The organism is Terriglobia bacterium (assembly GCA_020072815.1).
In the GTDB taxonomy this organism is placed as follows: Bacteria; Acidobacteriota; Terriglobia; order Terriglobales; family Acidobacteriaceae; genus Angelobacter.
Genome location: JAIQGE010000007.1, coordinates 230,686 through 288,356, shown reverse-complemented (window position 1 = coordinate 288,356; position 57,671 = coordinate 230,686). Strand labels below are relative to the sequence as shown.

The window sequence follows — 57,671 nt, the reverse complement described above, 5'->3', positions numbered from 1 at the left end:
CCATGGGGAGCAGCTAAGAAATCATGGACAGTTTTCTGAGCCTGATCGCGCGCCACGGATACTCCATTATCTTTCTCTCCGTGTTTGCCGAATCCGTGGGCCTGCCGTTGCCGGCGGCGCTGGCCATGGTGGCTGGCGGAGCGGCGGCGGCTTCAGGAATCTTGAGCGCGCCCGCGGTGTTCGCCATCTGCTTTGGGGGCATGGTCGTCGGCGACCTTCTGGTCTATTTCTTCGGACGCCGCATGGGCTGGTTCCTGCTGGCATTTCTTTGCAAAGTCTCGGTCAATCCGGAAACCTGCATCCTGCGCTCCGCCGAGTCGTTTTACAAACGTGGCAAGACCACGCTGGTCATCGCCAAGTTTATTCCCGGCATCGCCACCATGGCCGCGCCCCTGGCCGGCAGCATGAAGATGCGTCTGGGACAGTTCCTGCTGTATGACGCCGCCGGGGCCACGCTATACACCTTGGTCTACGCCGGGCTGGGGTATCTCTTCCATAACTTCCTGGGCGTGATGGTGCACGGCTTTCAAACCGCCGGCCGCGCCGTGGAGATCGTGGTGGTGCTGGCGGTGGCCGCCTACATCGCCTACCGCGCATGGCTGTACTGGACGCACCGCGTGTATCGCGTGGTGCCCCGCATTCCGGTGGAATTGCTGGTGGAGAAGGTCCGCTCTGACGACTCCGGCAAAATCGTTCTCGCCGACGTGCGCAGCCACGGCTATTACGATTCCGGATCAGAGCGCATCCTGGGGTCCATTCGCCTGGAGCCCAACAACCTGGCGGAGGCCATCGCTTCCTTGCCCAAGGACCGCGAGATCTATCTCTACTGTACTTGACAGCGCGAGGCCACCAGCGCCCGTGTGGCGCATATGCTGCGGGAACAAGGCTTCAACGCGTTTGTCATCACTGGAGGCCTGGCTGCCTGGCGTAAGGCCGGCGGCGAGGTGGAATCCGTTCCCCAGGACGACCTGGTATTCCTGCCAACATTCAGCTGATCAACTTTCTGCGAAAGCTTCTAGTTGTCTCATAGTTCGGATAAGAGTAGGCTTCTAGAGATATAAGGAGTCGCCATGAAAGCTCTTATCCTATCTCTTGTAGCTATATCGGTCTTATTGCTCGTAGGATGCGGCGGCGGAGGCCCGGTCATCCACATAGGTAGTCCGGTAGGCCCGTTCGTGCTTACCGTCAGCCCCGCGTCTTCCAACGTCTCCAGCTTCAAAGGAAGCAACAGCGGAGCGATTTCTCCCATCTCGTCGCCCGCCGCCGGGACGTCGCCTTCGGCCATCCTTCTTCAGTCGCCGGAGATTGATTTGATCAATGTTTTTGTCACCGACTCCGCCACCAACCGGCTGACGCTGCTCAATCTGGACTTCCAGAGCGGCGTGCTGACCAACACCGGATTTTCCGTGCCGGTAGGCTCGAATCCCATGGGGCTTGCGCTGTGGGGCGGGGCCACCGTGGCAAACGCGCCGCAGCCGCAGTTCGGCTTTGTGTATGTGCTGAACCAGGGATCCAGCAGCATTTCAGTATTCAACATCACAGACAGATTTGGGCATCTGAGTGAAGTTCCGGGATCTCCCTTTGCCACGCCGCCCAACCCGCAGGCCGTCACCGTCGCCAATCTCGGCGACGCGATCAATGTTTCAGTCGTGGTCTATGTGGCGGCCGGCAACCAGCAGTTGGCCGGATATCATGCCAATGCTGATGGCTCGCTCACCGCGCTGCCTGCTTTGGGAGTAAGCGCCGGCACCAACATCAGTTGGGTCGCGGCGCGTGGACTATTTCTCTACGCTTCTGACACCGCCAACAACCAGATCCTGGGATTCAAGATACAGAGCAACGGCAGCCTGGTGGCTGTAGGCCCGGGAGTTCCGGCCGGCGCGCAGCCCGGCGCCATCAATGCCAACGCATTTAGTACGTTCCTCTACGCCGCCAATCAAGGCAGCAACAATATTTCCGGCTACCGTCTGGATCCGGTCACCGGTGTGCTGACGCCGCTGGCTGGCTTCCCGGTGGCCACGGGAACCACGCCGGTAAATCTGTCTGCGGTGGATGGACGCCAGCACATGTACGTGGCCAACCAGGGCTCCAATAACCTGAGCGCGTTTTCGGTTGACTTCAACACTGGCGCTCTTACCCCGATTCCCGGCTCGCCGTTTCCTGTGGCTGCTTCGCCGCGCGCCGTCGAAGCCTATTTTGTGATGAACGTGGATTGAGCGCGCAAAAAAAAAGAAGTCGGCGAAGGGCGCTTAACCGGCGTCCTTTGGTTTTTTATGACAACTTAGCAGCTTCCTTCCGGTTTCAAAATTAACCAATCACCAAATTACGCAATGATGAAATCCTGGTCACCTGGCTTTGACTTTCGGCTTCTCTTCAGGCTGGCTTTCTTCTTCTCCGGTGATCAGCCGGGCATTGCTCTTGTAGGTGATGTAAGCCCAGGCCCACTCCAGCATGACCATGAAGCGGTTGCGGAAGCCGATGAGGAAGAACACGTGGATGAACAACCATGCCAGCCAGGCAAAATAGCCGGAGACATGGAACCTACCGAAGTCGCCCACGGCGCGCGAGCGTCCGATGGTGGCCAGCGTGCCTTTGTCCAGGTAATGAAATTCTTCGCGCGGTTTGCCGGCGACGGCGCGCTTAATTTGCCGGGCCGCGAATTTGCCCATCTGAATGGCCGCAGGCGCAACGCCGGGGACCATTTTCTTGGCCAGCGCTGCCGTGCCGGCGTTCGCCTGCGCAGCAGCGCCGGTTTTTTCGGCTTTCATGTACGCTGCCGCCAGGTCGCCGACGACAAGAACTTCAGGATGACCGGGCACGCTCAGGTCCGGTTCCACGATCACGCGACCCGCCCTGTCCGCCGGAGCGCCCAGCAACTTTCCCAGCGGCGACGCTGACACGCCTGCTCCCCACAGCACGACCGTCGCAGGAATCTTCTCTTTGCCCACGGTCACCATGCCGGGTTCAAGGTTGGTGACCAGCGCGTTGGTGCGGACCTCCACGCCCATCTCCTTAAGCTGGCGCTCGGCGCTGAGAGAAAGGTCTTCGGGATAGACCGGCAGCACGCGCGGGCCGCCTTCCAGCAAAATGATGCGCGCTTTGCTGGGATCAATGGCGCGGAAGTCGTGTTCCATATAGCGCTTGGAAATGTCGGCGATGGCCCCGGCAAGCTCCACGCCGGTGGGTCCGGCGCCAATCACCACAAAGTTCAGGGGCGGCCCGGACTGGCCAGCAATGGCGTCGCGTTCAGCGTTCTCAAAAACCATCAGAACGCGGCGGCGAATGTTGATGGCGTCCTCTAAGGTCTTTAGCCCAGGCGCAAACTCGGCCCACTCCGGATGGCCAAAATAGGCGTGCGTCGCCCCGGAAGCCACCACCAGATAGTCGTAAGGCAGGCTCAAAGGCTGGGCATCGCCCGCGCCGTCCAGTCGGACCAGGCGCTTTTCCAGGTCAAAGCCCGTAACCTCCCCCAGCAGGACTTCAACATTGCGGGCGTTTCGCAGCACGGCACGCACGGGAGAGGCTATTTCCGCGGGGGAAAGCACCGCCAGTGCCACCTGATACAGCAAGGGTTGGAACGTATGATGGTTCTTGCGGTCAACCACCGTGACGTTCACCGGGGCGCGTCCCAGGGCCTTGGCAGCGTTGATCCCGGCAAAACCCGCTCCCACAATGACCACTCGAGGCCAATTGACGTTCTGTGTCATCGGTAACATTGTAAGTCGCCGGCAATCCACCGTACACTCTTGAAGGTAAAAGCCTTATAGGCCCCCTTTTGGCGGATTTCCCGGGTCACGCTGGCGGTTACCGGAGTGGTTCATCTCCGGTCGCTTGCCCGATTGTCATCCCGGAAGTCCCGTGTTAAGTTGCAGCCACTTCTGAAAGTACCGGCCGCGGACGGAAGGCATTTTCGGTCGCTAGCCCAGTTTCTGGTGAAGAGTGCACTATGCATATTGATGATCTGCTTCGCATTGCCATGGAGCGCAAAGCCTCCGACTTGCACTTGAAAGTCGGCAACTATCCGCACGTCCGCGTGGACGGCGAACTTGTGCCCCTGACCGACCAGCCGCGCATCTCCGCCGAAGACATGTTGAACATGGCGTTCAGCATGATGTCCAACCGGCAAAAGCAAAAGTTCAAAGAGCAGGCCGAGCTGGACATGGCCTACGGCGTGGCCGGCCTGGGACGCTTCCGTGTGAACGTATTCCAGCAGCGCGGCAACGTAGGACTGGTGCTGCGCGTAATTCCCACCAAGATCCGCGCGCTGGAAGAGCTCTATCTTCCCAAAGTGATTGAACACGTTTGCGAAGAGGCCCGCGGCCTGTGCCTGGTGACCGGCGTCACCGGCTCCGGTAAGTCCACCACGCTGGCCGCCATGCTGGACCGCATCAACTCCAGCCGTCCGGAACACATCATCACCATTGAAGACCCCATCGAATTTCTGCATCGCGACAAAAAAGGCTTCGTCAACCAGCGCGAAGTGGAAGTGGATACGCCGTCGTTCGCGTCGGCGCTGCGCGCCAGCCTTCGTCAGGACCCGGACGTGATTCTGGTGGGCGAAATGCGCGACCTGGAAACCATCTCCACCGCGCTGCACGCCGCTGAAACCGGCCACTTGGTCTTCTCGACTTTGCATACTCTGGACGCCGTGGAAACCATCAACCGTATCATCGCGGTGTTTCCGCCGCCGGAACAGAAGCAGGTCCGCATGCAACTGGGCGCCACGTTGCGCGCCGTGGTCAGCCAGCGCCTGGTCAAACGCGCCGACGGCGCGGGCCGCGTCCCGGCTTGCGAAGTGCTGATCTCCACCGCGTTCGTCCGCGAGTGCATCATGGTGCCGGAAAAAACCCGCATGATCCATGAAGCCATTGCCGCCGGTACGTCACAATACGGTATGCAGACCTTCGACCAGTCGCTCTACGACTTGTATTCTCAAGGCCTGGTCAGCTATGAAACCGCGCTGGAAAACGCCAGCAACCCAGACGACTTCAAGCTCAAGGTGCAGGGCATCCACTCCACCGGCGATGCCGCCCGCGAGCAGATGGAGCAGGCCGGGTACTCGGGAAGATAAACAACCGCCTAACCACAAAGGACACGAAGGAACACAAAGGGGAGACGCTGCGGCGGCTCCCCGTTTTTTTCTGCGCGAACGTGAAAGGTACAGGAAAAGGTGGGGTCTCACGAGTAAAGCGACAGTTGCTTGATTCGTGTTCATTCGCGAAATTCGCGGCCTCCTTTTTTCTTCTGCTATTCTTCTTGGCGAGACCGCCGTGCCCTTCCAGCGCCCCAAGAAGACTTTCGACGAAGCCTCGCTCTACGACTACGCGGTCGGCGCGCTGGGCCGCCGGATGCGCTCCGTCGCCGAACTGAAGCGCCTCATGCGGAACCGCTGCCCCGATGAAACCATCCTCGATAAAATCGTTGCCCGCCTGAAAGACCAGAAGTACCTGAACGATTCCAATTACGCCGCGGCCTACACGGCGTTTCGCCGCGACAATGAGAAATTCGGCCGCCGCCGCGTGATCACTGACCTGAAGGTCAAGGGCGTCCATGCCGACGTGATCGAAAAAGCCGTGGACGATGCCTACGCCAGCGTGAATGAAGAAGACCTGGCACGCGCCTTTCTGCGGCGCAAGCGCCTGAAGAAACCGGAAAACAACCGCCAGGCCGCGCGCATTTTTCGCGCGCTCATGCGGGCGGGCTTCGGCGCCGGCGTGGCCATCAAGCTGCTCAAGAATTGGGACGTGGAAGAAGAAGTCCTGACGGCGCTGCAGGAAGAAGAAATTGCAGAGAGTTAGTTCCTACTCATAAAACGCCACAGCCACCCAGAAGTTCGCCGAGCCGAACTGGCGGTCAGGGCGGTAACAAAGTCCCACGTACATTCGCTCCAGGCGGGTGGACGAAACGTAGTCGTAAAGTTTGTCCGGCAGCTTGTCCGGCTCGGAGAGCGTAAACAAAATCACCTTGGCGTTGCCGGAAACACTGTCAGCGACGTTCTGGATGTTGCCGTCGGTGGCGCACGCCGCGCCATGAAGGCGGGTATCCGGCCGGGCGTACAGGGCGGGGTGCCCTTTGGACTTGCGGGCGCGATTGAACGCGTCAACAAACGCATCGTAGAACTGGGTCTCGGTGTACATCGGTGTAAGCCAGGCAAAATCCTGGGTCACGTACAGGCGGCCCTTGCGTCGCACCACGCCAATGCCCGCGCTGTTGTAACGCGGGCTCATGATGTTGGCCCGGTGTCCGGGAGAATTCATCAAGGCCATGTGGATTTCTTCGGGAGAATCGGCCACCGCCACGTTTTCCGCGCACCCGGTAAAGCGCGCGCCGGTGGCCGCAATGCGCTGGGAGAGCGCGGGCTCGCCGGGAAACTGGTGTCCAATCTCCAGGCTTGCCGCCATCAGAATGGAGTGCTCCCGCGCCGCTTCCGCCGCGTGCTGGTCCCAGGAGAGTCTCTGCAAGCCGGCTCTTTGCCGTTCCTGGTTGAGCAGATCGAGGATTCTTCGTTCATCGGGATACGGGCCTGCCGGCATGGCGCGCGGAGCAAGATTGGCCTGCGCGTGGGCGACGCCCAGCAGCAGTGCAAACGACATGAGCGCGCGGAAAAGGATACGGATGATCACGGAAGTTATGAACACCAATATTAAACGGCAGTTGTCTTGCCCGGAATGTTACGTTTTCGCCGCAAAAGTAACTGCTAACGATTCCCTGGGCAGAGAATGTTCAAGTTCGCGCCCAGTGAACGCCGCAGGCTAATAAAACGCCGCCACCACCCAGTACCGCGAGAAACCAGTGCTGTCTCCCGGCTCAAAGCACACGCCCAAGTCCACGCGGACCACCTTCTTGTTCAACGCGGCGTTCCGCATGGTGTCAGGAAGCTTGCGCGGGTCGGTGGTGGTAAAGACCACCAACTCGGCGGCGGAGGGATAGCTTTCCTTGATCTTTCCTGCGTCGGAATCCTGTGCGCACGCCTGGCGCTTCATTCGCGCGTCCGAACGGACGTCAATCTTCCGCAGCCCGTGGGCCTGACGCAAACGATGGACCGCGTTTACCACGTCGTCGCCGACTTGGGCTGGCGTGCGGACGCTGATGATCCGGGCAAAATCCTGGGTGATCCACAACTGCTTTCCCTCTTCCACAATGGCGATGCCCACGGCGTTGTAGTCCGGCTCCAGGATGTTCTCGCGGTGGTGCTCGGACTGCATCAGGGCCTGATGGGCCTCTGATACTGAGCCCGCCTCGGCCACATTCTCCGCCACAGAATCAAAGCGCGCGCCGCTGGCCCCGGCCCGCCGCAGCACCGACGGCTCCTTGGAAAACTGGTGGGAAAGCTCATCGTTCCTGGCCATGAGCTCAGAGTGGGCGCGCGCCGCTTCCGCCAGGCGGGCGTCCCACGCCAGCTTCTGCAGGCCGGCCCTCTCCCGCTCCTTGTTTACCAGGTCAAAGAGCTTCTGTTCCCGGGTGGAAGGCCCGGATAACGCGCACGCGCCGCTGCAACAGCACAGTAGGATGGCAAAAAGCTTGAGTAGTCGTACGGACATTTTAGTTTGGGTCTGTCGAAGCTTAGCAATGCACGCGTGGTTCGCGCAAGTTTTGGCTCTTTCGATGCCAAACCTCAGCGCCGAATCCAGTGCATCACCGCCGCTACTCCCGCGCCCGCCGCGACTGCGAACAACAGAAAATATTTGACCATGGGGATTCCCAGCAGGGCAATGAGCACAATGCCGCCGGCGACAATGAATCCCGCTGCTCCGCCGCCCACGGTGAACCTGGTGCTGATCCCGGGATGGGGATTGTTATTGTCCGCCGTGTTCTTCACCGCATTCTGCTTCATCACTGCGGCCTCCTTGGAGACGCGAGTTCGCGCGCCTCTCCCTCCGCAAAACCGAGGGCCAAACGCCCGCCTTACGCCCGTCTGGACTTCAGCTCATTCAGGATGCGGTTGACCTCGTCCTCTTTTTCCAGCTTGGCGAAGCGGCTGTCCACGCTGGCGGCCGATTCCTCCAGCATTTCCGTCTTGGCCTGGCCGATCGCGGACTGGAGCAGGACCTTGTGCTTCATACGGTCAAACGCGGCCCCGTGGTCGCGGCCGTCCACCTGGGATTGCGCGTCGGCGGCCTTGTCCAGCGTGCGCGCGCGGCGATGCTCCGCCATCAGAAAGTCGCTCTTGGAGCGGGCTTCTTCCAGCTTTTGCTGCAGCTTGTTGAGCGCGGTCTTGAGCGTTTCCACTTGCTGCCGCTGGTCGTGTACCTGCTGGGCAAAGCCTTCCATCAGCATCTTGTAGTGCAGAGCCCGTTCGATGGCCGAGCGCGCCAGGTCGTCGTGCTTTTTCTCCACGGCCAGCTCCGCCTTGCGGTTCCACTCGGAGATTTTCTCTTCGTTCTCTTTCTGCTTCTTGTTGAGCAGGTGCTCGTCGGCAATGGCGATGGCCACCTGCGTCTTCACTTGCAGCAGCTGGTTCTCCATGTCCAGGATGATCTGCTTGATCATCTTCTCCGGGTGCTCGGCCTTGTCAATGAGGTCGTTCAAGTTTGCTTTAATAAGTGTTGCCACACGCTCCAGTAATGCCATAACTCCTCCAAGAATCAACTTCTGAAACCGCCGCGGCTTCAGTAAGAACTTTTACTCAGTCTGGGTTGCCCCAGGTTGCCCAGCATCACCGCCACCGCTACCGACAGCAGCGCAACCGGCCCCAGCACCCACAGGCTCTGCACGGGGACGTGGTAGGCGTTGTAGTTGATGACCTGCCAGAACCCGCATACCAGCACCAGACTTACCGTGGCCTGCACCAGGGGCAGAAATCGCACCGCCCGCGCCAGGCGCAGGATGAGAAACGTCGCCAAAGCCGCCTGCCCGACTACCGCCAGCAACACGCTGAGCAACAAGGCCTGGCGGCTGCCCCAGCCCGTGGCTTCCGAGCCGACGCCGAAGGTGGTTACCACGCGCTCCGGGAGCAGCGTCCACGAACTTGCCAGCCGGGTCAGCACAGCCGTGGCCAGAGACCAGATGACTGCGAGGGAAATCTTTTCACTCATACCTTTTGCACCAAAGTTCCTGCTGAACTGCTCTTAAGTGCGTTGCGCGCGCCGTCGCGCGGCTGAAAACTTCGTGGCTCATCAGATCATCGGTCCGGTGGATCATCGTTCCACGGGCCATCGTTTCGCAAATCATCGATCCGCAGATCGTGGTTTTCCGGATCATCGCTCCACAAGCGGCCCATGCCTCATGCTTTGCATGGCGAGTTCGCGCCGCGTGGCAAACGCGCCGACCACCACTCCAATCCCGATCCCGAGCGCTAGCCAGAATATCCAGCTGCCGGAGACCAGCGCCACCAGCGCGCCCATGACCAGCCCTAGAACCAAACCCGGGAATGAGACTTTGTTCATTGACCGCTCCATTTGCCGAAAGCTTGCTGCTTCTTCAGAAAACCTGTTGATCAATTCCGGAGAGGATTGCGTTCAACCCTCTCCGGAAGCCAAGTTCACTTGGTTGCGCCTTTGCCTTTGGCGGCTTGCGAATCGTCATCTCCCGGCTTCGGTGCTTTGTCGCCGATCAGCCGGACTTTGGACAGCAGGTCCTTAATCTGCATGCCGCTGAGCGCTTCAAACAACGCCGGGACTTGCGCGGCGATTTCCGCCATGTCGCCGGTGATCTTGCTCATGCCGGCGGAATTGCCGTTGCCGGTGGAAACGATGGTGATCTTGTCCACGTTGGAGAGCGGTTGCGCCAGGGCGCGGACCACTTCCGGCAGCCCGGTAATCAGTTTGTCCACCACCGCGGCCTGGTTGTATTCCTGGTAGGCTTCGGCCTTCACGTTCATGGCCTTGGCTTCGGCTTCACCCTTCTTGAAGATGATGTCGGCTTCGGCTTCACCCTGCATGCGGATGGCGCTGGCGCGGCCTTCGGCTTCGGCGATGAGCCGCTGCTTTTCGCCTTCCGCGATGTTGAGCACGCGCTGCTTCTCAACTTCCGCCTGCTTCAGCACGGTGGCGATCAACTCGTTCTGGTGCCGCGCGATTTCCGCTTCCTGCACCTTGGTCTGTTGTTCTCTTTCGATCAACTGGACCTTCACCTGTTCGGCGACCACCTGCTGCTGCTGGATGTTGGATTGAATTTCATAAGCCTTGTCGGCCTGGGCTTGCTGCTTCTTTACCAACTCGGTGTACGCGGCACGTTTGACTTCCAGGTCACGCTGCGCTTCCGCCTGCTTGGCCTGGGAGAGAGTCTCAGCCAGGACGCGCTCCTGGTCAGCCTGGGCCTTGGCGATGGCGGATGCCCGCTGCGCTTCCGCGCGCTTGATGGCCGTGTCGCGTTCGGCTTCAGCGGCGGCGACGTCGGCATCGCGCTTGATGCGGGCTACGTCCGGCCGGCCCATGTTGGCGATGTACTCGTTCTTGTCGCGCACTTCCTTGATGGTGAAAGAAATTACTTCCAGGCCCATCTTGCTCATGTCGTCGGCGCAGGTGGAGCGCATGCGGTCGGCCACCATTTCCGGCTCCTTTACGATCTGCTCCACCGTCAACTGGCCGATGATGCCGCGCAGGTGGCCTTCCATCACCAGCCGGATCAGGCCTTCGCGCTCGTCGGGCGTCTTGGTAAGAAACTGTTCGGACGCCGTCTGAATCGAGACTTCGTCCGACTTCACTTTGATCTGGGCGACGGCTTCCACCGTCACCGCCACGCCCTGGTTGGTGTAAAGGTCCTGTTGCGGCGCCACGTCAAAGGACATCAGCTCCAGCGACAGCAGCCGGCAGCTTTCCACCATGGGGAAAATGATTTTCCCGCCGCCTTTGACCACTTTGCTTCCACGGAAGCCGTAAACCACCAGCGCCTCATGCGGTCCAACTTTGCGATACAGACGGGCCACCATCCCCATCAGGGCCATGACACCGATCACGCCCAAACCCAAGATGACCCAAAATGACACGTTCTCCCCACCAAACATAGATCCTCCTCAAGAGTTCACTACTTGGTTGTCTTCTGCTCCGGAGCTTCCTGCTCCGGGTTGGCCAATTCTTCCCAGCGGCGCACGTAGGCCACACCGCGGTCATACCGCGTAACCACAACTTCTTCGCCCTTCACCAGCGGGTCGCCATTGTCGGTGCGGGCCGCGCACGGTTTGCGGATTCCCTGCTGGACAAAAATGATTTCGCCGGTGCCCTCCGAACGGATGGGTACGCTCACCTTCCCCAAGACGCCCACCATTTCAAAATCCAGCGGGTCGAGTTCGCTTTCATGGGCCATCAGCACCTTCACCACGAACAGAAATACCAGAGAAGCGGCAACCAATCCGCCGAGCAAGGCGAACAGCAAGCCGAACAAAATCCAGACGTGGCGGATATGAACCAACAGATATCCGATGCCTCCAAACCATGTGAGAAAGGCCGCGATGGTCATGGGATTGAAGAACGGAAAGCTCGCGTTGGCTTGGGCTGCGCCGTGCTGGGCCGTGTGACCTGCGACGTGATGCACAGCGTGTCCCCCAGCATGGCCGACGCCCGGGGCTGCATGTCCGATTCCGTGGCCGCCACCAAAGGAAACATGCTTCGGCAGATGGAAGTGGAAGCGGCTGATGCCCCCGAGGAAAGAGAGCACACTAAAGCTGAAGCCCACCACAAAACAAACCAGAAATAAAAGTTCCCAGTTCATAAGCTAAGCCTCACTCATCTCCGGCGCGTCTTTGTCCCTGCCCGCCTGAGGACGCAGCACCTGCAGCAGACGCTCTGCCAGTTGCGGCGTTTCCAAAATGGCGTCAAGCAGCGTCAGGCAGCGCCGCGACTCAGCATGCTTGGCCAGATTCAACAGCGCCCGGCTGACCGGCGGATCGCTGCGGAAGCGCTCCGCGCCCTGGATCAGCCACAAGTCCAGCTTGTCTTCCAGGTTGCCCACGTCCGACAAGAGTTCGGTGTGGAAGCCTTCCGGGTCGTCCACCAGGTAGCCGGGATGGACTTTGAAAAATTTGGACAGCAGCAGCCTCGTCTTGTTGGTCAGGTGCGGGCGCGAGCCGTTTTCAATCTGCGACAAATAGCTCTGGCTGATCTTCAGCTTGAGTTCTTTGTGGACGGCGCGGACCACTTCTTGCTGCGTCATATCGCGACCCAGGCCGCGCAGGTTGCCTTCCACCAGCCGGAGGTAGCGTAATTTCTCGCCAAGCGTCATATTGCTAATCGCAATACTTATATTTCGATTTGCGATATAAATCAAGGGGAATCGGCGGCGGCAAAGATGAAAAGCTTGTTAATGAGTAAGTTAATGATAATACATGGCTTACTGCAGGACGAATAAGCGTCGCGAAGGCCTGCGAAACTGGCTTGGAGCCACAAACTGAGAAACCCTCCGCCGAAACGGAGGGCTTCGCCGCCCAGTTTGCGTCAACGTGCGGCGCAAATTGGGGGTGTGCAATGGCGGACGTCTCCCCTTGATTCGACCGCACTTGCTTCCGACAAAAGTGGCTTCAACAGCCTCGGGAGTAAACCTGTGCGGGAAGGAAAGGTTGCTCGAGTTAAGACGCGAAAGACCACGCTCCAGTGAAATAGTTTTTTTCGCCGCAGCGCAACTTTCGGCGGAAATGTGCGTTGTCAGATTCTCGCGCCAAAAAAAGGCGCAGCCTGTAAGCCGAGCCTCTCTCAATCCAACAAATCTTTCTAGAACGTAAACTTCACCGCCAGTTGGACGTCCCGCGGACCGCCGCCGCCCAGGAACGGATATCCAATCGCCACGTCGGGCGTGGCCGTTGTGGGCAGGAATCCCGGACCTACGGCGCGGCAGCCGACAAAGTTCGGGCCATTCGCCAGCGCGCACTTTGGATCACCGGCGGCCGGCGCCACGCTGCCGTTGTTTTCCAGGTTCACCAGGAAGTTGGGCAACGTGGGGTTGGAGAAGTTGGGATGGTTAAAGATGTTGAAGATGTCTATGCGAAGCTGGACGTTCACCTTGTCGCCGACCTTGGTATCTTTGGCCAGGGCAAAGTCAAAGTTTTTGAAGTCCGGACCGACGAACGCGTTGCGTCCCAGGTTGCCGAAATGTTGCGTGCCGGCAATGCAACCGCCGGCGACGGGGTCCCAGGTGCAGGGCGCGGCGAAAGCCGAGAGGTTCAGCAACTGCCCCGGACCGCCGGTGCCGGCGAAGGGATTGCCCACCACGTCCGGCCGCTCCAGGAATTCATTCGAGTTGTTGTAATTGGAAAAGGAGTTGAGGTTGTAGGGCTGTCCGCTGGAGAGCCGAAGAATCCCGTTCACGGACCAGCCGTTGGTCAACGTTTTCGCGGTGGTCGGGTTGGGCAACATGTAGCCGAAAATCCATGTCAGCCGATGGCGCGCGTCGAAATTGGAATTTCCCTTCTCCGCGCCGGGATTCAAGCTGTTGTCCGGCTGGGCGGCGTTGGGGACAAAATCTTCACCGTCGCTGGCGTTGTCAATGGAGTGCGACCACGTCCATGTAAGCTGTGAATTCAGCCGCCGCCAGTTGCGCAGCTTCCAGGTAACTTGCAGGCTGTTGTACGCCGAGTTGGAAGTGGATTCAAACTGGTTGATGATGTTGAACGCGGCAAAGGGGAACGCGCCGGTGGCCGGATCATGCTGGTTGATGTCGCGGAAACGGAACAGCTTGGTCCCGTGCGAACCAACGTAAGCCACGTTCAGGGCCATCTGCTTGCCCATGGCCTGCTCAATGTTCAAGTTGTAATTCTGAATGTACGGCGTGCGGATGTTCTGGTCCACGGTCCAGGCATCGGTTGTGGGGCTGAAGCCGGTGAAGATCGGCGCATTGTTGACGATGGTCCCGGCCACGTTTCCGGCAGCCGTGATGGCCGAAGGGCCAACGCCGTTGTACGCCGGTCCGGGATTGAACGTGTTGAACGGGAAGTGTCCGACGAAGAAGTCCTGCGAGAAGGCGTCATAGTACAGGCCCCAGCCTGCGCGCAGAATGGTGTTGCCGTCGCCATGCAAGTCATAGGCGGCGCTCAACCGCGGAGCAAAATTGTTCAAGTCTTTGGGATAAAGCGAACTGGGTCCGCCGCCCTGTCCCACCAGTTGCAGAGATTGCGTGGTGCTGTTGAACAGGCTGAAGCGGTTGCCATCTTCTTTGATCACGCCAAAATAGTCCCAGCGGACGCCGTAGTTCAACGTCAGCTTGCGCGTCCAGCGGAAGCTGTCCTGGGCGTAAAAGCCGTGGTTGTTCTGGTGGGTCACGCGCGCCGAATCGCCGGCAAACTGGCTGCCGCCGTTGGTGATGTCCCCAGCCAGAAAATCTTCAAACGAATTGAACTTCAAACGTCCGCGATAGCCCAGGTCGTAAAACTGGTCCACCGTGGTGCGGCGCCACTCGTAGCCGAACTTGTAATTGTGTTTGCCCGTGGTGTAGCCGACGTTGGTGAAGTACTGCCAGTTGGTATCAAAACGGTGGCGCGGCAGCGAGTTGTTGCCGCCCAGTCCGCTGGTGCCGTCACTGAAGCTGATCTGCGGCAGGCCGAAATCCTGCGGCTTGGTCACTCCGGTATTCAGGCCGATGCTGGACGGATTGAAGGCGTTGTCTTCCGGCGAAAAGCCTTCCGCAAAACGGTTCCAGCCGCCGCGAATTTCCATAAGAAGTTTCGGCGTGAAAATGTGAGTGTAAGAAAGTGACAGCACCTGCACGCGCGTGGGAGTGACCGTGTTGAACCCTGGGACGGTGGTGCCACCGCCCAGCGCCAGCGGGAAACTCTGGTCGCTATCGCCAAAGAAGCAGCGCCCGGTAAGCAGGTCAGAGCCTTCCTTCTTGCCCAAGTGATGATCAATCTTGAAGATCAGGCTATCCACGCGGTTGGTGAAGTGGTCGGTCACCTGGACCGTGGAGTTGTCCGCGCCGGTATCGCCCGTGGCGGGCAGCGGGATGCTCCAGGGATTGCGCAGCAGCAACTTGGCGATGACCGGATTGATCACGCCTCCGCCTCCGGTAAACGCGTTCACTCGCGCTTGCGATGGGACGCTGGCCGTCGCCGGCAGGCCGCCGTTTTCCCGCCATCCTTCATACGCCACAAACCAGAACGTGCGATCTCTCACCAGCGGACCACCCAGCGACCCGCCGTACTGGTTGTTGTGGAATGTATTCTGCGGGACGGGTTTGGCGTTGAAGAAATTGCGCGCGTCCAGCGCGTTGTTGCGGAAGTACTCAAAGGCGGAGCCATGAAGCGTGTTGGTGCCGGACTTGGTAACAATGTTTACCACCGCGCCCGAGTTGCGTCCGTACTCCGGCTCCATGTTGGAGAGGATGCCCATCTCCTGCAGCGAATCAATCGGCAGCAGCGTGGCGGGAGTGCCGAACACGCCGGCTTCGTTGATGGCCGGATCGTTGCGATAGCCATCGTTCATGTCCGTGCCATCCAGCAGGTAGTTGTTGGCGCGTCCGCGATTGCCGTTGATGCTGAAGGTGCCGAACGAGCCGGGCGAATCGCTGTCACCGTTGGGATCAGATCCGGCGCCGGGGACCAGCGTCAGCAGCTTGGCGAAATCGCCGCCGTTGATCGGCAGGTTCACCATCTGCTCGGCTTCAATCGTTCCGCCCTGGGTGTTTCCGGTTGTATCCACGATGGGCGCGGCCGCGGTGACCGTCACTTCCGACTTCACTTCGCCGGGGTTGAGCTGAATGTCCGCGCGGACGTTGGCGGACACCGTCACGGTCACGCCGTTCACCACCTTGGTGCCAAACCCGCTCTTGGCGGCGCTCACGCTGTATGTGCCCAGCGGCAGCTCAGAAAACAGGAAGTTGCCGGTATCGTCGGTCTTGGCGGTGCGGACCAGCCCGGTGTCCGCGCTCTTGACGGTCACGTCGGCGCCGGCGATGGCCGCTCCGCCGGTGTCGGTCACCGTCCCCTGGATTCCGCCACGAAAGGTCTGCGCCATGAGCGACGCGCATAAAGTGATTAGAACAAATACCGTTGAAGTGATTGTCCTCATCGTCATATTACATCCCGGTTTTTAGATTGAATTACGACTTGGCAGAGGATTATACGCCCGCCTCTCCCCAATCACCGTGATTCACGTGTGGAGCGCCGCCGCCCCCCGGCGCGCTGATTCCCGACCACGCCCGTGTGGCACAGGCACTCTTGCCTGTGCCGATCACCCGATGTCCCGATGACCCGATCTCCCGATCTCTTCGCCCCTCCCCCTCCCCGGTCATCCCCGGAAAATAAGGACTTAGCACCACATATCCCCGGCGATACCCGTTCAAATTCCCGGCGTTGCTCACGTTCACCCCCGGCATTGAAGGGCTGTATCCCCGGCGATGCCAGGCCCCTCAATATCTGCATAAACAGCTGTAAATAAACGAGTTATCTTAACACACATCACGGCGAAAGTCAAGCGCAGAGAAGCGTTGTGCGCAGTTCTAACAACTGAATCACAACATGTACGGATAACCAACTTAGATCAACCCCACATCTTGTGCTTCCGCCGATCTTGTGGGACCAGCAGGCGCCCTCGCCTGTGGTAGGAGAGGCCCTCAAGAGCTGACCGACGATGGCCCACCAAAATTTCCGCGTAGAGACGTGGCATGCCACGTCTCCCCTGAAGGTTAAGAAGGTGTCGGAGTCCACAGCAACACCGTCCCGCAAGGGACGACTGAAAGTAGTCCGGCCACGGTTCCGAGGCGCGCTCGCGCGCTGAGGAATGAGTGCCGGAAATGCAGTGAAAAATAGAGTCCGTTCCTCTCTGCCGAAGGCAAGCGCGCAGCGTAGCGGAGCGAAGGCAAACCTTAGAAGAGCAACCCTATGATCAATATGTCTTTTCCACATCATCAACAGATTTCCACATCATTTTACAAGCTTGAATCTGCCCATATCCTAGTAGCAAGATGTTATTGTTAGTGTAAGTTAGCTTGAGAGTGAGAATGTCATCGCCATGAACAGTCGAACGCACTTATTCATCAATTATGCGGTAGAGGATGGTGTTTTCGTCGACTGGCTTTGTCTACGGTTGCTCAGGGAAGGTTACAGCGTTTGGTGTGACCGTTTGAAACTGCTCGGAGGTGAATCATACCCGAATGACATCGACGAGGCTATCTCAAATCGTGCATTCCGATTCCTCGCTGTGCTTTCAAAATCGTCGATCAAGAAACCGAACCCGCTCAAGGAGAGAACCCTTGCGTTGCAGCTAGCCCGCGCAAGAAAGGAGAACTTCGTAATTCCCTTGAACCTCGACGGTCTCCCGTCTACGGAGCTTGGATGGATGCAATCGGATCTGACTTTTATCCAGTTTACTAATTGGAAGTCAGGCCTAACACAGCTGCTCAAGAACCTGGAACGGAGTGAAGCACCAAAGGCGAGCGCGCCTATTTCTGTAAGCGGCTTGTTACAAACCAAGATTTGTGTCGAGCGGGTACCAGAAACACTCTGGTCAAATCTCGTTTCAATTCGCGCTCTTCCGCAGGTCCTATACAGATTTGAACACGAGATGGCTATGAACAAGGATGCCGCACGAGTGGCTTTGAAAGTTTGGCCCCACTATCGGGAAAACGCGACTGTTTGTTGGGCGTTCGAGCCGCCCCCTACCGAACTGCTCACAAAGTATAGGTTTTCTAAGCGCGGAACCTGCCAAAACTGGAGGGAGGCCACTGGACCTGACATTAATTTTTACAACCTTGGCAAGAAGGTGATAAACGCGGCCTTGCGGCACGTTCTACTTGCGTCGGGTCTTGAAGAACACGAAGAAACAGGGTATGTGTTTTTTCCCAACAGAACAGACTTCTTTCGGTTTCCGTTTTTGACGCCAACCGGGTCAAGTTGGATCCGTGCGGTGGGAACCCGATCATTTTGGAATGCCGGGAAAAAGATACCGGTTCGATACCATCTCTCACCAATCCTGAGTGCTTGGCTTGATTTTGGTGGGCGGGATGTAGTGCGTATCCGCACTAGGTTGTTCGTAACAGAACTTGATGATACGCCAGTGAAGCCAGCTCAAATGCAAAGTCGACGCAAAGCAATATGCAAATCATGGTGGAACTATGAGTGGCTGATGAGGGTATTCGCAACGTTGCAGCTCATCTCAGGGCCCGACAATCAGATTCGAGTTGGGACAGCTGCGGCACCAATAATATTGGAGCGATTCCCACTTGCGTTTGAAGCGGATCTTGCTTTGAACGAACTGAGCTTGAAATCCAAGCTCGAATCTCAACAGGACACAGAGGTTATGGAACGGCATTATGAAGACTCAGAGGTTCTCATCGAAGAGAAGGGCGAAGAAAGTTCACCGGCCGCAGAGGCGTAGAGCAACACCAGCCGCAACCGTTGAGACAAAAGTGACTGTTTTTGATGAACCAGTCCTCGAGTTTGGATTTGAACAGAAGGCTGAGGATCCTCACGATGGGTTGTCGATCTTCGGGCCATATGACCTTGGCCGGACAAGTAAGCCCAAGAGCATAAACTGGGGGTTAGTCACAACTCCAGAAGGCAGAGATCTGTGCACTGAATGGGTCCGGCGCCTACAGTGCCCCATCTACCCAGGCAAGAACAGGCGCGGCGTTCCTCTTGATCCGCAGCTCTGGCCGATATTTCCGGGGTTCGAAACAGCGTTCGAGTGCAGCTTCTCTACGGAACCGACTTGGTACAAAGAACTGGATGAAGAGAAACTCATTGATCTTTGCCGAAATCTTGACTCAAGAAAACGTGCTTATGATGCAGTTGAAGAATATCTGTCAGCCATTCGGTTAACGGAAAAGAAAGACGAAGAATTCGATGTAATTCTTTGTGTGTTACCAGACTTTGTACGCCAAACATGTCGTCCGCATGCGGTAATAGCTGAAGGCACAGGGCTTAAGGTGTCAAAGCGAGAACAGCATGCGAGAGCGAGTGGTCAAACCAGCATGTTTGAGCAATATGATCCCTCAATCTACTGCTACTCAGACGATTTTCGTCGCCAACTGAAGGCTCGCTGCATGGAACACAAGGTTCCCATTCAACTGATTCAGCAGTCTACGATCACGCCTGTTGCGCCAGATGAGCAGCAACTCACGTCACCCCCTTCCGACGTAGCTTGGAACTTATCTACTTCAATCTACTATAAGGCTGGCGGCAAACCTTGGAAATTAGGCTCAGCGCGACCTGGGGTTTGTTATATCGGAATCGCATTTAGGAAACTTGACTCGACGCTAAATAGCCGTACGGCATGTTGCGCAGCGCAAATGTTCCTGGACTCAGGAGATGGTGTGGTGTTTCTCGGAGATTCGGGTGCGTGGTATTCTCCCGAAAGCAAACAATTTCATTTGTCCGACGACGCGGCATACAAGTTATTGTCCGGGGTGCTGAACGAATACAAAGCACTCGACGGTCAACCGCTGACAGAGATATTCCTTCATTGCCGCTCGGGCATTTCAAAGGACGAATTCCGAGGCTACACGGCTGCGTGCCCAATAGGTGTTAAGCTCGTAGCGGTTCGAGTCAAGAAAGAATTCCAAGGATTTAAACTCTTCCGCGATGGCTCCTATCCAGTGCTGCGAGGATCCTTCTGGAAATTGTCTGAAACTTCAGGATATTTATTTGCTTCTGGCGTTGTCCCGAGGTTAGGGACATATCCCGGAACCGAAGCCCCTGTTCCCCTAAGAATCGATGTACAGCATGGGCCAACCGACATCACCCAAGTCGCGCGTGACATTCTGGCACTGACCAAGCTGAACTATAACGCGTGCAAGATCGGTGACTCTGAGCCGGTCACCGTTGGCTTCTCATCCGCTGTCGGCGAGATTCTGGTATCCAATCCGACGATTACGTATCGCAGTCCCAAATTCAAGTTTTACATTTGATATAGCTCTGGGTCGCAGATTGCAATATGTTTGGTAGTAGCACAATTTGCGCTGCATCCGAATTCCATTGCCAGCTTAGCCCAACTCCCGCCGCCCAATCTCAAATTACCAAATTACCCACTTACCGATTCCCCTCAATGCCCCATGCCCGGCCCTCCGCCCTGTTTCGTCGGACGCTTCATGATCAGCACCAGAGGCATCACCACGGCGAACAGTATGGCCAGCAGGAAGAACGCGTCAATATACGACTGCATCGCCGCCTGTTGCTGGACCATGCCGAAGACCGCGGCGTAAGCCTGACGCGTGGCGGTGGCGGCGTCCGCGCCGGCGGCCATCAGGCCGGCCTTGATGTTTTGCAGCATGGTCACGGCGGCCGGGTTGGAGCGCGTGACGTGCTCGGTGAGGGTGTTGGTATGCATCTGCATGTGGCGCGCCACCAAGGTGGTCACGCTGGCAATGCCGATGCTCGCCCCGATGTTGCGCATCAGGTTGAACAAGCTGGTGGCGTTGCCCATCTCGTGTTTGGGAATGGGATCGTTGGTGATGGTGGTCAGCGGAACAAACAGCAGTCCCATGGACGCGCCTTGCATGAACTGCGGCCAGAAGATGTCCCAGTAGCCGGCGTTCAGGTTGAGGCGTGAGAGCAGATACAAACTGAAGCCGCAGATCGCCAAGCCGCTGGCCAGAAGTTTGCGCGGATCTACCTTGCTGACCAGTATCCCGACGACCGGCATGAACAGAAACGATCCCAGGCCGCGCGGCAGCATGGCCATGCCGGCTTCGAGGGCGGAGTAGCCCATCAGCGTCTGCAGCCACAGCGGAATCAGCACGGTGCTGCCGTAGAGCACAAAGCCCAGCACGGTCATCAGGAACACGCCGGTGGAGTACGTCCTGATTTTGAAAACGCTGAGATGGACCACGGGATGTTTGGTCAGCAGCTCGCGCAGCACAAAGAAGCCCAGGCCCAGCACGGTGATGACGGTAAGAATCACAATGAAATGCGATGCGAACCAGTCCTCTTCCTGGCCTTTGTCCAGCATGATCTGCAGCGCGCCAATGCCCACGGCCAGCAGCCCGATGCCCCAGTAGTCCACGCCGCCTTTGCCGCGCTTGATGTACGGCGGGTCGTGGATGTACATCATGGCCATGACCACGGCGGCAATGCCGATGGGAATATTGATGTAGAACAGCCATCGCCAACTGTAACTGTCGGTGATCCAGCCGCCGACCACCGGCCCCAGCATGGGCGCCACCACAATTCCCAGCGCCCAGAAGGCCATGGCTTTGCCGCGCTGGGCCGGCGGGAAAGCCTCCATCAGGATGGCTTGCGAGAGCGGCTGCAGTCCGCCGCCGGTTGCGCCCTGCAGCACGCGGAAGACGATCAGCGCGGGCAGGTTCGGCGCGACGCCGCAGAGGAAAGAGAAGATGGTGAATCCTGCGACTGAGATCAGCAGGATGTTGCGCCGTCCAAAGTGGTTGGCCAGCCATCCGGTAAGCGGCAGCACAATGGCGTTGGCGACGAGGTACGACGTCAACACCCACGTGGCCTCGTCCGTGCTGGCGGAAAGGTTCCCGGCGATGTGCGGGAGTGAGACGTTGACCACCGTGGTGTCCAGCACCTCCATGAAGGTGCCGAGCATCACCGAGATGGCAACGATCCACGGATTGATGACCGGTTGGCTATGCTCACTCATTACTTTATGAGCACGACCGGCAACGCCGACATCCCCGGACGCAGAAGATGATTGGGGTCTTGTCCTTTATCAATGCGGATGCGGACCGGAATTCGCTGGACAACTTTCACGTAGTTGCCGGTGGCATTTTCCGGCGGCAGCAGGCTGAAGCGCGCTCCTGTTGCGGCGCCGATGGATTCCACTTTGCCGTCGTAGTCGCGGCCATAGGCGTCAATGTGGATCTTCACCGGCTGGCCGGGCTTCATGTTCTTCAGCTGGTTTTCCTTGAAGTTGGCGGTGACCCAGATGTCGTCCAGGTCCACGATCGCGAACAACGGCTGGCCCGGCTGCACCACCTGGCCTGGCTCAATGTTGCGTTTGCTGAGGACGCCGCTGACCGGCGCTACGATTTTGGTGTAGTCCAGGTTCAGTCCGGCTTGGGCCAGCATGGCTTGGTTCTTCTCCACTTCCGCCGAAGCAGCCCCGGCCTGGGCGCGGATGACCTTCATTTGCTCGGGAACGGTGCGGGCAGAATCAGCCTGGGCCCGGGCCTGCGCGGCGCGGCTCTGCGCGCTGGCTTCCGACGCAATCGCGGCATCAAGTGCGGCGCGGCTGGAACCGGCGGCGGCCACGGCTGCGTCATATTGCTGGCGCGAGATTTCATCCTTCTGCACCAGTTGCTCCATGCGCTTGAGGTCGGCAGTGACTTTGGTGTAGTTGGCTTGTGCTTCCTGCACGCGGGCCTGCGCGGCGATCACTTCCTTGTCTGCGGCTTTCACCGCAGCGTCGGCCGCAGCCAACTGGCTGGAACTGGTGGTGGCGGCAATGGGCACGCCCACGTTGGCCGCCGTGGAACTGGCTTTCGCGTTGGCCAGATCGGCATTGGCCCTGGCCACCGCGACTTGATAGTCCTTGGGGTCCAGCTCCACCAGCAAAGTTCCGGCCTGGACGAAATCGTTGTCCTCGTGCAGGACCTTGATCGCCGTTCCGGAGATGCGCGCGCTGATGGGATTGATGTGGCCGTCAACCTGCGCGTCGTCCGTGGATTCGCGGACCGTGTAATACGACCAGACAAAATAAGTGCCGACCAAAATCGCCGCAACAACAATGATCGCCATCCATTTGGCGTGCGCGCGCAAGAAGCCAGCTGCGGGCTCGCTCGCTGCGGGCAGCAATTCTTCCTGCGACGGAAGGCCGGCCGACTCCACGGTTTCCTCTTCAGTTTCTTCCGCGACAACTCTCAGGTCCGCCACTCTACTTTCCTCCGAGAAACGATTTTGTTTGTTGCTCCGCCACACCCAGCGCGCGGGCCAGCGTCAGTTTGGCTACGTTGTTCTGGTACAACGCCTGAATATGGGTCTCATTGGCGTTGGCCACGGCTTCCTGCGCCTGCACAACTTCCAGGCTGCCGGAAACTCCGGCCGCGTAGCGGTCTTGCGCTTCCTTCAGCTGCTCGGCCGCCAACTCAATGGATTGCCGCGCCACCAGCACCTGCTCATTGGATGTCTTCACGTCCAGCAAAGCAGCGCGAATTTCAAATTCAACCCGGTTGCGCAAGTTTTCCAGTTGCATCTTGGCCTGGCGCAAGTCGGTCTCCGCCTGGTTGACGTCGGCCTTGACCTTGCCGCCCTGAAAAATGGGAATCTTGATCCCCGCCCCCAGGTTGTAAGTAGCGTCGGCTTTTCCCGGCGAGGGTCCAATCCATCCGTAAGCGCCGTTTACCTCGATGGTGGGCAGGGCTTCTCCACGCGCTGCCTTCACCGCGAACTCCGCCACGCGGACGCGCGACACACCTGCCAGATACTCCGGACGATGGACATAGGCGTGCGCCAGGGCCTGGTCAAAATTCAGTTCGGGCAGCGGCGCGTAAGGGATTTTGTCAGTCAACTCGAAGGCCTGCGAGACGGGCAGCCCGATGATGCGGGCCAGCACCATCTTTTGCCGCTCATACTGGTTCTGGCTGGCCAGCACGCGCTGCTGCTGCGCTTGCATCTGCACCTGGGCGCGCAACACGTCAATCCCGGCGCTGACGCCGGCCTTCTTCATGTCCACCGCTTGCTGGAAAATGGTTTGATCGGTGGTGAGCTGGGCTTTCGCCGTTTCCAGGCGGGCCGCGTTGGCCTGCGTGATCAGATATTCGTTGCCGACGGCCAGGACCACCAGTTCGCGCGCGTCCTGCACGGTGAAGCGCGCAACTTTCTCGTTTTCCGCGGCGGAGCGAATGCGATTCATGGCGCTGAAGTCCAGCACCGTATCGCTCATGCTGGCGCGGGCATCAAACACGCCAAACGGCCCGACAATGGGCGACGTCAGCCCCTGCGGCAGCGGGATACCAAACGCTGCCAGGTTGATTTGGTTGACGCTTTCGCTCACGTTGCCGCTCAGGTTCGGCAACAACGCGCTCAAACTCCGGCGCCACTGCGCCCGCGCCGACTCGGTCTGCTCCTGCGACAGCAACAACGCCAGGTTGTGCTTCAGGCCGCGATCAATGGCATCAAGAATCGAAAGCTGGATTGTCTCCGGGACCAGCTTGTCAGTAATGCCGCTTCCGCTCAGCGCGTCGGTGGAGGGCGGCTGGACCGGCGTCACCGCGGGCGATTGCTGCTCCGGGCGGTTCGAAGTGGCCACGCCGACTCCAGGAATCTGTGCCAGTCCGGGTATCGCGCCAAGCAAAACGAACGCCAGCGCTGCGATTGCGCCAGCTCTTGCCTGGACGATCCAATCTCTGGCTCGGATTTGGGGGCTTCCAATGGGGCTTAGAAAGATGGAGCGGGGCATCTCTTACGAACCTCAATCGAGTAATAAAGTCTTAGTAAAAGCGCTGTTGCCTGCGGCTGCAGTTGCCGCCGCGGGAATTAATTAACCAGTTAGTTAGATTATCACCCGGCCGCTCAGGATGCAATTTCAGAGGACGCCACGGCGATATCTGGGAAGGAAACTCTGAGGAGTGAAGCGTAAACTGGCGGTTTCGTCTGCCGGACTGGCCAGTTGCCTACGCCCACGGCGCGGAAATATGCTCGTGGACAATCTTCAGATCGCCATCTTCCTGGCGATGAAAAACGTGGGTGACGCGGGCGTTGTCCAGATGCTCTTCCGAATCTTTGTGGCCGTCGGCGGAGAGCTTGGCGATCTGCTCGGCGTGCAGCCGCAAGAGGTACGCGGCCACGGCGCAGTCCGGCCCCAGCAACTCCACTTCTACGCGGCTTACGTCAATGGTCATGCGCGCGGCGCTGGAGAGATATTCCCGCTGGCGGCGCAACACCACCAAGCGCGCCGGTTCCGGCCGTTTGGACGCCGTACCGAATACCAACGCTACGTCGGCATAGTAGCTTTGCCACTGCTCGGTCCTCTTGGAAGCAAACAACTCCCAAAATCTCCGCACAGCGGATTCAATCTCGCCCTGGCTCAGGCGAGCGGTCAAATTGTCTGGGCACATATTGAGAAGAACTTTATAGCAAGCCGCCGCTCAGGACAATGAGGAAATGGCGAGGTTGGCCGCATGCCGGGCCTCTATCGATTTAGTGGAACGCCGGGGTAACACAGCCCCTGAAAATCCAAATCCGGATGAAAAACGATCACCTCGTCGCGGACACCGCCTTCTTCAGCAGCGCGATCTGTCCCGCGTGATACAAGCTGTGCTGGACAATGCCGTGCAGGAGGAAATAGAAGTCGTACTTGCGGCCGGGGACAAACTCGCTTAGGCGTGAGTCGGAAGATTGAGCGATGCGCTCCGACAACTGGCGTCCCGTGGCGAGCAGGCTGGCGACGGCAGCTTGCCATGCTTCGGCCGTCGGCTGCGGCACGGCGGGCCAGTCCACAAAATCCGAACCATCGCCAGCGACGGGCCAGCCGGGCATGGCTTTGCCGTCAATAGCTTCGGCTGTAACCCGGGTCCACCCTTCCACGTGCAGCAGCAGTTCCCATATGGAATGCGCTCCCGCCATCGGATGCGCCGCAGCTTGTTCCGCGCTGACGTCCTGCAGGATCTTGCTCAATGGGTCGCCATGAAAAGCGTTACCGTCAAAGGCCCGGCGGAGTTGGTCGGCGATGCGGAGACATTCGGTGTTGGCCATGGCCATAGAGATGTTACGGGCGCTCCGGAGATGCACAAAAATGCAGCACGATCAACCTAATCCCTGGCGCGGCCTATCCAACAGGCCACCGTCCGTAGTAGATTAGCGGGGTAATTTTTTGGGCCCCAGGTTCGCTTCACACCTGATCCGGTAACGATGTCCAGTCCCGAAACATCTGGGCCGGCAGGCACCCTATCAAAAATCTGCATCCGAGTATTCGAGGAGCATCAAATGTTGAAAAGAACCCTTAGCATCCTTTTGTTTGTTTGCTTAATTGCCATGGCCGCTGCCATGGCGCAAAACCCGACAAAAACGTTTGTGATCATGGCCAAGGGACAAGGCGCCGGCAGCACGAATTTTGCCTCCGCTCTGGGATCCAGCGTGATCGCGCAATACGACGCAATCGGCATCGTGGTGGCCCAATCCAGCGATCCCAACTTTGCCGTGCAGGCTGCGGCCCTCTCCGGCGTGCAGTCGGTAACTGAAGACCAGGAAGTACAGTGGATCCCACCCAACGAAATGGCGACTGACGCCGGCATGGTAATCGATGATGCCGCGGTACCGCCGCCGGACGCATCGTCAGCTCTGCCCCTGGCTAATCATGAGACTTTCAGCCCCAACCAGTGGAACCTGCGCCAAATCCACGCGGACGTTACCGCCGACAATGGCGATCGCGGCAATGGCGTGGCGCGCGCGCGTGTGGCCATCCTGGATACCGGTATTGTCGCCAGCCATATTGACATCGCGGCCAACTTGAACATCGGACTGAGCACCTCGTTCGTGCCCACCGAACCCAGCTTCATCTTCCCCAACAACAGCCAGTTCAGCCATGCGACCCACGTGGGCGGCATTATTGCAGCTCCCATCAACGGCATCGGCACGCAGGGCGTGGCCCCCAACGCCGAACTGGTTATGGTAAAGGTATTGCGCAACTCCGGCAGCGGCTCCTTTGCTTCCGTGATTGCCGGCCTGGAATATGCTTCTGGCCCGCTGGTCCATGCGGACGTTGTCAACATGAGCCTGGGCGCAACCTTTGACCGCATCAACGCAGGCGGAGGCAACGGCACCGCTAAGTTGATTGAAGCCCTCAACCGCGCCGTCAACCACGCCACCGCGAACGGCACGCTGATTGTCAGCTCCGCCGGCAATGACGGTGTGGACCTGAACAGCCGCATCATGACTGTGCCGGCGCAATCCGGCAACGGCATGGCCATCTCCGCCACCGGCCCTATCGGCTCGGCCGTGTTCGGCGCCAACACAGTGTTCGACCGCCTGGCCTCCTATAGCAACTTCGGCCAATCGGTCATCAATGTGGCCGCTCCCGGCGGAGATGCCGTATTTACCCCCACCAGCCAGGTTTGCCACGTTGGTGTGATCACCACCAACTGCTTTGTGCTGGACTTTGTGCTCAGCCCGGGAGGAAAGACCTCGGGAGGAGGTAATCTTTACTTCTTCGCCATCGGTACTTCCATGGCCGCTCCCCACGTTTCCGGCGAAGCGGCCTTGATCGTGGGCAAGTTCGGACACATGGCGCCAGCCCAGCTAAAGGCGATCATCGAGCACTCTGCCGATGACATCCTGAAACCTGGCGCCGATCCCCAGACCGGCAAGGGACGCATCAACGCCCTGGCTGCTCTTCAGTAACTTTCAACCTCCAACGTAAAACAAAAAAGCGGGACCAGAAATGGTCCCGCTTTTTGTTGCTTGAAGAAGCGAGGATCGGTCTATGCCAGCACGTACTTCCCGGCTTCCGCCAGCCGGTTGGCAATTAGCTGGGTCAGGGCGATCACGTTGACCGGCTCGTGCTTGAAGAGCCGCCGCAGGATCACCAGTTGCGTGCGCATCATGTCGCCTTCGGCCACCGCCGCTACGACCCTCCGCGCCGCGCCTTCTATCTTCAGGATGGACTCCGACAAGCTGACCTGGCACATGGCGATGGCCAGTTGGGACTTAGCTTCGCCCTGGCGTTCGATCAGTTTCTGGGTGCGCAGCACGGTGGAATCCATGGCGTAGGCTTCAATCACCATGTCGGCAATCGCGCCCAGGATTTCCTGCTGGTTTTCCAGGTCCATCATGTATTTTTGCGCCGCGGCGCCGGCCAGCATCAGCCCGGCTTTCTTGGCGTTGGAAACCATGACGCGCTCGGCGGAGAGAGGACCCTCCGGCGCGTCCGGTGTCGCTCCGGACATGACTTCTTCCGTGAGCTTCTTGATGGCCGGCATGAGGGCCAGTTGGCCTTTCATGGCCCGCTTGAGCAGCCATCCGGTGATGATCATGCGGTTGATCTCGTTGGTGCCTTCAAAGATGCGGTTCACGCGCGAGTCGCGATACGCCCGCTCCGCCGGATACTCTTCCACAAAGCCGTAGCCGCCGTAGATCTGGACCGTCTCGTCCACCACGAAATCCAGCATCTCCGACCCGAAAACTTTGAGGATGGAGCATTCCACCGCGTACTCTTCAATGTTCTTGGCGGTTTCCTTGTAAGCGGTGGGCGAGTTCTTGTCAATCTCACTCATCGCGGCGTCAATCATGCCCACCGTGCGGTAAGACATGCTTTCGCCGGTGTACACGCCCACGGCCATCCGCGCCAGCTTTTCCTTGATCATGCCGAAGTCGGACAGGTTCTTGCCGAACGCCTTGCGCTGCTTGGCATAGCCAATGGAGTTATTCAGAGCATTGCGCGCGCCGCCCACCACGCCGGCGCCCAGTTTGAAGCGGCCAATGTTCAGTGTGTTGAACGCGATGATGTGTCCTTTGCCGACTTCGCCCAGTAAATTCTCCTTGGGCACGCGACAATCGTTCAGGATGATGGGCGTGGTCGAAGACCCGCGAATACCCATCTTCTTCTCTTCCGCACCGGACTGGAAGCCGGGGAAGCCGCGTTCGATGATGAACGCCGAGAACTTTTCGCCGTCAATCTTCGCGAAGATGATGAACACGTCGGCAAAGCCGCCGTTGGTGATCCACATCTTCTCGCCGTTCAGGATCCACTCTTTGCCGTCGGGTGAGAGCACGGCCTTGGTGCGGGCGTTCATGGCGTCCGACGCCGACGTTGATTCCGACAACGCGTACGCCGCCACCAGTTCACCCGACGCCAGCTTGGGCAGATACTTGGCTTTTTGCTCCGCGGTGCCAAAGTAAACAATGGGCAGCGTGCCGATGCCCACGTGGCCGCCAAAGGCCACGCTGAAGCTGCCGGAAACGGAGATATGTTCGTTGATGAGCGCCGAGGAGATCTTGTCCATGTCCGAGCCGCCGTACTGCTCCGGAATGTCCACATTGGCAATGCCGATCTCGCAGGCCTTCTTGATCAACCCGCGGGTGACGGCGAACTCCTTGTGCTCAATCTTCTCAATGTTGGGGATGATCTCATTCTTGGCGAACTCCTGCGTGGTCTGGACGATTTGCAGGTGTTCTTCCGTGAGATCTTCCGGAGTAAAGACCTGGTCGGTGGTGTGTTCTTCAATCAGAAAACTTCCACCCACCAGCTTGGTCTTGGTTGGGACTGCGATTGTTGCCATAGATTTCTCCTCAAAAACCCAAAAGACTAACCACAAAGGACACGAAGGAACACAAAGGTCATTTCCACCCTGTACCCTCGACTAGCCTTTTGATCCCGTCCTTCAGGTGTAGAACGTTGAAATTAATAATCAGACCCAATTTCTTCTTGCTTAACTTCAAATACGACAAAACTTGCGCGATGTGAACGCGGGAAATTTCTTCAACAGACTTCAGTTCAACGATCACAAGATCATTGACCAACATATCGATGCGATAGCCAACTTCGAGCTTGACTCCGTCATAGACGACCGGCAATCCAAGTTGTGTTTCCACCGCAAATCCTGCTTGCCTAAGCTCATGAGCCAAACACGCTTCATAAGCGCTTTCAAGCAATCCTGGACCAAGAGCTGAATGCACTTTCAGGGCGGCCTTGATAACCGCATGACTGACGTCGTGGGCACTCATTGTGTGTACTTTGGCTTGCTCTGGCATTACCTTTGTGTTCCTTCGTGTCCTTTGTGGTTAAAGCTCTAACGCAGCATTCTCGATGATGCCCGCCGCGCCCATGCCTCCGCCGATACACATGGTCACGATTCCGTACTTCGCGTTCCGCCGTTTCAGCTCACAGATGATCGTCGCCGTAAGCTTGGCCCCGGTGCATCCCAGCGGATGGCCCAAGGCGACCGCGCCGCCGTTGGGGTTGATCTTGCTGATGTCCAACCCGGCTTCCTTGATCACCGAAAGCGCCTGCGCGGCGAAAGCTTCGTTCAGTTCGATCACCGCGATGTCTTCCAGCTTCAACCCGGCCATCTTCAAGACCTTGGGAATGGCATAGACCGGTCCCAGTCCCATCTCTTCCGGCTTGTAGCCGGCGGTGGCAAAGGCCACAAAGCGCGCTAATGGTTTGATGCCCAGTTGCCGGGCTTTGTCAGCGGACATTACGACCGCAGCCGCCGCACCGTCCGACGTTTGCGACGAATTCCCTGCCGTGACCGAGCCGCGCGCATGGAACGCCGGCTTCAGTCCGGCGAGCGCTTCCAGCGTTGTGTCAGCGCGCGGGCCTTCGTCCACTTTGAAGGTAATGTCAACCCGCTTGGGCTTGGAGCCGTTGGGCGCGGTAAAGCTCACCGGCACGGGAACAATCTCGTCTTCGAACTTCCCACCCTGGATCGCCGCCAGCGCTTTCTGGTGGCTGTTGTAGGAAAATTCATCGGCCTGCTCGCGGGTGATGCCAAAGCGCTTGGCCAGACGCTCAGCGGTCAAACCCATGGAGAGATACGCGTCAGGGTAATTGCCGACGAGCCATGGGTTCGCGGAAACTTTGTGGCCACCCATGGGGATCATGCTCATGGACTCGGTGCCGCCGCCAATGGCGATCTCCGCGCGTCCGCTCATGACCGAGTCGGCAGCCAGCGAGATAGCCTGCAGGCCAGACGAGCAGAAGCGATTGATGGTCATGGCGGAAACCTCCACCGGCAGCCCCGCGCGCAGGGACGCAATACGGGCCACGTTCATGCCCTGCTCGGCTTCCGGCGTGGCGCAGCCGATGATGACGTCTTCAATTTCTTTGGTGTCCACCTGTGGCACGCGCTCCAGCGCGCCTTTGATGGCCACGGCGGCCAGGTCGTCAGGACGAGTGGCACGCAAAGTGCCCTTGCCCGATTTGCCCACGGCGGTACGAACTGAACTTACGATTACGGCTTCACGCATAATAGCTCCTAGCTTCTAGCGGCTGGCTTCTAGCTTCAAATCTTGTGCCGCCCCTCCGGGGGTTCGCTTCGCTCCGTCAGGGTTGAAGCCCTGACCTACCCTTCCTCCGTGCCTCCGTGTCTCCGTGGTAGGTTTGCCTTTCCGATCACCCGATGTCCCGATGTTCCGATCACCCGATCTAGTTCCTCAACGGTTTTCCGGTCTTCAACGTAAACTGAATCCTCTCCTGCGTCTTCTTCTCCCCGCAGAGCGACTTGAAGCCTTCACGCTCCAAATCTAGTAGATACTGCTCGCTTATGGGAGTGCCCGGCGTCACGTTGCCGCCGCACAGGATCTCGGCGACTTTGGTCCCCACTTTCACATCGTGGTCGCTGATGTATTCCGCCTGGCGCATGATGTGTATGCCCAGCTTCAGCGTAGCCAGCATGTTCTCGCCCGCCGCCGGAATGTCCGTCCGCGGAACGGGAGCTTTGTATCCGGCGCGGGCCAGTTCGAGCGCACGCTCTTTGGCATCGGCCAGGATGCGTTCGCGATTCATGCTGATCAGATCGCCATCGGAGAGGAAACCCAAGGCTCGGGCTTCGGCAGCCGACGTTGACACCTTGGCCATGCCCACGATTTCAAACGCGCGCTTGAGGCCTTCAAATACCTCAACTGTTTCGCCGCGGCCCTCCGGCCGGACGGCGTGAGCGTTGTCCATGGCGCGCAGCAGCATCTCTTTGCATCCGCCGCCGCCGGGTAGCAGGCCCACGCCGACTTCCACCAGGCCCATGTAGAGTTCCGAGTGCGGCTGGCGGGCCGCGGAGTGCAGGTTGATTTCGCAACCGCCGCCCAGCGTCATGCCGAACGACGCTGTGACCACCGGACGCGAGCAGAACTTGATGGCCTGGGTCATGCCCTGGAACTGCTTGATGGCCAGGTCAACCTCGTCCCACTCTTCTTCCTGCACGGCCAGCATGAGCATCATGAGGTTGGCGCCGACGGAGAAGTTGCCGGAGTCGCCGGTAATGACGAAGGCTTCAAACTGGTCGCCGATGCCGCCGGTCTTGAGCGACTGCGTGACCATCTGCACAATGTCGCCGCCCAGGGCGTTCATTTTGCTGTGAAATTCAATGCAGCCCACGCCGTCGCCCAGATCAATCAGTGACGCGCCGGCATTTTTCTTCACCACGCCGTGCGACTTCTTCGCGGCCTGCACCGACCACACGCCCTCGGCAACCTCCACCGGACGGTATTTCCCGCTGCGCAAATCAAAATACGCGCGGCCGGAAGGCGATGCTGGATCGTCCTTGTACCAGCTCTTCCCACCCGCAGCCAGCAGCTTCTCGACGTTGGCGGAAACCGGCTTGCCTTCAGCTTTCATCTTGGCGACCGTGGCTTCCACGCCGGCCATGTCCCAAACTTCAAACGGACCCACTTCCCAGTTGAAGCCCATGCGCATGGCCTGGTCAATTTCCACAACCGTGTCGGCGATTTCCGGAATGCGGTTGGCCGAGTACGTGAACATTTCCGAGAGACTCGACCAGATGAACTTGACGGCTTTATCTTTCGGGTCGCCGCCCAGGACGGCGCGCAGGCGCTCGCCCATATCTTCAATAGGCTTGGCCATTTCCAACGCGGCGAATTTCGGCTTCTGCGCCGTGTGGTACTCCAGCGTCTTCCAGTCAATGGCCTGCTTCTCTTCTCCCTGTGCGCTCTTGATCTTCTTGTAGAAGCCGGCTTTGGTTTTGTCGCCCAGCAGCTTGCGCTCAATCATCTGGTTGAAAAACTCCGGCAGCTTCAGGTCAGAGCGCTCGTCCTGCACGTTCTTGCTGAAGTTCTTGACCACGCTCGCCAGAACATCGAGCCCGACCAGGTCCAGCGTGCGGAACGTGGGGTTCTTGGTCCAGCCGCCGCTGCTGGTGAGCGCGTCAATTTCTTCCACGGTCAAATCCATCTCCTGCATCAGGCGGAAAACGTTCAAGCCCGCGTAGGTGCCAATGCGGTTGGCGATGAAGTTGGGCGTATCTTTGGCCACCACGATTCCCTTGCCCATGCGCACGTCGCCAAAATGCGAGACGGCGGCGATGGCGGCAGGATCGGCTTCCGGCGTGGGAATGATCTCCAGCAAGCGCATGTAGCGCGGCGGATTGAAGAAGTGCGTGCCAAACCAGTGGCGGCGAAGGTCATCACTGAACCCTTCCGCGATGCTGGCCACCGGCAGGCCGCTGGTGTTCGTCGTGACAATGCTGCCCGGCTTCCGTACAGCTTCCACTTTCTTAAGCAAAGCCCGCTTGATCTCCAGGTTCTCGGCCACGGCCTCGACGATCCAGTCGGCGTCGGTCAGCAGCTTCATGTCGTCATCAAAGTTGCCGATCGTGATCAGCTTTTCCAGCCCTTTTTCGAAAAAAGCCGCGGGCTTGGACTTGACGGCGGCGTCCAGTCCGGCGGCCACGATCTTGTTGCGCGCGGCCTTGTCAGTACTTTGAACGGCGTCCGGTGGAACAATGTCCAGCAGAACGCAGCGTAAGCCGGCGTTGGCAAAGTGGGCGGCAATGCGCGCGCCCATGGTCCCGGCTCCCAGCACGGCAACCTTGTTAATGCGCTGGTGCGGAGTGGTTCCCCTGCCTCCGTTGGACTGGGCTGCGGGAACGGGTGAACTCGACTGGGTGGGAGCAGAAACGGTTGAAGTGCTCATGAGAGCGTCTCCTGTATTACGCGGGTCGTTAAGACGTAGATCAGCAACAGGGAGAGAAGACATCTACCGGAACGCTTAAAATGATAACAGTTTTGCAGCTTCCGTCCGGCGGCGTGTTGGTGCGTTGGCAATGAGCTAACTCCCGGGATAAAGGGCCCATTCGGTAAGGACGAGCGGCACCTTGAGAGCTTGACACAGCGATCCGCCACGCAGCCCAAAACCGCCGGGCCGGCCCAAAACCTCAACAATCATACTGAATGAACGTTCATTCAGTCAATGCCTGCCACTTGTTTTCAAGCACTTAGGATGTTGCACTCCCTTGCGTCCGATCGCTGCGGCTTCCCCGCCCAAAGCCTTCGATCTCAACACACATGCTAACTCCCCAGCAATCGCGGCAGTCTTAACGCTCGCAAGACGATTTTTCTTGTACCCGTTGCGCGTGGACTTTCGTATTCAGCTCTTGAGCCTGGCTCTACGTCGGGCTGAATGGCAGCGAACCCGGAGGACACTGGTGAAGACTCTTCTGCAGGACATTCGATACGCCTGGCGGCAGTTGCGCAAGGCTCCCGGCTTTACCGCCACCGCTGTGCTCACGCTGGCTCTGGGCATTGGCGCCAACACCGCAATCTTTACGCTGGTGCATGAAATCCTGCTGAAGTCGCTGCCGGTGGCCGACGCCAAGGGCCTGTATCGCGTGGGCGACACGGTGGACTGCTGCGTGGAAGGCGGCTATGAGGACGACTGGACCATCTTCTCCTATCCGCTTTACCAGTACCTGCAAGCCAACACTCCGGAATTCCAGACTCTGGCGGCGTCGCAGACCAACCGCCCCGATCTCAGCGTGCGGCGGGAAGGCGCGCGAACGGCGGAATCCTTCCAGGGCGAACTGGTATCAGGAAACTTCTTCTCCACCATGGGCGTCGGTCCGTTTGCCGGACGGTTGATCGCGCCTGACGACGACCAATCCGGCGCGGCGCCGGTAGCGGTGATGAGCTTCCGCGCATGGCAAAACAAATATGGATTGGACCGGTCGGTCATCGGAAGTAATTTCACCATCAACGGCATTGGCATGACGCTGATCGGCGTTGCCCCGCCGGGCTTCTTTGGCGACCGCCTGGAAAGCGATCCGCCTGACTTCTGGATGCCCATAGCGTTGGAGCCCGCGTTCCACCGCGAGAACACCATGCTGCACGACACCACCGTAAACTGGCTCTATCTGATCGGGCGATTGCGTCCAGGCAGCGCCATGGGCCAGGTGTCCACGCACATGACGGCCGAGTTACAGCAGTATCTGCGCCAGCCGGAAAACCAGAACCACTATTCCAAACTGGACGACATCCCCAAGCAGGTTATTCGCGTGTCTCCGGGCGCCGGCGGCGTGAACTTTATGGAAGACCAAGCCAAGTCCGCGCTTCTCTTTCTGCTGGCCATTTCTTCGGCCATTCTGTTGATCGCTTGCGCCAACGTGGCCAACCTGCTGCTGGCGCGCGGCACGGCGCTCAAACAGCGCACTTCCCTGCTGCTGGCCATGGGTGCATCGCGCGGGCGCATCATCCGCGCGCGCCTCACGGAAAGCGTGATGCTGGCGGTGATGGGCGGCGCCGCGGGCCTTCTTCTCGCTTACTACGCCAGCCGTGGCATGGTGGTGATGGCTTTTCGCGGCGCTCAATACGTACCGCTGAGCACGGCGCCGTCTTGGCCCATTCTGGGATTCACCTTTGCCGTTGCGTTGCTGACGGGCATCATCTTCGGCGTGGCGCCGGCCTGGATCGCATCCAAATCTGATCCGGCGGAAGCCCTGCGCGGCGCCAGCCGCAGCACCCGCGACAGTTCCGCTCTGCCGCAGAAATCGTTGGTCGTGGTGCAAGCCGCGTTGTCGCTGGCGCTGCTGACCATCGCCGGACTGGTGACGCAGAGCCTGCGCAATCTGCAAGGGCAGGACTTCGGGTTCGGCCGCGAAGGCCGCCTCCTGGTGATGATCAGTCCCAACAGCGCCGGCTACACCGCGGAAAGGCTGGCCGGACTCTATCAGCAGATCGAAGATCGCTTCCAGCACGCGCCCGGCGTTCTCCATGCCAGCCTGTCGCTTTACACCGCGCAGCAAGGCAACAACTGGGGTGAAGGCATCTGGATTCCCGGCCACCAGCGTATTCCCGGCGAAGGCGCTTCCTGGGACCGCGTGAGCACGCAGTATTTTGAAGCCATCGGCACGCCGGTGCTGCGCGGACGCAGCTTCCGGGAAAGCGACACCGCAACCTCGCAACACGTGGCCGTGGTGAATGAGGCCTTCGCCAAAAAGTTTTTCCCCAAGGGCACGGCGCTGGGCGAGCACTTTGGCAAGAGCGGCGGCGCCCACGCCGGCGACTACGAAATCGTGGGCGTGGTCAAGGACGCCATCTATCAAAATCCTGCTCAACCGCCGCGTCCTATGTTTTTCATCCCGCTGGTGCAGACCGTGCCATATGAAGCCGAGACTGACCGGCGCGTGGAAACCGCTTCCCGGTACATGAGCACGATTGAACTGCACGTGGCCGGCGACGCCAACAGTTTCCAGTCCGAAGCACGCCGCATTCTGGCCGGCATTGATCCCAACCTAGTTCCGCTTTCCCTGCGGACCTTCAACGAGCAAATCGAACTGCGCACCACGCAGAATGTTCTGGTATCGCGGCTGAGCGGGGCCTTCGGGCTGATCGCGTTGGCGTTGGCTTCCGTGGGCCTCTATGGACTCACCGCGTATCAGGTGGGCCGGCGCACCAGCGAGATCGGCGTGCGCATGGCGCTGGGCGCCGACCGCTTCAGCATCTTGAAGCTCGTGCTGCGCGGGGCTTTTCTGCAAGTGGGCATCGGCCTGGCGATTGGCGTTCCTCTGGCCTTCGGCGGCAAGGCCCTGCTGGCCAGCCAACTCTTCGGCCTGGGCAAGGTTGAGCCGGCCATTCTCACCGTCTCTGTTCTGGCGCTGATGCTCAGCGCCCTGGTGGCCAGCATGGTGCCGGCACGGCGCGCCGCGGCCATTGATCCCATGCAGGCGCTCAGGACGGAATAGAACTGCAAGAACGACTACTTAGGAGGCCTCTTGGCGGGCGGCAGTTGACGATTTGCGGTCTGCTGGGTGATGCGTAACATCACGAATTCTGCCGGCTTGACCGGGGCCACGCCGACCAGGACGATCAGGCGTCCGTTGTCCAGGTCATTTTGCGTCATGGTGCTGCGGTCGCATTTGACCCAAAACGCCTGCTGCTGCTTGTTCCCCTGCAGCTTGCCGATCTGCCATTCGTTGACCAGAAAGTTTTCCATCGTCTGCCGGACCTTGGCCCAAAGCTTTTCATTGTTGGGCTCAAAGACGGCGAAGTCTGTCTGCTTCTGCAACGAGACCTTGAGCTGATCAAGATACTGCTGTACCGACGCGGCGGATTTGGGCGGAGGCGATGTTCTTTGCGCCGCTCTTGGCCCCTGCGCGTGGCCGAAGCTGACGGCCATCGCGGCGAATACAGCTATCAACAATGTTTTGCGCACTGCAATCCTCTCATACCTTAGGGTCACACGTTCAGCTTGCTGCGAATGGCGTCAACCATTTCCCTGGTCGCGGGGACCGGTAGGCCGTGCTGGTCAGCGCCGCGCAAAATAGGCCCGGCTATGGCATCGAGTTCCAATGGACGGTGGGCTTCCTCATCTTTCTGCATGGAGCTGCGCATGCCCGCGGGCATCCCATTGATGGCGGCCAGCAGCGTGTCCACGTTGACCACCGCGCCGCTGGCGTTGGCCACAGTGCAAGCTTCGCGCACGCAGGCTTCCAGCAGGGCTTTTTGTTGAGCGTCACTCAGGACGCTGCCAATCCCGGTGCCCGCGGCGGTGGTCGCCAGCGCGAACGGCGCCAGAAATGCCAGCTTGCTCCACAGCAGCGTGTTTTCGTCTTCGATGAACTTGCAATCGAAGCCGAAGCGGGTGAAGTGCTCCGTCACCGGCTCGAGCAGTGGACGTCCCACGGCTGAGGCGTTGATGCGCGCAAACGGCGAGCGATGGACGATCACGCCGGGCGCGGTACGCTCACTTTCTCCAGCGAAGGTGGCGGGGATGACGCGGTCGTGACCAAAGCGCGCGCGGAGAAGCGCGACGTGGTCAATGCCGTTGAGCAGCGGAACCACATAACGGACGCGCGCGGCAGCGGAAGTAGTATCGGGCGGAATACCCTTGAGCGCCGATTCCAGTTGCGTGGCTTTGACGCTGATCCAGAGGATGTCAACTGGTTGACTGATGGTCGCCGCGACCGACACCGGCACAGTGAACTTCCCGAACTTGCTGTCGAGCGACAGTTGGCGAGGATGCTGCGCCAGCGCCTCCGGCCGGACGACCAGCGTGACCTGCTCGCCGGACTTGGCGAGCACCGCGCCAACCAACCCGCCGACTCCGCCTGCTCCGAGAATGAAGTGGTGCATGGGACCCCTTCCGCGCCTTCAAGAATATCTTAGCGGCGATGCCAAGGGGGAATGCCGGGGGCGGCTGGGCTCCACAATCTTCGCGAGGTGAGCTAGAACGGGTTGACCGCGGGAAAATGAATGTTCAACTTGTAGCAAAGGTAGAGAACCAGGATCGCGCCCAGTGTGGAAAAAATCAGGCCGGCGGGATGATATCGCGCGTTGCTGCTCGGGCGCGAAAACATGTGGGTAACGGCGCCGCCGAGGATCCCTCCGATGATGCCGAGCACGATCGTCCAGAAGAGCGTCATGTGCACGTGCATCACCGATTTCGCGATAATCCCCGAGATGAGCCCAATCAGGATGTACCAGATAATGTGAAACATGCTACTTCCTCCAGCGTTGGCCTTCAGAACGCGGACGAAGTATAACCCAGGGTTCGGCAATCGAACTGTCCGTTTTAGCACACATGTTTAGCACATCGTCTTTAGCACGGTTTCGCACCAGCACCGTCATCCCGCACGATCCACGCACTGACGGATTCCAGCTCTGTGCCGCTGCTTTATGCCGCAACCCCGCACAGTGAAACACTTCCTGACTTGACCCGGTGGCCGTTGGCAGCCAGGTTTATTCGGAAACCTGAAATCCTTCCGGGTTCTCTTTCACATACTCCAGCGCTTTTTTCGCCACGTCTTTTTCGCCGCTGTAGCTCAGGCGCGCAGCAGCGTCCTCGAGCGGCAGCCAATAGGCGCGCCGGACTTCATGCCGCATGGCGGGCTTGATATCGTCAATCTGGCCTGACTGGTATTTCATCAGGTAGAAGCTGACAATCTTGAAGACCTTGGCGTGGTCTGACCATTTGCGCGAGTACACGTACTTGACGTCCGCCAGCTTGGTCACCGGACGCGCGCGCAGCCCGGTCTCCTCATGCACCTCGCGCACGGCAGCCTGGAGCGGCTCCTCGCCGGCGTCCACGTTGCCCTTGGGCAGGGCCACCAGGTCTTTGCGGTCTTCCGGTTCGCCTTCGCGTCCCGGTTCAATCACCGCCGTCCACCAGCGGTCCTGCATGTGGCGCAGGACCAACGCGCCGGCGGAGAACTCGCGGACCATCTTCTTGTCGTCATTCTTGTCGGTGGTAATGGCGCTTCCTTTCGCTGGCCGGCCCGCCGCCCGCCAACAAACTGGCGGGCTGACAACAATTTACCAAGGCCGCGACAAGGTTGTCTCGGATGGCCGCAAATGTTGGGGAAACTAAAGTGTCACGCGACTGTCTGATTTCGCTGATTGCGTCGTAAACTTGGAGCAGCGTATCCCGCCCCATAACTGATTTCGCTTCGGCAAGACGGGGAGTTAGTGACTTGAAGAATCCGCTGGACAAGATTGTTCGCAGCGTTCAGGCGTTTAAGCGCGAAATGAAGCGCAGCTCGCGACCTGACGCTCCGGCTGAGCCGGCTCCCCGGCCAAGACCAAAGATCGGCCTGGCTCTTGGCGGAGGGTTCGCGCGCGGTCTGGCCCACATCGGCATTCTCAAGGTCTTTGAAGAAGAGCAAATTCCTATTGATTTTCTTGCCGGAACCAGCGTGGGCGCGTTGATCGGCGCCGGCTTTGCCAGCGGCGTCCCGGCCGCGGAGCTGGTGGAGATCGCGGCGCAAGTCCGCTTCAAAGATTTTTCCCGCTGGACGTTTTCCCGCTTCGGCCTATTCAGCAATGACAAAATGTCCGCCTTCCTGCACCGCGCGCTGCGCTGCAAGACGTTTGAAGAGCTGCGCATTCCGCTGTCGGTGACCGCCACTGACATCATCACCGGCGAGCCGGCGGTGTTTACCAGCGGCGATTTGATTGATCCGGTGCGCGCCAGCTGCGCTTACCCCGGCATGTTCCAGCCGGTAAGAATCGGCGAGCGGCTGCTGGTGGACGGGCTACTGGCTTACTCGGTCCCGGCCCAGCCTCTGCGCACCATGGGCGCTGAGCGTGTGGTGGCCGTCCATTTGGCGGCCAACTGGGTGAAGGCCCGCGGTCCGCGCCACGTTTTTGACGTGATCGGGCAATGCTTCTCCATCGCCCAGGAGAAAATGGGCGCATCCTGGCGAGCGCTCTCTGACGTGGTGGTGGAGCCGGACATCGGCGAATTTGGTTATGACGACTTTCTCCGCGCGCACGAACTGGTCAAAGCCGGTGAAGACGCCATGCGCGCCGTGCTGCCCAAGCTGCGCGAGTTGCTGCCCGCAGCGTCGCCTGCGCAGGAAGGCACGGCGTCCGCGACGCAAACCGCGGTTGCAAAGTAAATCCCGCGAATCTTCGGGCTCGTTCTTTTCATCTTTCAAGTGTGTTTGCTGAATCCGAAGCTATCCAGCAAAATATGGCGAAATCCAATGGCTCTCAATAAACTTGCGTTAGGTGTGGTTCTCGCCTCAAGTCTTCTCTTCGGCGGGGCTTTTGCCGCGCGCAGCAGACCTGTTCTGTTCCAGGTTTTTGCCCAGACCCACTGCGCTTGTGGTGAATACTTCGAAGAAGTTACGGGATGGACCGTGTTCAACCCGTTCCGTGACCGATCACCGGAGCGGTCCGCTGCGCAGTTTCTCGATGAACTTAAGGACGGAAAATGCACGGTTGACGACCAGCTTTGCCGGCATGCGTTGGACGAACACCGCATTTCCGAGTGGCGCCTCGAGAACCGGCACGATCGCAATGGCCGAGTAGAACTGTATTACAGGCTTACAAAGCCCGGCGCGCCCCCCAAACTTCGGCTTACGGGCCAGGGGCGGGTTGACGTGTCGCGCAAGCAGAATCAATGGACGGTTTCGTTTTACTCCAGCTACTTCTAGTAACTTAGATTCCGCTACTGAAAGGCGTTTCGATACAAATGCTGCGCTTGCTCTGTTTCACCGCACACCCTGACGATGAAGCCGGCGGCTTCGGCGGCACGCTGCTTCACTACGCTGAACTCGGCGTGGAGACCCACGTTGTCTGCCTCACCGCCGGCACAGCCGCCACACACCGCGGCGAGGCGAAAACGGACGAAGAACTGGCGGCCATCCGCCGTCGCGAGTTTGCCGTCGCCTGCCGGATGCTCAAAGTCAGCCAGGACGCGGTGCTCGACTATCCGGACGGCAAGCTCGACCAGCAGAACTTTCAGACCGTGGTCGCCGACCTGACGCGCCGCGTGCGTGAGATCAAGCCGCACGTGATCATGACCTTTGGCACAGAAGGCGCCATCACCGCGCACCCGGACCACTCCATGGTCTCCATCTTCGCGACCATGGCCTGCCACTGGGCGGGACGCAGCAACCGCTTCGCCGACCAGTTGCAGCACGGCCTCACGCCGCACCAGACTCAGAAGCTTTATTACGGCACCACGCTGTTCACCATGCCCGGACGCCCGCCGATTTCGCAAGCGCCATCCACGGCGGTGATTGAGCTCAGCCAGCACGAACGCGAAACCAAAGTCCTGGCGTTCAAGTGCCACACCTCGCAGTCGCCGCTCTTCCCTTTCTTTGAGGAGACGGTGGAAAAACGCGGACGGCTGGAACTTTTCCACTTGGCCGCGTCGTCCACGCCGAGGAAAGTGGAGACGGAGCGCGACTTGTTTGCTGGGGTGGTGGAATAAATCGGGTGATCTGGCGATCGGGTGATCGGAAAGACGAAAACCCACCACGGAGACACGGAGGCACGGAGAACGACAAGCAACAGGGTTTGTGTTGGATCCACGAACTCCGAGTTCTTCAAAGCCACAGCGCCAATAGGCGCGAAATGAGTTAGCCCAGCGCGGAAGCGCTGGGTAGGCTTTGGAAGAAACAATGAGCCCCGGAGGGGCGACACAGAAGGTCAAAAACCAAGCCCACCATCGCTGACGGGCTCAAAGGTTTTGGCTAAGTGCTCGTTGCTAACTGCTAATTGCTTACTTTGCCACCGGCTTGATGATCTCGCTCAGCACATCCGGCTTCGATTCATCGCGCACCATGTGGACGTATTTCTCGCCATCGTGGTACGGAAGCGTGTAGGTCTTGTAGAAATCGCCGTTAGAGACCAGCAATTCAATGCCAGTGCCGCTGGCCTTTCCCATCTTGAGCGCGTCGCGCAGGATGTCCGGATCAAACTTGCGGCTGTTGACCGCGACCAGCTTGGTGCCCGGAGCAATGCCCGCCGCGGCTGCGGGACTTCCTGCCAGCACGTCGTGAATGCCGCCTTTGTCGTCCAGCGCCAGCCCGATGGAGAAGCGCGCGTCCACCACGTTGCGCGTCTTTTCCATGTCCTTGGTGAACTCGCTCGGCTCTTCGGTGTATACCAGCTTCCAGCCGCCGTTGCTGATGCCGCCCAGCGGCGCGCCCGGACCGTAGGAATCCAGGCGGTCGCGCAGGAATTTCTTCCAGTCGTACGGTGCGACCTGGTTGAGAGCGTTGACCACGTCATCAAAGTTATAGGTGACGACTTTGGGCGCGGTGTTTTGCCCGCCGTGAAACAGCCGGCTGAAATCGTTGAGCGACTTCTGGCCGTTGGTCTGCTGGCGAATCACCGTGTCCGCCTCCAGCCAGATGAGAAAGCCCTCTGGGTAGTAATCCACACTGCGCCGCCAGCTCTCAAACTCCGGGGCCGCTCCGTAGAGCAGCTGTGCGGCATCGGCAGTATCTTGCAGAGGACGCCACCTACGCCCCAGCGTATGGTCCAGCATGGCCGCTTGCTCGGCGGACTGGTCCAGGAATTGTTGCTTGGTCCACAGGCCGCTGCGCGCGGCCAGAATGTCGCCCCAATACTGCGTGAGTCCTTCATACACCCATAGCAGGTCGCCTTTCATCGGGTCTTGGTAGTTCGGCGTGGCCAGGCCCGCGGGACGGCGATATTTGCCGTTCCAGGAATGCGTCATCTCGTGCGGTAGCAGCGCACCGGCGAGCCAGCGCATGCCGTCGTCAATCAGAGTGCGCTCGGCAACACGGTCGTCGCTCGACTGGTGATGTTCCAGCCCGAAGTGGGCTGTGTGGTCGCTCAGCGTCAGCAGGAAGTGATACTCGTTGTAATGCCGCGCGCCGAACAGCGCTCCCGTCTCCGCCACCAGGCGTTTGTAGCCGTCAATGGTGACCTGCGGCATCTGCAACGCAGCGTCGCCGTCAGAAACCATGTCAACAAAATGCGGGATGGATTCTGGCGATCCCAGCGCGATGCGGCGGAAGTGCGCGCCGGCCAGCACCGGCGAATCCACCAGCGTGGTCAGCGATACGGTTTTGAACGCCACGTCCTGCCCGCTCTCGCTGGCCACCGGCAACGCTGTCCCGTAGTGCCATCCGGCAGGCAGCTTGAGTGAAACCGTGACCTGCACGTCGTCACTGTTGGCGCCTTGGGGATACAGCACCACCTGGTTCCAACTCAGCATGGCCAATTGCGTGGTGGCTGATGCTCCCGAAGAAAAGCCTTCCGGTGGCGCGGGCATCACCAAATCAAGACGCGCGTCCAGCGTGGTTGTGCCCGGCGGGACGGTCAGGTGGAAGGTAAACATCTCTGAGAGATCGCGCTGCCAGTTGAGGCGCTGCGATCCGGCAAAGAACTGCAAGCCCGTCACGTCAGTGATAGGGCCGGTGGGACCATGCTCACCCGGAATCCATTTGGGATAAACCACGGTCACCAGGCCCGGGGAAACCGGGATCTGCATTTGCACGTGGAGGACTTTTTCGCCGGCGTGCGTGGCGTCCAGCGACAGTCGAATGGGTTGCGCGGGCGCAGCGGGAGCGGCAGGCGCTGGCTTTTTCTTCTGGGCAAAGCTGTTTTGGGTGAAACCGGTAACAAGCACAAAAAAGCTAAGAACAAGGGCAGTGCGTTTCAACATAGTCATGAGTGTGAGCTTCTCCGGGGCGAGCGGGATTAGCCTAATGAACGCGGTTGGGGAAAGCAAGGGCAGCCAGATTGAGTAATTGGGTAATTTGGTAATCTGGTAATTTGAAAGCCTTCCGCGCCGGATTCAATTACCCGATTACCAAATTACTCAATTACCAATTTCTTCGTGTCCTTTGTGGTTAGCTTTTTTTCTTCTTCCCCGTCTTCGGCGTTTCTTGTCCGGTTACGTTGGCCAGCAGGATATCGAAAGCGTCTTTGGCGGTCATTTCTTTAGTGCGGGTTTTGTTGTGCTTGTATTTGTGTTCGTAGTTGCAGGTGCGGCAGCGCGTCACCAGCACTTCCTCGCCCATCACGGACACCACGGCGTGGTCGGTGGTGCGTTTGCATCGCGAACAATGGTCGTCAATGTCGTCGCCGAGTCGCATGACAAATCTCCTTCTTGTGGGCAGCTAACCCATGGGCTCCAGCCTGGCGGTAAAGTGCCGCAGAAACGGCGCGCCGGAGAGCAGACGCAGGCCCCGGATCTGCTGCCGCCGCTGCCAGACTTCCAGAATCACTTCCACCACATAATCTATGTGGCTCTGGGTGTAAACCCGCCGCGGGATGGCCAGGCGCACCAAGTCCATGCGCGCCGCGTGATCAAACATGAGCGTGCCGATCTCCACCGAGCGTATGCCGCCTTCCAGATATAGCTCGTTGGCCAACGCAACGCCGGGAAACTGGGCTTGCGGAATGTGCGGCAGAAACGCGCGAGCGTCAATATACACCGCATGGCCGCCCGGCGGCTGAACAATGGGGACTCCTTGCTCGGAAACGTGCCGGCCAAGATACGCCGTGGAAGCGATGCGATAGCGCAAATAATCTTCGCTCAGTGCCTCCTGAATACCGATGCCCACCGCCTCCAGGTCGCGGCCGGCCAGACCGCCGTAGGTGGGATAACCTTCGGTTAGGATGAGGAGGTTCTTTTCTTGCTGCGCTAACATGTCGTCATTGGTGCACAGAAAGCCGCCGATGTTGGCCATGCCGTCTTTCTTGGCGGACATGGTGCAGCCGTCGCCCAGCTTGAACATTTCTTGCGCGATCTGCTTGGGCGACTTGCCGGCGTAGCCAGGTTCGCGCAGCTTGATGAAGTATGCATTCTCGGCGAAGCGGCACGCGTCAAAATACAGTGGGATGCCGTGCTTGTGGCAAAGTTCGCTCACCGCGCGCGCGTTGGCCATGGAGACCGGCTGCCCGCCGCCGGAATTGTTGGTCACTGTGAGCATCACCAGCGGTATGCGGTCGCGCCCCACGCGCCCGATGGTCTGCTCCAGGGCCGCCACGTCCATGTTGCCTTTGAAAGGCTGCTGGTCCGCCGGGTTCTTCGATTCCGCGCATGGCAGGTCCAGCGCTTCAGCGCCAACGAACTCCACGTTGGCCCGCGTAGTGTCAAAGTGCGTGTTGTTGGGGACCACGTCGCCCTTCTTGCACATCACGCTGAAGAGGATGCGCTCGGCGGCGCGTCCCTGATGGGTGGGGATCACGTGCTTGTAGCCGAAGATGTCCTGCACCGAATCGCGAAAGCGGGTGAAGCTGGGGCTGCCGGCGTAGCTTTCGTCGCCGCGCATGATGCCCGCCCACTGCTCGGTGGACATGGCGCCGGTGCCGGAATCGGTCAGCAGGTCAATCAGCACGTCTTCGGCGGCCAGCAGAAAAAGGTTGTGTCCGGCGGCCCGCAGCAGCCGCTCGCGCTGCTGGCGGGTGGTCCAGCGGATGGGTTCCACGCTTTTGATCCGGAAAGGCTCAATGATGGTGGTAATGGGCATGTAAATCTCATTTTGCAGGAAAGCGCACCCGCGTGTCTCTTACTTTGTGGTTAAATTTGTAGAGTGGCAAAAGCAAGAGGCAAATTCATCACATTTGAAGGGCTGGACGGCGTAGGCAAATCCACGCAGTTGGAAAATCTTGCCCGCTGGCTGCGCGAACAGGGCGTGGACGTGCTCACCACGCGCGAACCCGGCGGAACGCCGCTGGGAGAAAAGCTGCGCCAGGTGCTGCTGAGTTCGCGGACGCAAGGTCTCTCGCCTCTGGCTGAGCTGGCCCTCATGTTCGCCGACCGCGCCCAGCATATTGACGAATTCATTGTTCCCGCGCTCACTCGCGGACAGTGGGTGCTTTGCGACCGCTTCACGGATTCCAGTGAAGCCTACCAGGGCGGTGGACGCGAATTGGGCAGCGAAGCCGTCCTGCAGTTGCATCGTACGCTTTGCCACAACCTCAAGCCGGACCTGACCATCTTGATGGTCTCTGACATGGCGCGCAGCCTGAACCGCGCCCGGCGCAGGAACCAGCAGAATTCCACGCGGGATGAAGCTCAACACGACGAAAACCGCTTTGAAAAAGAAGACCGGGCTTTTTACAAGCGCGTGCAAGAAACTTACCTGGCCATCGCCGCGCGCGAGCCCGGCCGCGTGGTGCAGGTGGACGCCACCGAGCCTGTGGCCAAAGTCCACAAGAAGATGGTGGACATCGTGCAGGAACGATTTGATCTTTGACGCTCAGTTCGAAAAGAGCAGGAGGGAACGATGAAGTTGTGCGTCGTCCTGATGGCCGCTTTGCTGCCCGCACTGGCTGCCCCGCGCGTGCTCGCGCAGGACCCGGCCCCCGCAGAACCCCAGCAGAATGCCCAGCCCAGGCGCAATCCGGCTGAGGACGCTGATTACGCCAACGCGCGCAAGCTAGCTGACCCGGCCCGCCGTGCGGACGCCCTGGAGAACTTTGTCAAGCGTTATCCCAACAGCGGGATGAAAGCGGAGGCCTGGGAAGGGGCCATGGCTGCGTACCAGCAAGCCGGCAACGCCGCCAAAGCCGTTGAATTGGCCCAACGCATCCTTGAACTCGAGCCGCAAAACGTGCGCGCCCTATACGTGTATGTGGCGCAAGCGCGCGCCATGGGTGACCAGGGGCCGGACGACGCCCGCGAACTGGCGATGCAGGGGACCCTGGCCCTCAACGCCTGGATGAAGCCGGAGGACATGCCCGACGCGGAATACACCAGGCTGCGCGGGCAAATGGCCGCCACTTTCACCAGCGCCGTGGCGTATTACGCCATGGTGGGAAGAGACCTGGGCACGGCCCGCATGTACTATCAGCAAGCTCTCCTGGTGAATCCCATGAGCCTGGAAGATACATACTTACTCGGCCTGGTTCAAGTTGAAATGCAGCCGCCCGATCCCGCGGGCTTCTGGTACATCGCCCGGGCCATCCATCTGGCGAAGGCGGCCAAGAACGGAAGCGAGACCTTCATCGCCAACTACGGGCGTTTGAAATATGCGGAATTTCACGGTGACCTGGGAGGCTGGGCGGAAATCGTGACTCGCGCCGCCAATGAGACCACCATCCCTGACGACTTCACCGTGGGCCAGTCCTCGCCTCCAGACAACTAGCCAGCATCGGCTCTCCTAAAAAAATGGAGGCCCGGCTCGCGGGCCTCCAAAGGCAGGATGAACGGGCAGCTTAGTGCTGCCTCGATAAAGACGGCTACCTTCCGACGACGAACAGGTGGCCGTCATTCTGCGAGTAGATTCTTCCGTTGTTGTCCATGGATGCGGGAGTGTACGCCGCGCCAATGGCAAGTTGCTGGAAGATACTTTGATTCAGGGTCCCTCCCTGGCCGATGGCGTAGAGATTTCCATCCTCGCTGTTGGCATAGACCACGCCGTTGGCGTCCACCACCGCGGCGTTCACGCACCACTCAAAACCGTTAGGATGGTCGGAAACGCAAGTCAGGCTTCCATCCGGGTTGCGAGTGCAGCTCTGGGTGTTGGTGTTCTGGAAACTCCACTGAATGTTCAGGTTGGGATCAAACTGGGAAACAAAGTACTGTTCGGGCCCCAGGAATGACGCGTTGGGGTTCGAGCGGTCCGGGCACCAGTTGGGATCGCTGCAATAATCTCCGAATCCCACCCCGCCGTAGTGATTGTTCTTGAAAACCACCGAGTAGGTCCCGCCGTGGGGATAGATGGCCGGCGTGTTGTCCCACCCGAAGTTGAAAGCATTCAGAAAATCACCGTTCGCGCTGAAATGGAACATGTGTCCCTGGGCGAAGTTGTAGAGCGTGTACGCCCCATAGAAGATGCTGCCGTCGGGCGCGATGGTGGGAGTCGATGAAGAGTCATCCAGCACGCGTCCGGGGGGCGGTTCGTTGGTTGCGGGATCAACGCCGAAGGTGGCTCCGGCCGCGCATCCGCCGTTGGCCCCGGCGCCGCCCGGATTGCCGATGGGGAAGCTCACGCCGCAGCCATCATTGAGCCGGTTGCGGAATGAGGCCGCCCACTTCCCGGTCATGTTGGGATTCACCGCCACCAGGTAGTTGTAGCGGGTCACCAGGTGCGCCTTGCTGATGGTGTAAATGGTGCCGTTGGGCGCGATGGCCGGAGCAATGTTCATGGCCGCGCGCTGGCTGCCGCAGGGCGTGGTCTGCGGGTTGGAATTGCCTTGAGGTGGCCACGGCAACTGCGTGGGGCTAAAGGACACGTTACAGCGGTCATTGGCGCGGGGGACCGCATCGCCTTTGATCTGTGCTTGCGCCAGCAGGGTGCTGTAGCTGACCTTTGTCACTACGTCAGTCGGGGTCACCTTCACCAGCCAGGAGTTGACCACATCGTCGGTCAGAAAGCCTGTCGGGTTATTTTGCGTGACCTGGATGACGTTGTAATAAATGTTCCCGCTGGAGTCCGCGCTCAGCGGCGATGCCGTAAAGGTGTTGGCATCAATGGTGGTGCCGAATGGATTGATGCGCTTCACCACCGCGCCCGTGGATTTGTTGATCTTGAAGATGGTGCCGCCCTTCCCCGGATCATAGAGAAATCCGTTGGCCAGCGCCGCGTGGTACACCGGCTCCCAGAAAAGGCTGGAGGAGCCCGGAGCAAACCAGTCGGTATTGAACGTCCATTGTTTCACTAGAGCGCCCGCGTGCCAGCTGTATTTGTTCTGGTGCCACTGCTGTGTGCTGTAAGTGCTGTTGCTGTAGGTTCCGTCCTTGGACTCGATGAACACGTCATTGCCGTCCACCAGCGGGACCTGATAATGCACCAGCAGGGTGCCCTGAGCATTGGGGTCAGCTTTCTCAGCGTCCGTGTTGAAATCGTAAATCAGGTTGACAATGTTGGTGTTGAGGGGCTGTCCGATTACGCCTCCATCAAACAGCGTGTGCTGGGGATTCAAGCCCCACTGCGGCCAATCCGGCGGCTGCCCACCGGGTATCAGAGTTTGCGCTCCGGCGGCGGCCTGAAAAACTATCGCCATCGCCAGCACAAGACAAAAAGTGAAAAACTTGCTTCGGGGGAAAGTTTGATCCATTACGACACCTCATTCTTTTAGAGTTGGAATCTCCCTGCTTCTGGTAAAGCAAGGCGTACTCGGCCAGGTGTAGATGGACTACTGGAAGCAGCAGGGGCGCCTAGCGCCCCGAGTCTTGCAACTTGCACTTAAGGAATTTCAGATTAGCTCTGCGGAGGGACTTGCTGGCGCGATAGGAGATTGTGTTCTGAATTCCGGAATTGCGAACACACCCCTGCCGAGGCAACCGGAAATCGTCGGGCGTCATCAGGGCGCGGCGTGCTGTGAACCCGCCGCTTGCCGCGGATGGTCGGTAAACCAGCTCAGCAAGCGTTCTTCAAACTCCTGATGGGCGGCCGCCCATGCCCCGGTGTGCCCGGCGTGGGGCACCAGCCAGAGCTGCACGTGGTCAGGCGCGGCCTGGGCGATGAGTTGCGAGTGATGCGGGCTGATGGTCTGGTCCTTCTCGCCATGGATCAGCAGCACGGGAACCAGCGAGTGCCTCACCGCGTCCAGCGGGCTGGGGCCCAGCAGGTTCACGCCGTAACGCGCTTTGGCATAGATCACGGCGGATTCAATCGCCGGGCGGCCTATCGTCTTTCCGAACCAGGGCTTCATGTGGAACGGCCCGGAGACCCGCTCATAGCTCATCTCGCGCGCGGTGGAGAACGCGCTTTCCACGGCGACAGCGCAATATCTGGGCTCCGCCGCCAGCGACTGCAGCATCAGCGCAGCGCCATAGGATTCGCCAAAGCCGTAAACGCATTGCGGCGGATCATGCTGGTAGATCCACGAGACCCAGCGATGAAGGTCATCGGCTTCCTCGATGCCGTAGGTGGCCATGGCGCCGCCGCTCTCGCCGTGGCCGCGCGCGTCGGGCAGCAGGACGGCGAACCCGTGGTCCAGAAAAAGTTTGCCGTAGCCGGCTACGCCTTCGCGATTGTCGGTGACGCCGTGCAATAGAATCACGGCGTTGCCGTTGAACCTTTTGGGATGGATGTACCAGGCCTTCAAAGTAATTGCGTCCGCGGCCTGGATGCTCACGTCCTGCAGCTCAGCCTGATACCTGTCCCGCGCCAGATCCAAGGCCTCTTGCCGGTGAGCCAAAGGCCTTCGTTGCAGATGCAGGCTGCCTTCAGCGACAAAAACTCCTCCCATAGCAGCCAACAGCAGATATGCGCCCAGCAGGACAAGCGGGATTTTGTGCGTACGTTTCATTCCGATGACTCCGTCCAAATCGGTGCGGTGTCCTTACCTACCTGACGCTCGGGGAGGGCCGCGCATTACACCCTTGGTGCATTAACACCTGGGCCCCAGGGCAATGGCATCATGCGGCGCGCAAGCGGAGCAAGCGGGCGCGGAGCCCGGCTTTTTTGACCATCTTTCGCGGTTGCCAGTCGGTAATTTTTACCGTGACGTGTTATTCTTAAAGAACAGAGAACTTCTGTTCTCAACACCAATTTTTTCAGAACCGAATACTCGCTACTGCGTCCCGACCGCAAGGCTAGAGGGTGGCGCCCAAAGCGAACGGCGCTGCAATCGTAACCAGGAGCAGGCGGCTCCATGAAGGCCGCTGGTCCCACTCACTGAGAGGAGTATTCATGGCTGGAGCCTCACGTACCACTCATGCTAAGCGGCAAAAGGAACGGTCCCGGCAGGAAAAGCGGATCGAAAAAGCCCAGAAGAAGGCACAACGCAAACTGGAGCAGGAAGCCCTTCCTCCGGCGGAACGCACCGGGGAACTCACGGTGAAGTTTGACCCGGACGGCCAGCCAGAAGGCTTTGACTTCAACGACTTTTAATAAGTGATGGGCTGCTTCAGCCCGCAAAACAAAATGCGGCCTCAGGGCCGCATTTCTCTTTGTTCAGACCTCTTGCAGCAATTTCTCTACTCAAGCGTGGGAACGCCGCCATCGCCGGCGGGCAGCGGCGCGCCATCGTGCGATTGTGCGGGTGCGTCATGCAGGGCCTGGAGGCAACGATTGATGCTCTGCGCGGTGGAGGCGCCGTCGCGATGCATCTTCCTCGCCGAAGCAGATATCGTTCGGCACAGCAAATAACGATTGGGTATTCGGGACGACACGGCGAAGATTAGACCGGAGCGCATGATACACCTCGTGTGCGGTTGGGACTTGGTCCGCGAAGGCGACAGTGCTCATCTGGCGTTGGCTTCGAAGAAGGTCTCTTGTTTCTATCTTTAGCCTGCGTGTGGGAACGCAAACAACGTTACTGATATTCTCTCGTCCACCGCGGCCAGAGCAACCGAACCGCAATGTTTTGTTTCCCCGCAGTGTCATCACTACAGTGCTGCGTCGTCGTGAGACGGCGCAGGCAGGTTCACCAGCGAGGTTCGCGAGGCTGGCGCGCGTGCCCTTGGTAGTCGTCACGGCTGCCGCCACGTCCGCCGCCACGCGGGCTGTCGGTCTTGGGCCGGGCTTCGTTCACGTTCAGCGTGCGCCCGCCCACTTCCTTGCCGTTCAGGGCCGCAATGGCCTTTTCCGCTTCTCCCTTGTCATTCATCTCCACAAAACCAAAGCCGCGCGAGCGGCCGGTCTGCCGGTCCGTGACCACGGAAGCGCTTTCAATGTTCCCGTAGGGCTCAAAAAGCGACCGCAGGTCTGACTCAGTGGTGCTGAAAGAGAAGTTGCCAACGAAAATTTTCATGTTCCATTTCCTTTGCAGTGTGGAAGTCTTTTGAAGAGGCTGTTCTCAGCAGAAATAGGCAGGCGGCAGAAGCGGCGACGAGTCTATCCGAGTCGAGGACAATCATTCCAACAACACTCCAATGGTAACACGCCAGGATACGGGTGCGGCATGAGAGATTTGCCATGGCGCGGCGGATGGCGCCAAGCTCCACGGTCCCGGGCAGTGTCGCATGCGGCGTTCTGTGGATACAATCATCGCCATGGGTTTTAGCGACTTTCACGGCAATGAGAACGTGGTCCGCCAGTTGCGCGAAATGCTGGCGCGCGAACGCTTCCCCCATTCCGTGATTCTCGCCGGGCCGCAGGGCTCTGGCAAATACACATTGGCCCTGATGCTGGCCCAGGCCATGAATTGCACCGGATCATCGGGTGATCGGCCGGAAAGTAGTTTTGAAACCGATGGCCTCCCCGATTTCTGCGGAGTCTGCGAAAACTGCCGTCGCATCGGCCAGGCCGCCGACCTTGACGCCCGCTTCGCCGAGGCCGTGGAAGCCCGCGAAGCCATGCGCGACACCGACAAACGCGAGACCCGCATCCTCATTCAAACCCATCCGGAAGTGCTGGTCATCCCGCCGGACCCGCCGCAAATGATGATCAAGGTGGACCAGGTGCGGCAGGTCATCAACACCATTCACTATAAGCCGGCGGAAGCCCGCCGCCGCGTCTTCATTTTCAGCGACGCCGCGTTCATGAAAGAAGCCGCCAACGCGTTGCTCAAAGTTCTGGAAGAACCGCCGGACTACGCCACCATTTTCCTGCTGGCTCGCAATCCGGGCGAACTGCTGCCGACCATTCGCTCGCGTTGCGTGATTTTCACGTTGAGCGCGCTGCCGGTGGAGGAAGTCGAGCAATACCTGGCGAAGCATCGTCCGGAGTGGAACCTGCGCCAGCGGCAGTTGGCCGCGCGGTTGAGCGGTGGGGCCTTGGGTCGCGCCCGTTCGCTGGATATGGAAGAGTACATGGCCGCGCGCAAAGACGCTCTGGCCGTGGTGACCGCAGCGGTGCGCGCCGCTGACCACTCGGATCTTTTCCGCACCACGGAAAGCTATCGCGCCGGCGGTGAAGGCAAAGACAAAACCGACCGCTTGCTGGCGGCGACCTTTGGTCTGCTCAAGGACATGCTGTCACTGACGTCCGGCGCGCCGGAGTTGGTCCGCAACATGGATATTCAGGCCGAGTTGAAGTCGCTGGCTGCGGCCGTAGATTTTTCCTGGATCGCGCAGGCGACCCATCAACTGGACCAGGTCCACAGCGGCATGCGGCGCAATGTGCTGCGTTCCCTCTCGTTGGATGCGTTTGCCGTTTCCATGGAGCGTTAGATTCTTTGGCGCTTCGCTGACGCTACGCGCTTGCCTTCGGCAAGAGCGGAAGACATACTTCATTTCCTCTGCTACCCAGGGCTTACGCGCCTGGGCTAGGCTCTTTCGCCCTTCGGGCTGGGATTCGCCAGACTTCTGCAATTGAAGGATTTGCTAATCGCGCAGAATTCAATACAACCCTGGCTGTCCTTCCGGCCTGGTCTTCCATCGCCGATGCACCCACAACCATTGATCGGGATAGCGCGTGGCGTAGGTTTCAATCACTTTGTTGAACAACGCGGTGTTGGTCACCGCGTCGGCTTCGTCGTCGCCGGTGCGGACCAGTTTTACCGCCGGCTCCATGCATATTTTGTAGCGGCCACTTGGCTTGTCCCAAATGCAGAAACCCGGCACCACGGCTGCCCCGGTATGCAAGGCAACGCGCGCGATGCCCGTGGCGGTGCAGGCGGGAATGCCAAAGAAGTCCACAAAAGCGCCTTGGGGCGGGGTCATGTTGGTGTCCATCAGGATGCCCACCACTTCCCCGCGTTTGAGCAGCTTCAGCAAGGCGCGGGCAAAATCCTGCTTGGAGATGACGGTGTTGCCGTGCATGGTGCGGTACCGCTCCACCCGGGCATCCAGATAAGGATTGTCCAGCGGCCGGGCGACGATGTTCATGGGATGGCCGTAGAGCGAATGCGCGAACGAGCTGACTTCCCATCCGCTGAAGTGCGCGGTAAGAAAAATTACGCCTTTGCCCAGGGCCTGGGCTTCAGCAAAATTGTGGAAGCCTTCATAGACCGCGATGCGCGGCAAATTCTCCGCGGTGTAACGCGGAAACAGGCAGAACTCCGCGAGTTGGCGGCCCAGTCCGGCAAACACTCCGCGCAGAATTTTCTTTTTTTCCTTCCGGCTTTTTCCGGGAAATGCCAGGTCCAGGTTTCGCCGCCCGACCCGCCGCAGCCGGGCATGCACGGCGTACACCAGCATGGCGATGCTGATGCCGATGCCGTGCGCCAGCGGCCGCGGCAGCCAGCGCATGACCGCCGCCAGCAACCACACCGGAGCGTACTCAAGCCGGTGCCGCATCGCACTGCGTTCTCTTGCCATAGAGTTCGGGAACTTTGGACGGTACCATCGCAGCAACAATATTTCAATTTTCAACCACGTCTGGCGCTTTCGCGCGGAAAAACAAAAACGGGAGCTTCACTGCTCCCGTCTTTTGAAATTTGATCCGGCCAGAACCTGGTCAGCGACGCGCTCCGGCTCACGGCGCAAACGCAATACTCGCCGGCGCCTGGTTCTTGCTCATGAGGCCCGGGCTCGGGGTTGGCGAAGGCGCCGGATCACTCGCGGGAGTCGTCGCCGCCGGCGGAGGATTGACCGGGACGTTGCTCTTGGGCGCCGGCGCAGAAGTGGTCTGTACGCCCGCGGCCTTGCGGACTGCCGCCACAAATGGCTCGCCGTTGGCCGGCGTGGCCACCGCTCCAGTCAGGATGGTCTTGAAGGGGACCATGCGGCCGTAGAGCTCGCGGGTGGCATCTTCATCCTGGGTAATCGAAGAACCGTTGATGGTGATCCCGGCGAACAGCCCGCGGGCGCGCGAGTACGTAAGGACTTCAGCGCGCATCTTCCAGTCGGTGGAGCCTTCAGCGTGGCGGCCCACCGGCCCTGCGGCGGCGGAAGCGTCAGCGCCGACTTTGAATTTGCTGGAAAGCAGGGCCTGCATGCCGCGGTCATTCATCACCATCATGACCAGGTCCACGCCTTGCACGCCAATCTGGAGGCCAAAGCTGCCTCCGGTCATGGCAAAGGGAGCGGGCGCGCTCCATCCGTCAGCGGTGCGGCAGGTGGCCATACCCCGGCCATGCGCTCCGCCAAACACAAAACCGCCCTTGATCAGCGAGGGCACCACCGCCACGCACTTCGCCGAACCCAGAATTTCTTCCGGAATTCCCTTGTCTGGCGTGGACATGATTTCGCTCAGCACGGTGGCAGCGGACTCCACCCTTCCGGCGGCTGTTTCAGCCAGCGCAAAACTACTGATTACCACGGCGAACAGAACCAGAGAAACAAGTCGCTTCATAGTCTCCTCAACTGACAATTGATTTTAGAGCACTGAAGTCGGATAAGTATGGAGATGCGGGAAAAAATTAAAGGGTTGGATACGGCGACCCTCGTGACCGTGTCCAACCCCCGTCTCCCAGGTTCTGTGGTAGGTGAGCAAAGTATCCTCTGCCCCCGAAGTTGGGGCAAGTAACCAGCGTTCCGCATGGACAGGCCAATACGGACATGTACTTTGAAGCACTGTCACAACAGCAGGTACCGTTTCCTGCCCCAGGCTGGACCAGGAGGCCCATAGTCCGCCCTGTACCCCTCTTTTGCGTTCTGGACGCTCCAGCGGGCTTCTGGAGCGCGGCATGGTGCCGCAGTAAGCGTCGGCTAGGCGACCGGAATTGCCAGCCGGCGCAAAGAGAAAAGCCCGGCATTTCGCCGGGCCTGTCCTTGGATAATTTTTTCGCGAATCTACGTTGTAGCGATTTACTTGGCTGAGGTCACCAGCGAATGGGTGATGGCATGTACGGAGAGCGCAATGCGGTTCTGCACTCCCACTTTGCGCATCAGCTTGGCCACGTGGGCCTTCACCGTGCGTTCCTCAATGCCCAGCACGGAGCCGATTTCCTTGTTGGAACGCCCTGCCACCAGCAGCTCCAGAACTTCTTTTTCGCGGTCCGTAAACGTCACGCGGCCGGCGGGGAAAATTCGGCCCGGTGAAGACGTGACGCGCTCAATGAAAATGGAAAGCACGCGCCGGGGGGCCCAAACAGAGCCTTGATTCACGATGCGCATGGCCTGGATGAACTCGGCGGGCGACGCGGCTTCGTCCACGTAGCCTTTGGCGCCGGCGGCCAGGGCCTTGAGAATGGTTTCATCATCGGCGCCGCTGCCGGTCACAATGATGCGCAAGTCCGGACGCGCCGCTTTCAGTCCGGCCATCACGTCAAAAAGGTTCTGTCCCGCCCTGGTCCCCAGCAGCACCAGGTCAACATCGCGCCGCGGGCCCAGCTCCGCCAGGGTGCACGCAATCAATTCCAGGTCTTGCTCGGTGTCAAAGAGCGACTTCAGCCCTATGAACCGCAATGGATCGCTCTCCACCACGGCGATGCGGATCGTTTTCTTGGACGCGGCTGCTTTCATCAACACTCCTCCGTGTAACCTGGGACCCTGAAGCGAAATTGTATTAAACATTTCCGATTTTCATCCAGAAGTCCCATGAACCTTGGCCCCTGCCCATCCCTTAGCAGGGTACATGTACGCTAGCCGGAGTGCAAGATTCTGCGCTCGATTCAGGGGTTACCTCGCTGGCTACCCAGCACAGATGACGATGATCAGTTTGGTTCGTGCGGCAGTTAAGAGTCCCTGGGTGATCTCTAGGGTTGATTTGCCGTGTCGCTTAAGCTGTTCGATGAATTCTCGCCGCAGTTGACCTGCGGGATATTTGTTTTACGGTAAAACCCAATCATTAAAGTTCCAGCGCTTCTTTACGGCGTTTCGGGGGAAACAGTTTGAGAGAAGCCAGGAACCAAATTGGATGTGCAAGATGCCCCGCTTCGGTTAAACGGCCGCGCGGGGCATCTTTCTTTTGCGGGATTGGCGTCATCGAACAGGAGATGCGATTTCTGGAGCAGCCGTAGCCGGTGAATCGCTCCTAGAATTTTCCGTGCGCAATTTGCCGGCCTGCCTGTTCAGCCTGTTCGCCCATGCGCTCCAGGAAATCGGCGGCCATGTCCACGAACTCCGAGCCTTTATCCAGGTATTCAGGCATGCGCCGCCAAAGCTCTTCCAGCTTTTCCGGATGCTGAGAAGCCAGGGTCGCCAGCCCGATGCCCGCCGCAGCCAGGCCCGCGGGTTTGCGTCCGCTGAGAAACAGGACCGCACCTGCGGCAAAGGAACCGTACATCAGCGCCTTCTTCCAATCCATGGCTTATGCCTCCAAAGGGTTCTCGTTTCTTGCGGTTGATAGTTTCTTGCGCCGCGCTCGCCAGGGCAAACACGACTTTCTTTCGTAGACGATTATAAAGCGCAGGTTCCACCACGCGCCAGAATGCGCCACCCGTCAGAATGGCTAGCGATCTGGGCCGAAGACGAAAATTGCTTTCTGTGAGTTTCGGGGCTAGAATTCGCCGCCAGAAAAAGAATGTGGGCGCCGGTATAGGGGCGACGCCCACGTGGGGGTACTGCGTATTATGTTGTTATTACGATAGACGTAAAATCTCCAGAAAAGTTGCAACCCATCCGCGAAATTAACATAAATAAACACATCTAAACATTCGCGTGCGCTTGGTGCATCGCTTTTTACAAGAATCTTAAACAACACACGATGCGACTGCGCGCGCAGTAGCCCACAAGCGAAAACCTTCATCGCTGGCCGCTCCGTTCTTTCCTCTTCTTGAACCGCGTACATCGCGAAAAAATTTGGCCCCTCGTTCGAGAGGCCAATGGAGAGAAAGGAGACCAGCAAACGCTTATAACATTCGGATCACCAGTTCGCGTAGCTGCACGCGGGCCTGGTGCAGCCCAAATCTTGATTCCTTTTCGCTGACGCCCAGCAGGCGCGCGATCTTCTGGTGCTCGTATCCTTCCGCGTCATGCAGCAGGAAAATCAGGCGTTCGGTGGCCGGCAGTTGCGTTACGGAGCGCTCCAGATGA

The 57,671-nt window shown here is 59.3% G+C and carries 50 protein-coding genes (1 of these 50 running past the window's edge); 15 read left to right on the top strand and 35 right to left on the bottom strand.

What is annotated here, in order from left to right; genetic code table 11:
* Positions 1-23 precede the first annotated feature (23 nt).
* Both LAO20_11555 and LAO20_11550 read left to right on the top strand, forming a co-directional pair.
* The gene (locus tag LAO20_11555) at positions 24-836 is read left to right on the top strand and encodes a VTT domain-containing protein (GenBank protein ID MBZ5532058.1); all 813 of its coding nucleotides are present in this window, start codon (positions 24-26) and stop codon (positions 834-836) included.
* Between the two features lie 234 nt (positions 837-1,070).
* The gene (locus LAO20_11550) at positions 1,071-2,216 is read left to right on the top strand and encodes a lactonase family protein (protein MBZ5532057.1); all 1,146 of its coding nucleotides are present in this window, start codon (positions 1,071-1,073) and stop codon (positions 2,214-2,216) included.
* Between the two features lie 129 nt (positions 2,217-2,345).
* On the opposite strand, the gene LAO20_11545 is transcribed toward LAO20_11550, so the two are convergent.
* Complete coding sequence (locus LAO20_11545; protein ID MBZ5532056.1) at positions 2,346-3,716, bottom strand: NAD(P)/FAD-dependent oxidoreductase; 1,371 nt, start codon at positions 3,714-3,716, stop codon at positions 2,346-2,348.
* Positions 3,717-3,946: 230 nt separating this feature from the next.
* On the opposite strand from LAO20_11545, the gene LAO20_11540 reads away from it, so the two are divergent.
* Positions 3,947-5,071, top strand: coding sequence for a type IV pilus twitching motility protein PilT (locus LAO20_11540; GenBank protein ID MBZ5532055.1), 1,125 nt, complete (start codon positions 3,947-3,949; stop codon positions 5,069-5,071).
* A gap of 199 nt (positions 5,072-5,270) precedes the next feature.
* A complete protein-coding gene (locus LAO20_11535; GenBank protein MBZ5532054.1) occupies positions 5,271-5,798 on the top strand; it encodes a RecX family transcriptional regulator in 528 nt (175 codons plus the stop codon).
* Positions 5,799-5,801: 3 nt separating this feature from the next.
* On the opposite strand, the gene LAO20_11530 is transcribed toward LAO20_11535, so the two are convergent.
* The 10 genes from LAO20_11530 to LAO20_11485 all read right to left on the bottom strand — a co-directional run bounded on the left by LAO20_11530 (position 5,802) and on the right by LAO20_11485 (position 15,878).
* On the bottom strand, positions 5,802-6,623 hold the full coding sequence (locus tag LAO20_11530; protein ID MBZ5532053.1) for a CAP domain-containing protein: 822 nt from the start codon (positions 6,621-6,623) through the stop codon (positions 5,802-5,804).
* 129 nt (positions 6,624-6,752) lie between these two features.
* A complete protein-coding gene (locus tag LAO20_11525) occupies positions 6,753-7,541 on the bottom strand; it encodes a CAP domain-containing protein (protein ID MBZ5532052.1) in 789 nt (262 codons plus the stop codon).
* A 74-nt stretch (positions 7,542-7,615) separates the two neighbouring features.
* Positions 7,616-7,837 (bottom strand): hypothetical protein, encoded by a 222-nt coding sequence (locus LAO20_11520; GenBank protein MBZ5532051.1) that lies wholly within the window; start codon positions 7,835-7,837, stop codon positions 7,616-7,618.
* A gap of 68 nt (positions 7,838-7,905) precedes the next feature.
* Complete coding sequence (locus LAO20_11515) at positions 7,906-8,571, bottom strand: PspA/IM30 family protein (protein ID MBZ5532050.1); 666 nt, start codon at positions 8,569-8,571, stop codon at positions 7,906-7,908.
* 38 nt (positions 8,572-8,609) lie between these two features.
* The gene (locus LAO20_11510) at positions 8,610-9,035 is read right to left on the bottom strand and encodes a hypothetical protein (GenBank protein ID MBZ5532049.1); all 426 of its coding nucleotides are present in this window, start codon (positions 9,033-9,035) and stop codon (positions 8,610-8,612) included.
* Positions 9,036-9,197: 162 nt separating this feature from the next.
* Positions 9,198-9,386: a hypothetical protein gene (locus tag LAO20_11505; protein MBZ5532048.1), complete on the bottom strand. Its 189-nt coding sequence runs from the start codon at positions 9,384-9,386 to the stop codon at positions 9,198-9,200.
* A gap of 95 nt (positions 9,387-9,481) precedes the next feature.
* Positions 9,482-10,945 carry a flotillin family protein gene (locus tag LAO20_11500; GenBank protein MBZ5532047.1) on the bottom strand — a complete coding sequence of 488 codons (1,464 nt, stop codon included), beginning with the start codon at positions 10,943-10,945 and terminating at the stop codon, positions 9,482-9,484.
* A 20-nt stretch (positions 10,946-10,965) separates the two neighbouring features.
* A complete protein-coding gene (locus LAO20_11495; protein MBZ5532046.1) occupies positions 10,966-11,649 on the bottom strand; it encodes a hypothetical protein in 684 nt (227 codons plus the stop codon).
* Positions 11,650-11,652: 3 nt separating this feature from the next.
* Positions 11,653-12,159, bottom strand: coding sequence for a helix-turn-helix domain-containing protein (locus tag LAO20_11490; GenBank protein ID MBZ5532045.1), 507 nt, complete (start codon positions 12,157-12,159; stop codon positions 11,653-11,655).
* A 485-nt stretch (positions 12,160-12,644) separates the two neighbouring features.
* The gene (locus tag LAO20_11485) at positions 12,645-15,878 is read right to left on the bottom strand and encodes a carboxypeptidase regulatory-like domain-containing protein (protein MBZ5532044.1); all 3,234 of its coding nucleotides are present in this window, start codon (positions 15,876-15,878) and stop codon (positions 12,645-12,647) included.
* A gap of 996 nt (positions 15,879-16,874) precedes the next feature.
* On the opposite strand from LAO20_11485, the gene LAO20_11480 reads away from it, so the two are divergent.
* Both LAO20_11480 and LAO20_11475 read left to right on the top strand, forming a co-directional pair.
* Positions 16,875-18,239 (top strand): toll/interleukin-1 receptor domain-containing protein, encoded by a 1,365-nt coding sequence (locus LAO20_11480; protein ID MBZ5532043.1) that lies wholly within the window; start codon positions 16,875-16,877, stop codon positions 18,237-18,239.
* 31 nt (positions 18,240-18,270) lie between these two features.
* A complete protein-coding gene (locus LAO20_11475) occupies positions 18,271-19,770 on the top strand; it encodes a hypothetical protein (GenBank protein MBZ5532042.1) in 1,500 nt (499 codons plus the stop codon).
* 134 nt (positions 19,771-19,904) lie between these two features.
* Here the strand turns inward: LAO20_11475 and LAO20_11470 are convergent, their stop codons facing one another.
* The 5 genes from LAO20_11470 to LAO20_11450 all read right to left on the bottom strand — a co-directional run bounded on the left by LAO20_11470 (position 19,905) and on the right by LAO20_11450 (position 25,522).
* Positions 19,905-21,464: a DHA2 family efflux MFS transporter permease subunit gene (locus tag LAO20_11470; protein MBZ5532041.1), complete on the bottom strand. Its 1,560-nt coding sequence runs from the start codon at positions 21,462-21,464 to the stop codon at positions 19,905-19,907.
* Positions 21,464-22,696, bottom strand: coding sequence for an HlyD family secretion protein (locus LAO20_11465; GenBank protein MBZ5532040.1), 1,233 nt, complete (start codon positions 22,694-22,696; stop codon positions 21,464-21,466). The genes LAO20_11470 and LAO20_11465 overlap by 1 nt, the downstream gene beginning before the upstream one ends.
* A 1-nt stretch (position 22,697) precedes the next feature.
* On the bottom strand, positions 22,698-24,071 hold the full coding sequence (locus LAO20_11460; GenBank protein ID MBZ5532039.1) for a TolC family protein: 1,374 nt from the start codon (positions 24,069-24,071) through the stop codon (positions 22,698-22,700).
* 364 nt (positions 24,072-24,435) lie between these two features.
* Complete coding sequence (locus LAO20_11455; protein MBZ5532038.1) at positions 24,436-24,879, bottom strand: nuclear transport factor 2 family protein; 444 nt, start codon at positions 24,877-24,879, stop codon at positions 24,436-24,438.
* 139 nt (positions 24,880-25,018) lie between these two features.
* Positions 25,019-25,522 (bottom strand): DinB family protein, encoded by a 504-nt coding sequence (locus tag LAO20_11450; protein MBZ5532037.1) that lies wholly within the window; start codon positions 25,520-25,522, stop codon positions 25,019-25,021.
* Positions 25,523-25,747: 225 nt separating this feature from the next.
* Here LAO20_11450 and LAO20_11445 point away from each other — a divergent pair, with 225 nt between their 5' ends.
* Positions 25,748-27,160 carry a S8 family serine peptidase gene (locus LAO20_11445; protein ID MBZ5532036.1) on the top strand — a complete coding sequence of 471 codons (1,413 nt, stop codon included), beginning with the start codon at positions 25,748-25,750 and terminating at the stop codon, positions 27,158-27,160.
* An 80-nt stretch (positions 27,161-27,240) separates the two neighbouring features.
* On the opposite strand, the gene LAO20_11440 is transcribed toward LAO20_11445, so the two are convergent.
* From LAO20_11440 to LAO20_11425, 4 genes are all read right to left on the bottom strand, one after another.
* On the bottom strand, positions 27,241-29,037 hold the full coding sequence (locus LAO20_11440; protein ID MBZ5532035.1) for an acyl-CoA dehydrogenase family protein: 1,797 nt from the start codon (positions 29,035-29,037) through the stop codon (positions 27,241-27,243).
* Between the two features lie 58 nt (positions 29,038-29,095).
* Positions 29,096-29,482 carry a GxxExxY protein gene (locus tag LAO20_11435; protein ID MBZ5532034.1) on the bottom strand — a complete coding sequence of 129 codons (387 nt, stop codon included), beginning with the start codon at positions 29,480-29,482 and terminating at the stop codon, positions 29,096-29,098.
* A 57-nt stretch (positions 29,483-29,539) separates the two neighbouring features.
* Positions 29,540-30,727 (bottom strand): acetyl-CoA C-acyltransferase, encoded by a 1,188-nt coding sequence (locus LAO20_11430; GenBank protein ID MBZ5532033.1) that lies wholly within the window; start codon positions 30,725-30,727, stop codon positions 29,540-29,542.
* A 178-nt stretch (positions 30,728-30,905) separates the two neighbouring features.
* A complete protein-coding gene (locus LAO20_11425) occupies positions 30,906-33,404 on the bottom strand; it encodes an enoyl-CoA hydratase/isomerase family protein (protein MBZ5532032.1) in 2,499 nt (832 codons plus the stop codon).
* A 523-nt stretch (positions 33,405-33,927) separates the two neighbouring features.
* Here LAO20_11425 and LAO20_11420 point away from each other — a divergent pair.
* On the top strand, positions 33,928-36,447 hold the full coding sequence (locus tag LAO20_11420; GenBank protein ID MBZ5532031.1) for an ABC transporter permease: 2,520 nt from the start codon (positions 33,928-33,930) through the stop codon (positions 36,445-36,447).
* Between the two features lie 14 nt (positions 36,448-36,461).
* Here LAO20_11420 and LAO20_11415 read toward each other — a convergent pair whose 3' ends face one another.
* The 4 genes from LAO20_11415 to LAO20_11400 form a co-directional block, all read right to left on the bottom strand.
* A complete protein-coding gene (locus LAO20_11415) occupies positions 36,462-36,881 on the bottom strand; it encodes a hypothetical protein (GenBank protein ID MBZ5532030.1) in 420 nt (139 codons plus the stop codon).
* 59 nt (positions 36,882-36,940) lie between these two features.
* On the bottom strand, positions 36,941-37,837 hold the full coding sequence (locus LAO20_11410) for a 2-dehydropantoate 2-reductase (protein MBZ5532029.1): 897 nt from the start codon (positions 37,835-37,837) through the stop codon (positions 36,941-36,943).
* Positions 37,838-37,929: 92 nt separating this feature from the next.
* Positions 37,930-38,202 carry a GlsB/YeaQ/YmgE family stress response membrane protein gene (locus tag LAO20_11405; protein MBZ5532028.1) on the bottom strand — a complete coding sequence of 91 codons (273 nt, stop codon included), beginning with the start codon at positions 38,200-38,202 and terminating at the stop codon, positions 37,930-37,932.
* A 241-nt stretch (positions 38,203-38,443) separates the two neighbouring features.
* Positions 38,444-38,926 carry an NUDIX domain-containing protein gene (locus LAO20_11400; GenBank protein ID MBZ5532027.1) on the bottom strand — a complete coding sequence of 161 codons (483 nt, stop codon included), beginning with the start codon at positions 38,924-38,926 and terminating at the stop codon, positions 38,444-38,446.
* A 248-nt stretch (positions 38,927-39,174) separates the two neighbouring features.
* Between LAO20_11400 and LAO20_11395 the strand changes: the two genes are divergently transcribed.
* The 3 genes from LAO20_11395 to LAO20_11385 are packed head-to-tail and all read left to right on the top strand — an operon-like array spanning position 39,175 to position 41,423.
* A complete protein-coding gene (locus LAO20_11395; protein MBZ5532026.1) occupies positions 39,175-40,101 on the top strand; it encodes a patatin-like phospholipase family protein in 927 nt (308 codons plus the stop codon).
* 45 nt (positions 40,102-40,146) lie between these two features.
* Entirely contained in the window at positions 40,147-40,641 is a 495-nt protein-coding gene (locus LAO20_11390) for a hypothetical protein (GenBank protein MBZ5532025.1), read from the top strand.
* Between the two features lie 38 nt (positions 40,642-40,679).
* The gene (locus LAO20_11385) at positions 40,680-41,423 is read left to right on the top strand and encodes a PIG-L family deacetylase (protein ID MBZ5532024.1); all 744 of its coding nucleotides are present in this window, start codon (positions 40,680-40,682) and stop codon (positions 41,421-41,423) included.
* Between the two features lie 291 nt (positions 41,424-41,714).
* Here the strand turns inward: LAO20_11385 and LAO20_11380 are convergent, their stop codons facing one another.
* From LAO20_11380 to LAO20_11370, 3 genes are all read right to left on the bottom strand, one after another.
* Positions 41,715-43,637: a M61 family peptidase gene (locus LAO20_11380; GenBank protein ID MBZ5532023.1), complete on the bottom strand. Its 1,923-nt coding sequence runs from the start codon at positions 43,635-43,637 to the stop codon at positions 41,715-41,717.
* A gap of 181 nt (positions 43,638-43,818) precedes the next feature.
* Positions 43,819-44,064, bottom strand: a complete 246-nt coding sequence (locus tag LAO20_11375; GenBank protein MBZ5532022.1) for a hypothetical protein — start codon at positions 44,062-44,064, stop codon at positions 43,819-43,821.
* 24 nt (positions 44,065-44,088) lie between these two features.
* Complete coding sequence (locus LAO20_11370) at positions 44,089-45,444, bottom strand: tryptophanase (protein ID MBZ5532021.1); 1,356 nt, start codon at positions 45,442-45,444, stop codon at positions 44,089-44,091.
* Positions 45,445-45,507: 63 nt separating this feature from the next.
* Between LAO20_11370 and tmk the strand changes: the two genes are divergently transcribed.
* Positions 45,508-46,173 (top strand): dTMP kinase, encoded by a 666-nt coding sequence (gene tmk, locus LAO20_11365; GenBank protein MBZ5532020.1) that lies wholly within the window; start codon positions 45,508-45,510, stop codon positions 46,171-46,173.
* Positions 46,174-46,203: 30 nt separating this feature from the next.
* Positions 46,204-47,064, top strand: coding sequence for a tetratricopeptide repeat protein (locus tag LAO20_11360; protein ID MBZ5532019.1), 861 nt, complete (start codon positions 46,204-46,206; stop codon positions 47,062-47,064).
* A gap of 94 nt (positions 47,065-47,158) precedes the next feature.
* On the opposite strand, the gene LAO20_11355 is transcribed toward LAO20_11360, so the two are convergent.
* On the bottom strand, positions 47,159-48,979 hold the full coding sequence (locus LAO20_11355; protein MBZ5532018.1) for a hypothetical protein: 1,821 nt from the start codon (positions 48,977-48,979) through the stop codon (positions 47,159-47,161).
* Positions 48,980-49,225: 246 nt separating this feature from the next.
* Positions 49,226-50,176: an alpha/beta fold hydrolase gene (locus tag LAO20_11350; protein ID MBZ5532017.1), complete on the bottom strand. Its 951-nt coding sequence runs from the start codon at positions 50,174-50,176 to the stop codon at positions 49,226-49,228.
* Between the two features lie 383 nt (positions 50,177-50,559).
* Here LAO20_11350 and LAO20_11345 point away from each other — a divergent pair, with 383 nt between their 5' ends.
* Positions 50,560-50,760, top strand: coding sequence for a hypothetical protein (locus tag LAO20_11345; protein MBZ5532016.1), 201 nt, complete (start codon positions 50,560-50,562; stop codon positions 50,758-50,760).
* A gap of 535 nt (positions 50,761-51,295) precedes the next feature.
* Here LAO20_11345 and LAO20_11340 read toward each other — a convergent pair.
* Entirely contained in the window at positions 51,296-51,622 is a 327-nt protein-coding gene (locus tag LAO20_11340) for an RNA-binding protein (protein MBZ5532015.1), read from the bottom strand.
* A 241-nt stretch (positions 51,623-51,863) separates the two neighbouring features.
* Here LAO20_11340 and LAO20_11335 point away from each other — a divergent pair, with 241 nt between their 5' ends.
* Complete coding sequence (locus LAO20_11335) at positions 51,864-52,982, top strand: DNA polymerase III subunit delta' (GenBank protein ID MBZ5532014.1); 1,119 nt, start codon at positions 51,864-51,866, stop codon at positions 52,980-52,982.
* 168 nt (positions 52,983-53,150) lie between these two features.
* Here the strand turns inward: LAO20_11335 and LAO20_11330 are convergent, their stop codons facing one another.
* The 5 genes from LAO20_11330 to LAO20_11310 all read right to left on the bottom strand — a co-directional run.
* Positions 53,151-54,071 carry a lysophospholipid acyltransferase family protein gene (locus LAO20_11330; GenBank protein MBZ5532013.1) on the bottom strand — a complete coding sequence of 307 codons (921 nt, stop codon included), beginning with the start codon at positions 54,069-54,071 and terminating at the stop codon, positions 53,151-53,153.
* A gap of 157 nt (positions 54,072-54,228) precedes the next feature.
* Entirely contained in the window at positions 54,229-55,047 is an 819-nt protein-coding gene (locus LAO20_11325) for a hypothetical protein (GenBank protein ID MBZ5532012.1), read from the bottom strand.
* Between the two features lie 455 nt (positions 55,048-55,502).
* Positions 55,503-56,159 carry a response regulator transcription factor gene (locus LAO20_11320; protein MBZ5532011.1) on the bottom strand — a complete coding sequence of 219 codons (657 nt, stop codon included), beginning with the start codon at positions 56,157-56,159 and terminating at the stop codon, positions 55,503-55,505.
* A gap of 511 nt (positions 56,160-56,670) precedes the next feature.
* On the bottom strand, positions 56,671-56,943 hold the full coding sequence (locus LAO20_11315; protein MBZ5532010.1) for a hypothetical protein: 273 nt from the start codon (positions 56,941-56,943) through the stop codon (positions 56,671-56,673).
* A gap of 544 nt (positions 56,944-57,487) precedes the next feature.
* Positions 57,488-57,671 carry the end of a hypothetical protein gene (locus LAO20_11310; protein MBZ5532009.1) on the bottom strand. 332 nt of this gene lie beyond the right edge of the window, so the window shows 184 of its 516 coding nt (coding positions 333-516); its start codon lies off the right edge, out of view; its stop codon occupies positions 57,488-57,490.

Coding starts and splice junctions, on each gene's coding strand:
- LAO20_11555 (MBZ5532058.1), top strand. CDS start 24: ATGGACAGTTTTCTGAGCCTGATCGCGCGCCACGGATACTCCATTATC.
- LAO20_11550 (MBZ5532057.1), top strand. CDS start 1,071: ATGAAAGCTCTTATCCTATCTCTTGTAGCTATATCGGTCTTATTGCTC.
- LAO20_11545 (MBZ5532056.1), bottom strand. CDS start 3,716: ATGTTACCGATGACACAGAACGTCAATTGGCCTCGAGTGGTCATTGTG.
- LAO20_11540 (MBZ5532055.1), top strand. CDS start 3,947: ATGCATATTGATGATCTGCTTCGCATTGCCATGGAGCGCAAAGCCTCC.
- LAO20_11525 (MBZ5532052.1), bottom strand. CDS start 7,541: ATGTCCGTACGACTACTCAAGCTTTTTGCCATCCTACTGTGCTGTTGC.
- LAO20_11515 (MBZ5532050.1), bottom strand. CDS start 8,571: ATGGCATTACTGGAGCGTGTGGCAACACTTATTAAAGCAAACTTGAAC.
- LAO20_11510 (MBZ5532049.1), bottom strand. CDS start 9,035: ATGAGTGAAAAGATTTCCCTCGCAGTCATCTGGTCTCTGGCCACGGCT.
- LAO20_11505 (MBZ5532048.1), bottom strand. CDS start 9,386: ATGAACAAAGTCTCATTCCCGGGTTTGGTTCTAGGGCTGGTCATGGGC.
- LAO20_11500 (MBZ5532047.1), bottom strand. CDS start 10,945: ATGTTTGGTGGGGAGAACGTGTCATTTTGGGTCATCTTGGGTTTGGGC.
- LAO20_11495 (MBZ5532046.1), bottom strand. CDS start 11,649: ATGAACTGGGAACTTTTATTTCTGGTTTGTTTTGTGGTGGGCTTCAGC.
- LAO20_11490 (MBZ5532045.1), bottom strand. CDS start 12,159: ATGACGCTTGGCGAGAAATTACGCTACCTCCGGCTGGTGGAAGGCAAC.
- LAO20_11485 (MBZ5532044.1), bottom strand. CDS start 15,878: ATGGCGCAGACCTTTCGTGGCGGAATCCAGGGGACGGTGACCGACACC.
- LAO20_11480 (MBZ5532043.1), top strand. CDS start 16,875: ATGAACAGTCGAACGCACTTATTCATCAATTATGCGGTAGAGGATGGT.
- LAO20_11470 (MBZ5532041.1), bottom strand. CDS start 21,464: ATGAGTGAGCATAGCCAACCGGTCATCAATCCGTGGATCGTTGCCATC.
- LAO20_11455 (MBZ5532038.1), bottom strand. CDS start 24,879: ATGTGCCCAGACAATTTGACCGCTCGCCTGAGCCAGGGCGAGATTGAA.
- LAO20_11450 (MBZ5532037.1), bottom strand. CDS start 25,522: ATGGCCATGGCCAACACCGAATGTCTCCGCATCGCCGACCAACTCCGC.
- LAO20_11445 (MBZ5532036.1), top strand. CDS start 25,748: ATGTTGAAAAGAACCCTTAGCATCCTTTTGTTTGTTTGCTTAATTGCC.
- LAO20_11440 (MBZ5532035.1), bottom strand. CDS start 29,037: ATGGCAACAATCGCAGTCCCAACCAAGACCAAGCTGGTGGGTGGAAGT.
- LAO20_11435 (MBZ5532034.1), bottom strand. CDS start 29,482: ATGAGTGCCCACGACGTCAGTCATGCGGTTATCAAGGCCGCCCTGAAA.
- LAO20_11430 (MBZ5532033.1), bottom strand. CDS start 30,727: ATGCGTGAAGCCGTAATCGTAAGTTCAGTTCGTACCGCCGTGGGCAAA.
- LAO20_11425 (MBZ5532032.1), bottom strand. CDS start 33,404: ATGAGCACTTCAACCGTTTCTGCTCCCACCCAGTCGAGTTCACCCGTT.
- LAO20_11415 (MBZ5532030.1), bottom strand. CDS start 36,881: ATGGCCGTCAGCTTCGGCCACGCGCAGGGGCCAAGAGCGGCGCAAAGA.
- LAO20_11410 (MBZ5532029.1), bottom strand. CDS start 37,837: ATGCACCACTTCATTCTCGGAGCAGGCGGAGTCGGCGGGTTGGTTGGC.
- LAO20_11405 (MBZ5532028.1), bottom strand. CDS start 38,202: ATGTTTCACATTATCTGGTACATCCTGATTGGGCTCATCTCGGGGATT.
- LAO20_11400 (MBZ5532027.1), bottom strand. CDS start 38,926: ATGGTCCGCGAGTTCTCCGCCGGCGCGTTGGTCCTGCGCCACATGCAG.
- LAO20_11385 (MBZ5532024.1), top strand. CDS start 40,680: ATGCTGCGCTTGCTCTGTTTCACCGCACACCCTGACGATGAAGCCGGC.
- LAO20_11380 (MBZ5532023.1), bottom strand. CDS start 43,637: ATGACTATGTTGAAACGCACTGCCCTTGTTCTTAGCTTTTTTGTGCTT.
- LAO20_11375 (MBZ5532022.1), bottom strand. CDS start 44,064: ATGCGACTCGGCGACGACATTGACGACCATTGTTCGCGATGCAAACGC.
- LAO20_11370 (MBZ5532021.1), bottom strand. CDS start 45,444: ATGCCCATTACCACCATCATTGAGCCTTTCCGGATCAAAAGCGTGGAA.
- LAO20_11360 (MBZ5532019.1), top strand. CDS start 46,204: ATGAAGTTGTGCGTCGTCCTGATGGCCGCTTTGCTGCCCGCACTGGCT.
- LAO20_11355 (MBZ5532018.1), bottom strand. CDS start 48,979: ATGGATCAAACTTTCCCCCGAAGCAAGTTTTTCACTTTTTGTCTTGTG.
- LAO20_11350 (MBZ5532017.1), bottom strand. CDS start 50,176: ATGAAACGTACGCACAAAATCCCGCTTGTCCTGCTGGGCGCATATCTG.
- LAO20_11345 (MBZ5532016.1), top strand. CDS start 50,560: ATGGCTGGAGCCTCACGTACCACTCATGCTAAGCGGCAAAAGGAACGG.
- LAO20_11340 (MBZ5532015.1), bottom strand. CDS start 51,622: ATGAAAATTTTCGTTGGCAACTTCTCTTTCAGCACCACTGAGTCAGAC.
- LAO20_11335 (MBZ5532014.1), top strand. CDS start 51,864: ATGGGTTTTAGCGACTTTCACGGCAATGAGAACGTGGTCCGCCAGTTG.
- LAO20_11330 (MBZ5532013.1), bottom strand. CDS start 54,071: ATGGCAAGAGAACGCAGTGCGATGCGGCACCGGCTTGAGTACGCTCCG.
- LAO20_11325 (MBZ5532012.1), bottom strand. CDS start 55,047: ATGAAGCGACTTGTTTCTCTGGTTCTGTTCGCCGTGGTAATCAGTAGT.
- LAO20_11320 (MBZ5532011.1), bottom strand. CDS start 56,159: ATGAAAGCAGCCGCGTCCAAGAAAACGATCCGCATCGCCGTGGTGGAG.
- LAO20_11315 (MBZ5532010.1), bottom strand. CDS start 56,943: ATGGATTGGAAGAAGGCGCTGATGTACGGTTCCTTTGCCGCAGGTGCG.